Source organism: Microbacterium xerophyticum (genome assembly GCF_053543555.1).
This window is the reverse complement of record NZ_JBLVOB010000009.1, coordinates 40,041-91,413: the sequence shown is the minus strand read 5'-3', so window position 1 is coordinate 91,413 and position 51,373 is coordinate 40,041. Positions and strand designations below refer to the sequence as shown.

Below are 51,373 nucleotides of genomic sequence, written 5' to 3'. Positions count from 1 at the left end.
GGTGTTCGCGACGAAGTCCGCGCACCTGATCCAGTCGCTCCTGCTCGGTGACGTCGCGCACGATGAGCAGCGTCAGCCGCGCGCCGAGCGCGCTGGCACGCGCCGACACCAAACGCGGATCGATGCTGACCCCCGGTCGCGTGATGCGCATCGTCTCGGTCGTGGATGCCCCGCTCGAACGCACGCTGCGCACGAGTTCGCGCAGTTCGGGGATATCCAATGTCGCGCCGACCTCGATGCCGAAGCGCGCCGCGGCGTGGGAGATCGCGAGCACGAGGCCGGAAGGATCCACGACGCATGCGGCGTCATCCATGCTGTCCAGGACATCCACCGCGCCCTGCGGGACCACCGCCGAGGATTCCTCCGCGACCCTGGCGCGAGCGCGGTACGCCCAGAACACGAGCAGCGCCAATCCCACACCGATCACCAGGCCGATGGCGAGGGCGAGCAGCGCGATCTGCGGCGAGTTCATGTCACCAGCGTAGAGTGCGTTCACCTCGCGTCCGGCGAGTTTCCGCGCCATCTCGGACGTCGGCGAACTAGTATTCACGTGCTGGGCACCGTTCGTTAACCTTCGACGAACACAATCGCCTAGGGCGTGCGCACACTGCAGCGCCCGCCATCAGCCGGCCGGACCGCCCGAGCTCAGAACGAAAGGTTGCGCCGCTCATGCGTGAACTCTTCCATCAGTCCCTCGAGGATGTGCAGTCCCGTCTCGTGGAGATCGCCGACCTCGTCAACGTCTCCATCGACAAGGCCACCCGCGCCTTCGCGACCGGCGATGTCGCACTCGCGGAGGAGGTCATCGCCGACGACGCGAAGATCGACGCACTCGCCGTGAAGCTCGACGAGCAGGCCATCGAGATCCTCGCCCGCCAGCAGCCGGTCGCCCGCGACCTGCGCATCGTCGTCTTCGCCCTCCGGGTGAGCGCTTCGCTCGAGCGCATGGGCGACATGTCCGAGCACATCGCCCAGCTGGCCCGTCTGCGCTTCCCGGAGCGCGCCATCCCCAAGGGCCTGAAGAGCACGTTCACCCGCATGGGTGAGCTCGACGTCGAGATCGCCCGCACGCTCAGCGAGCTGCTGCGCACGCAGGATCTGCGCTTCGCGGACGACATCCGCAATTCGGATGACGACGTCGACGAGCTGCACGCCAAGGTCTTCGAGAAGGTGCTCAGCGACAACTGGAAGGGTGAGGCGGGCGCCACGGTGGATGCCACCCTCGCCAGCCGGTACCACGAGCGCTTCGCCGACCACGCCGTCGCGATCGCCAAGAAGGTCGTCTACCTCGCGACCGGCGACTGGGCCGTCGACGAGGAGGACATCGCGCTCGCAGCAGCCGAGGCTCAGGAGGCCGAGAGTCAGAACCCCGACGGCAAGAGCCTCGCCTGATCCGGCCCATCGCACTAGATGAAGGAACCCCCTGCAGAGCTTCTGCAGGGGGTTCCTTCGTAGTGGGCAGCGGTTACTTCTTGCCCTGCGAGGCGACAGCGGCAGCGCCCGCGGCAGCGGCCTCCGGATCGAGGTAGCGTCCGGGCCCGGTGGGCACGTTGTTCTCATCCAGTTCGTACACCAGCGGGATGCCTGTGGGGATGTTGAGCTCGGCGATCGCGTCGTCGCTGATGCCGTCGAGGTGCTTGACGAGACCGCGCAGCGAGTTTCCGTGCGCGGTGACCAGGACGGTCTTGCCCGCCTCGAGGTCGGGAACGATCGCGCTCTCCCAGTAGGGCAGCAGACGATCGATGACGATCTTGAGCGACTCGGTGCGAGGAACCTCGCCGTCGATGCCCGCGTAGCGAGGATCGTTCACCTGACTGAACTCGCTGTCATCGTCGAGCAGGGGCGGCGGCACGTCGAACGATCGGCGCCACAGCTGGAACTGCTCAGGCCCGAACTCCTCGAGCGTCTGCGCCTTGTCCTTGCCCTGCAGCGCGCCGTAGTGACGCTCGTTGAGGCGCCACGAACGGGTCACAGGGATCCAAAGCCGATCGGCGGCATCCAGCGCGATGTCCGCCGTCTGGATGGCGCGGCTGAGCAGAGAGGTGTGGAGCACGTCGGGAAGCAGACCGGACTCCGCGAGCAGCTCGCCGCCACGACGGGCCTCGGCCTTGCCCTGATCGGTGAGGCGGACATCCACCCAGCCGGTGAAGAGATTCAGTTCGTTCCACTCGCTCTGGCCGTGGCGGAGCAGGATGAGGGTGCGCGTCGCAGTCATGCGTCCAGTCTATGAGGTCTGGGAGAATGGACGCATGGCGTCATCCCCGCTCGGCCGCCCCACCAGGGGCACCACGGGGACCAACCGACTCCGCCGCAACGACCGGTGGATCGCGGCGAGCACCGTGTTGCGCACTGCGGATGATCCGCTGGTCATCGACCTCGGCTACGGCGCGAGCGGCGTCACCGCGTTCGAGCTGGCGGCACGACTCGTCAGAGTGCGCCCCGACGCCGAGGTGATCGGCTTCGAACTCGACGCCGAACGCGTGGCCACCGCGCGCGCTCAACTCGAAGAGGTGCGGGCCGGACGCACGGCGTTCTCCCCCACCCTGCCGGTCGCCTTCGCCCGCGGCGGCTTCGAGGTGCCGCTGGGCGGATCGAGGCGTCCAGCGGTGATCAGGGCGATGAACGTGCTGCGCCAGTACGACGAGACCGATGTGCCCGACGCCTGGGCGTCCATGACCGCACGTCTCGCACCGGGCGGATTCCTCGTCGAAGGCACGTGCGACGAGATCGGGCGTATCGCGAGCTGGGTCGACGTGTCGGCTGCCGGCCCGGTCCGGTTCACGATCTCGCTCCGGGTCGCGGGGCTCGAACGGCCGGGCATCGTCGCCGAAAGGCTGCCCAAGGCACTGATACATCGCAATGTGCCCGGCGAGCGCATCCATGCTCTGCTCACCGACCTCGACAGCGAGTGGGACAGATCGGCGGCGCTGTCGACGTTCGGCGCCACCCAGCGCTTCCTCGCAGCGGTCGAGGGCCTCAAGGAGCGCGGCTGGCCTGTCCTCGGCGACCGCAGACGCTGGCGACTCGGAGAGCTGACCGTGCCTTGGGAGGCCGTGGCACCGGGTCAGGCGTTACGCGGGTCCTGACCGGCGGGGCGTCGGGAGAGCCTTGTCAGCCGAGGGATGTCGGCTGTCGCTCCGGCGTCCGCCGGCACGATCACCTGCTGCGCGGCGGCGACGTCGATACCGCCGGCCCTGACGATCAGGTCCCCGATCGGCGCACGGCGCGAGAGGATCGCCAGGGCGATCGGACCATCCTCGTGATGCCGGGCCACCGATGTGACATGGCCCACCTCGTCGTCGGCGGCGAACACCGCGGCGCCGGGCTCAGGGAGCACATCATCGCTCCCGTCCAGCTGCAGCGCCGCCAGCCGGCGCGGTGGATGCCCGAGATTGTGCACCTTCGCGACCGTCTCCTGACCGCGGTAGCACCCCTTGCTGAGGTGCACGGCGCTGCGGATCCAATCCGACTCGTGCGGCAGCGATCGTTCGTCGACCTCGCTCGCCCACCGTGGCCGCCAGGCCGCGACGCGCAGCGCCTCGGTCGCCAGGACCCCGGCGGCATCCAACCCGGCACCCTCCATGCGGTCGATGACGGATGCCGCGGCATCCGCATCCACGATCGCCACGCGCCAGGCGTAGTCGGCCGACGGGTGCTGCTGGATCGTCGAGTACTGGTGCCCTCCGAGCTGGACCGCCGACCACGGGTCGGCCCAGATCAGCGGAGTGCCGTTCGGGGACGATGCCAGTTCGCGCATGACCGACTCCGCCTCGCCACCGGCGAAGAAACCGAGCAGCGCGAGCTCGGCACGGACTGTGACCGTGACGCGCGAGCGGAACACCATGCGCTGCAGCCAGGCGGCGAGCGCGTCGGCATCAGCGGCATCAGCGATCAACCAGACCGATGAGCCGTCCTCGAGCACACCCGCGGCGTGTTCGACGCGCCCCTGAGGGTCGAGGATCAGCAGTTCGGTGCTGTCGCCCGCAGCGAGCCCGGCGACCGACTGCGACGTGATCGAGTCGAGCCAGCTCAGACGGTCTTCGCCAGCGACCTCGATGACCGTGCGATCGCCGAGGGGCGCCAGCGCCGTACCGGCGATGAGGCGCCGCTGCTCCCGGATGGGGTCGCCGAGATGCAGGACGACCTCCCCCTCGGTGACCGCACCGGGCAGCGCGGAGAACCCGCTCATCATCAGACCTTCGCCAGTCGCGCGGACGCGTGCGAGGCGAGCTCGGTGCCGAGAGCGGCGATGTCCCATGCCCACAGCAGGTGCCCGTCGACGAGGCCGTACATGCGACTCGCCGCGCGATAGTCCTTGCTGCCCTCGCCGCGCACGATCGCATCCGTCGCGATGTCGATGCGAGGACCGTTGATCTCGCCCAGGTAGAGCTCGAGCATGCCGTCGGAATGCGCGATGGACACCTCGAGCGGGAAGCCGCCGGATGCCGCTCGCAACTGCTCCACGTCGTCCACCGTGCGCGCGGCCGCACTCTCGACGGGCGGCAGCAGTGCCGGGCCCGCATCAGCGGGAGTGGCGGGGCGGGCGAGCCTCCAGAATCCGGTCTCCGCGACCAGCGCGACGGAGGGTTCGCCCTCGGCACTGGCCATCCACCCGGTGGCCGAGTAGTTCAAGTAACCCGTGCCGTCGTGGCTGAAGCTCACGCGGTGCGTGAACTCGCCCTCGAAGCGGTGTCCGTCGGCGGTGTACTCGATGACCCCGGTGCCCTCCCAGACGCCGATGAGCCAGCTCAGGGGCGCGAGATCTGCCGGTAGGTCGGTGGGAAGTTCGAGCATCGACACTCAGCTCAGCGCTGACCGCGGAACAGGTTCCACAGCACGGTGCCGGCCACGAAGGCGATCGCGAGACTCGCAAGGCCCAGCAGACCGATGAAGAAGAGTTCGAGTGCGACGAGATCCATGCCCTCTACTCTACCCCTGGGCCATGCGCGCGCGGCGAGAGCGTCAGACCGGAACCAGAGCCGCCAACGCGAACCCGGCGGAGACCACTCCCAGCAGCAGGAGCGCGCCTGTCACGCTCGCGGCGGTGCGGAAGATGAAACCCTTCGTCTGCCCGTACCAGAGCTGCAATGCGAACGAGAGCAGCACGGCACCGCCGAACCCGACGATCAGCCACTGCACGCGCCACTGCATCGGCACGAAGATCCCGATGGCGACTGCGGCGATGAGCGCCGCGCCCCACACGATGACGACGCCGCCGAGGGGGCTGCGCGGCGCGAGAGCAGGATCGGACATGCCTCCATTGTCACCCATTCGGCGGCGGATGACGCGATGCGCGTCATCACGATCCGCGGCGCTGGGTATCATGGGGCGCACGGCGTCGTACCCGATCGCCGTTCAGGGCGACGGTTCCCGCAGCCCGGAAGGAAAGCGCGTGGCCCTGCTCCTGGTTCTGACCTCAGCTCCCGCAACGGAGCAGGTACTGCCCGCCCTGGAACTGCTGAGCCACCGCGTGCGGCAGATCCCCGCAGAGCCGGCCCAGCTCGTCAGCGCACCCGAGAGCGACATCGTGATCGTCGACGGGCGCCACGATCTCTCAGCGGCGAAGTCGCTGTGCAAGCTGCTGCGCACCACCGGACAGGACGCCCCGCTGCTGCTGGTCGTGACCGAGGGCGGGATGAGCGCAGTCTCCGGCGACTGGGGCATCGATGACGTGCTGCTGACCGACGCCGGTCCCGCCGAGACCGATGCCAGGATCCGTCTCGCGATCGCGCGCGGCGAGGCCGCCGCGGAGCCCGCCAGGGTGCAGGCCTCCGGCGTCACGATCGACGAGCAGTCGTATTCGGCGAAGCTGCACGGGAGGGCGCTGGATCTCACGTACAAGGAGTTCCAGCTGCTGCACTTCCTCGCGACGCATCCCTCACGCGTGTTCACGAGGGAGCAGCTGCTCAGCGAGGTCTGGGGCTACGACTACTTCGGCGGCACGCGAACGGTCGACGTGCACGTGCGGCGCCTGCGCGCGAAGCTCGGCGATCAGGAGCAGATCATCGGCACCGTGCGCAACGTCGGTTACCGGTTCAACGTGTACGACGAGGATCAGCTCGCAGCTTCGCGGTGACACGGATCCGTCCCGTTCACGCGCGTGTCATCTCGCGATGCCAAGATGTACTCCATGATCGATTCCGCGCTCGCCGACGCCGGGCTCGGTGATGCCGAAGACGATGACTTCGACGCCATCGAATCCCCGGACTCCCTGCTGCCAGACCATCGCTACCACGACCGCGAGGTCAGCTGGCTCGCATTCAACCAGCGAGTGCTCGAACTCGCCGAGGACCCGACGCTCCCCGAGCTGGAGCGCGCGAACTTCCTGGCGATCTTCGCGAGCAATCTCGACGAGTTCTTCATGGTGCGCGTCGCCGGACTCAAACGACGCATCGTCACCGGCCTCGCCGTTCCGACGAACGTCGGGCGCTCCCCCTCCGACGTGCTCGCCGACATCTCCCGCGAAGCCCACGCCCTGCAGCTGCGTCACGCCGCCGCATGGACCACGCAGGTGCGTCCGGCCCTCGCCGACGCCGGGATCGAGATCACCGAGTGGGACAGCCTCACCGAGGCGGAGCGCGCCGCGCTCACGGAGTACTTCCAGCTGCACGTCTTCCCCGTGCTCATGCCCCTCGCGGTGGATCCAGCGCATCCCTTCCCGTACATCTCCGGCCTTTCGCTGAACCTCGCGATCCGCATCCGCAATGCGCGCACCGGACGGCAGGAGTTCGCCCGTCTCAAGGTGCCGCCCATGCTGCCGCGTCTGGTCGAAGTGCCGGGCGGCAGCGAGATCACCCGCTACCTCCCCCTCGAAGACCTCATCTCCAACCACCTGGGCGACCTCTTCCCCGGCATGGAGGTGCTCGACCACCACGCGTTCCGCCTCACCCGCAACGAGGACGTCGAGATCGAGGAGGACGAGAGCGAGAACCTCATCCAGGCACTCGAGGCGGAGCTGCTGCGTCGCCGTTTCGGCCCGCCGATCCGTCTCGAGATCGCCGACGACATGGACGAAGTGACCCTCGATCTGCTGATCAAGGAACTCGACATCACCGACCAGGAGGTCTACCGCCTGCCGAGTCCGCTCGATCTGCGCGGCCTCTTCTCGCTCTCGCGGGTGAACCGGCCCGACCTGCGCTACCCGCCGCATCTGCCGACGACGGCCGTGCCGTTCCAGCCCACCGGTTCGAACAGCCGCGCCGACATCTTCGCCGCCATCCGCAAGGGCGACGTGCTGGTGCACCATCCGTACGAATCGTTCGCGACGAGCGTGCAGGCGTTCCTCGAGCAGGCGGCGCGCGACCCCGACGTCCTCGCCATCAAGCAGACCCTGTACCGCACCTCGGGCGACAGCGCCGTCGTGCAGGCTCTGATCGATGCGGCAGAGGCGGGCAAGCAGGTGCTCGCCCTCGTCGAGGTGAAGGCGCGCTTCGACGAGGCGAACAACATCGTCTGGGCGCGCAAGCTCGAGAAGGCCGGCGTGCACGTCGTGTACGGCCTTGTCGGGCTCAAGACCCACTGCAAGCTCGCCCTCGTCATCCGTGAGGAAGACGGGATGCTGCGGCACTACTCGCACGTCGGCACGGGCAACTACAACCCGAAGACGAGCCGCGTGTACGAGGACTTCGGCCTCTTCACCGCGGACGCGCAGGTCGGAAAGGACCTCACCCGTCTGTTCAACGAGCTCAGCGGGTACGCGATCGAGAAGAAGTTCAAACGCCTTCTCGTCGCGCCGCTGCACCTGCGCAAGGGGCTCCTGCGCCAGATCGACAACGAGCGCAAGAACGCGGAGGCGGGCAAGGCCTCGCACATCCGCATCAAGGTGAACTCGATGGTCGACGAGGAGATCATCGACGCGCTCTACCGTGCGAGCCAGGCGGGCGTGAAGGTCGACGTGTGGGTGCGCGGCATCTGCAGCATCAAGGTCGACCTCCCCGGGATCAGCGACAACATCACCGTGCGCAGCATCCTCGGGCGCTACCTCGAGCATTCCCGGATCTTCGCGTTCGAGAACGACGGCGACCCGCAGGTGCACATCGGCAGCGCCGACATGATGCACCGCAACCTCGACCGTCGCGTCGAAGCGCTCGTGCGCGTCACCGATCCCGCGCACGTCAAGGAACTGCTGAGCTTCTTCGACCTCGCCATGGACGACACCACGAACTCCTGGCATCTGGGAGAGGAGGGCGTCTGGACGCGCCACTCCGAGGATGCCGAGGGCAATCCGCTCGTCGACCTGCAGGATAAGACCATGAGCCAGATCCGACGGCGCCGGCGCACCCGCACGGTGCGATGAACGCGATGGCGTACGCGAGCGAGGTGGTCACATCCGACAAGGCCGTGTACGCGGCCGGCGCGGTGGTGTGGCGCCTAGTCGAGGGAAAGCTCTGCATCCTGCTGATCCATCGCACGAAGTACCGCGACGTGACGCTGCCGAAGGGCAAGGTGGACCCCGGCGAGATGCTCGCTCAGACGGCGGTGCGCGAGGTGCACGAGGAGACCGGCATCCGGGTGCATCTCGGTGTGCCGGTGGGCGTGAGCCGGTACTTCATGCGTCCCAAACGGCAGAAGGTCGTGCACTACTGGGCCGCGGAGGCGACGGAGGAGGCCATCCGCGACTCCACGTTCGTGCCCAACAACGAGATCGCGGCGCTGGAATGGGTGAGCACGAAGAAGGCGCGGGGGCGCCTCAGCTATCCGGTCGACCTCGAGATCCTGGACGAGTTCGAGCGTCTCGTCGATGACGGTGTCCTGCACACCTTCCCGATCATCGCGCTCCGGCACGCGAAGGCCGTTCCGCGAGGGGAATGGGACGGGTCGGATGCGTCGCGCATCCTCACGGATCGCGGCCGCAGGCAGGCCAAGGCGATCGTCGCTCCGCTGCGCGCGTTCGGCGTGCGCAAGATCATCACGAGCGATGCCGTGCGCTGCGTGCAGACCGTGGCACCTCTCGCGAAGAACCTGGACCGCAGACCGGTCGAGACCGAGCTGATCAGTCAGGACGCGTGGGAGGACGGCCGCTCCGACGTGCGCGCTGTGATCGGCAAGCGCGTGCGGGCACGCAAACCCGCAGTCATCTGCAGCCACGGTCCCGTGCTGCCCGACATCCTCAGTGAGATCGCCCTCGCGACAGGCACCATGCACGGCTCCTATCTCGGCAGCGCCTCCGCGCTCGAGGTCGCGGCGTTCTCCGTCGCGCATCTGTCGGCGACGAATCCCGGTTCGGGCATCATCTCGATCGAGACGCACGTTCCCAAGCCCTGATGCCGCCAGGGCGCCACCCCAAGGGGTTGCCAGCCGTTCACCTGCTGTTTACCGAGCCGGGAGAGTCTCGTTAACCGCCGCACATAGCGTCACTGTGTGCCCTGCACCGGGCCTCACCCATTCAACGATCGAAGGATCCACAGTGAAGATCTCCCGAATCGCTCGCATCGGCGCCGTCGGCGCCGCAGCAGTTCTCGTCCTCGCCGGCTGTGCCGCGAACGAAGGCGGAACTCCTGAGGGCTCCGAAGAGCCGTCCACGTCGACTCTCACCGGCTCCGTCGAGGCAACCGGCGCCTCCTCGCAGGAAGCAGCCCAGCAGGCATGGGTCGCCGCCTTCCAGACCTCCAACCCCGACACCACGGTGAACTACACCGCCACGGGCTCCGGCACCGGCCGCGAGAACTTCCTCGCCGGCTCGTCGAACTTCATCGGTTCCGACCGCGCGTTCAACGCCGAGGAGATCGCCGCCGGCGGCTTCGGCTCCTGCACCTCCGACGAGATCGTCGAGATCCCGGTCTACATCTCCCCGGTCGCCGTCGCGTTCAACCTCGAGGGCGTCGACACGCTGAACCTCGACGGCGCGACCATCGCGGGCATCTTCGCCGGCACCATCACCAACTGGAACGACCCGGCGATCGCCGACCAGAACCCCGACGCCACGCTTCCCGACCAGGCGATCGTGCCGGTGCACCGCGCCGACGCGTCCGGCACGCAGGAGACCTTCACCAGCTACCTCGAGGCCGTCGCGCCCGAGGTGTGGGCCAACGAGGCCAGCGACGAGTGGCCGCTGTCGACGGGTGAGGCTGCTGACGGCACCTCCGGCGTCGTGAGCGCGATCACCAACGGTGTCGGCTACATCGGCTTCGCCGACGCGTCGCAGACCGCCGAGCTCGGCCAGGTCGCCGTCGAGGTCGAGGGCGAGTACGTCCCGTACTCCGCCGAGGCCGCTTCCGCGCTCGTCGCCGCTTCGCCGCTCGAAGAGGGCCGTTCGGCTCACGACCTCGCCTTCGCGGTCGACCCGGCAGCTGCTCCCGCCGGCTCGTACCCGATCGCTCTGGTGTCGTACCTCATCGGCTGCGTCGAGTACGAGGACGCAGAGGTCGCCTCGCTCGTCAAGGCGTACTTCGAGTACGTCGCATCGCCTGAGGGCCAGGACGTCGCCGCAGAAGCTGCCGGCAGCGCCCCGATCTCCGACGACCTCCGCGAGAAGGTCACCGCCGCGATCGATGCGATCGTCACCGAATAACACGATCCCTCAGTCCTAGGCTGAGCCGTGATGAAGCCCCCGCGGCACTGGTCAACAGATCGAACCAGTGCCGTGGGGGCACACGCATGAACACACCCAGCAACATCCCTCCGAACACCCGTGGAGCCGCGCAGATGACCACCACCACGACGGATACCGAGAGCACCCGTTCGCCCGTGTCACCGAAGGCCGTGCTTCGCCCTGGAGATCGCATCTTCTCCGGCACCGCCCTCAGTGCCGGCATCATCATCCTCATCACTCTGGCCGCTGTCGCCGTCTTCCTGGTCGTGCAGGCCATCCCGGCCTTCGCCCCGGACACGTCCGACAACCACATCCTCGAGGGCCAGTCCTTCATCACCTGGGTGTGGCCGTTCGTCTTCGGAACGCTGTGGTCGAGCCTGATCGCTCTGGTCGTCGCCGCCCCGATCGCGATCGGCATCGCGCTGTTCATCTCGCACTATGCACCACGCAGGCTCGCGGGTCTGCTGGGCTACATCATCGACCTGCTCGCGGCCGTCCCCTCCGTCGTTTTCGGCCTCTGGGGCGCCCTCACGTTCGCCCCGATGCTCGTGCCGTTCTACAAGTGGCTCAACACGAATCTCGGCTGGATACCCATCTTCTCCGGCACCCCTTCCGGCACCGGCAAGACGATCCTCACGGCATCCCTCGTGCTCGCGGTCATGATCCTGCCGATCATGACCGCCATCTGCCGTGAGATCTTCCTCCAGACGCCCAAGCTGCACGAGGAAGCCGCGCTCGCCCTCGGTGCGACCCGCTGGGAGATGGTGCGGATGGCCGTGCTGCCCTTCGCCCGCAGCGGCATCGTCTCGGGTGCCATGCTCGGTCTCGGTCGCGCGCTCGGCGAGACCATGGCCGTCACGCTCGTGCTCTCGCCTCTCGGCATCGTCACCTTCAACCTGCTCAACCCGGAGAACCCCACGACGATCCCGGCGATCATCGCGCTGCGGTTCCCCGAGGCCCACGATTCGGGCGTCAACACGCTCATCGCAGCCGGTCTGATCCTCTTCATCGTCACCTTCGCGGTCAACTTCGTCGCACGCTGGATCGTGTCGCGTCGTGCCGAGTTCTCGGGAGCAAACTGACATGACCGCCATCGCCATCACACCCACCACCCACACGACGAGTGCGGGTCACCTGCCCAAGTGGGCTCCGTGGGCTCTCCTCGCCGTCTGCTTCGTGATCGCGGGCACGGTCTTCGCCTTCGCCAATGCCGGTGGTGACCCGGCCGACTTCAACATCGCCATGACGCTGGTGGTCGGGATGGTCCTCTACATGGGGCTCATCTTCGTCGTCTCCACGGTCGCCGAGAGCCGACGTCACGCGACCGACCGCCTGATGACTGCTCTCGTGTCAGCAGCGTTCGTGGTGGCGCTGCTCCCGCTCGTCTCGCTGCTCTACACCGTGGTCGTCAACGGTCTCGCCCGTTTCGACGGCGAGTTCTTCAGCTTCTCGATGCGCAACATCGTCGGTGAGGGCGGCGGCGCGATCCACGCCGTCTGGGGCACGCTGCTCATCACGCTGGGAGCGACGATCATCTCCGTGCCGATCGGCCTGATGACCTCGATCTACCTCGTCGAGTACGGCGAGGGCAAGAAGCTGGCACGCGGCATCACGTTCCTTGTCGACGTGATGACCGGCATCCCCTCGATCGTCGCCGGTCTGTTCATCTACTCGGTGTTCGCGCTCATCATGGGCCCCGGCACACGCATCGGCATCATGGGATCTCTGGCGCTGTCCGTGCTCATGATCCCCGTCGTCGTGCGCGGCTCGGAAGAGCTCCTGCGCATCGTGCCGAACGAGCTGCGCGAAGCCGCATACGCGCTCGGCGTTCCGAAGTGGCTGACGATCATCAAGGTCGTCATGCCGACGGCCATCGCCGGCATCGTGACGAGCATCATGCTCGCCATCGCCCGCGTCATCGGTGAGACGGCGCCGCTCCTGCTCACCGTCGGCATCGTGCAGGGCATGAACCTCAACATGTTCAGCGGACAGATGTCGACGCTTCCGGTGTTCTCGTACATGCAGGCCAAGTATCCGGGTCTTCCCGCGGACGCGTACATCGACCGTGCATGGGCATCCGCGCTCACGCTCATCCTGATCGTGATGGTCCTCAACCTCGCCGGTCGCCTGATCGCCAAGGTGTTCGCCCCCAAGATATCCGGCCGCTGAGCCGACTCCACTCTCCCGACTGAACTTTCCCGACCGAAGGATCTCTCAGATGTCCAAGAGCATCGAAGTAAACGACCTCAACGTCTACTACGGCGACTTCCTCGCCGTCGAGGGCGTCAGCATCGACATCAAGCCGAACACGGTGACGGCGTTCATCGGCCCGTCCGGCTGCGGCAAGTCGACCTTCCTGCGCACCCTCAACCGCATGCACGAGGTCATCCCGCGTGCCCGCGTCGAGGGCGAGGTGCTGATCGACGGCAAGAACCTCTACGGCGCGAACGTCGACCCGGTTCTCGTGCGCCGCCAGGTCGGCATGGTGTTCCAGCGGCCGAACCCGTTCCCCACGATGTCGATCAAGGAGAACGTGCTCGCCGGCGTCAAGCTCAACAACTCGCGCATGGCGAAGAGCGACCAGGAGGCCCTCGTCGAGCAGTCGCTGCGCGGCGCGAACCTCTGGAACGAGGTCAAGGATCGCCTGGACAAGCCGGGCTCCGGACTCTCCGGCGGACAGCAGCAGCGTCTGTGCATCGCCCGTGCGATCGCGGTCTCGCCCGACGTGATCCTGATGGACGAGCCGTGCTCCGCCCTCGACCCGATCTCGACCTTCGCGATCGAGGAGCTCATCGCCGAGATCAAGACCCAGTACACGGTCGTGATCGTCACGCACAACATGCAGCAGGCGTCTCGCGTCTCGGACAAGACCGCGTTCTTCAACATCGCAGGCACCGGCAAGCCGGGCAAGCTCATCGAGTACGACGAGACCGCGACCATCTTCACGACGCCGTCCGTTCAGGCGACCGAGGACTACGTGTCAGGCCGCTTCGGGTAAGTCCCGTCCCGCCCTCCGGAAAACCCAGACCAGCTGGCGTGTCCTCGGCGTGTCGCACTGCGACACACCGCACGACACCAAGTCGGTCTGGGTTTTCCCATTGATGAGTGGTTCTGCACAGGATGCGGAACCGGCCGCTTGTGCACGGAGCGCGCCTTCGCGGGCTGCATCCGCAGCGCTGCGGTCTCTGGTCCCCGTGCATCGACCGCGATCGCGCGCCTTGTCGTCAGGCCCCGTGCGCGGATCAGTCGCGGGGCGAGAGGAGGTACCGGTTCAGTTCCGACGTCAGCGCATGGTCGACCGGAAGCTCCACACCGTCGACGGCCACGATGGGCGCGGCGAGACGGACGCTGGAGACCAGCCACGCGGCATCCGCACGCGCAAGGTCGGCCGCCGGGATGCGGTCGTAGCCGGTGTCGAGACCGCGGCCGCTCAGGTGCTCGTACACGCTCAGCTGCGTCGTGCCGTGCAGGATGCCCCCGCTTGGCGCGGGAGTCGTGCACCGGTCGCCGAAGCGGAGGATGAGCGATGCCGTGGGCGCCTCGAGCACGAAGCCGTCGCTCGAGAGGAAGATCGCATCATCCGCTCCCCTTCGATGCGCCTCGCGCAGCGCAGCCATGTTCACGGCGTACGAGAGCGTCTTCGCACCCAGCAGCAGCCAGGGCGCCCGCTCCGCCGTGTCGAGGCCGTACCCCCGGTCGAGGGTGACGACCTTGACACCCCGCTCGCGGACGGCGGAGAAATCGGATGCCGGTGCTGCAGTCACCCACGCGGTCGGGGTGGGTCCGTGCTCGACACCGCGGCTGAGGATGAGTTTGATCACGGCCTCCCCCGCCGGGCACTCCGCTGCCGCGACCGCGACGGCCTGACGCCACTGCTCCTGGTGAGGCACCGGCAGGTCGCACAGCCGTGCGGAATTCGCCAGGCGCTCCAGATGCGGGATGACCTCCTGCGCGTGCCCGTCGATCACACCGATCGACTCGAACACGCCGTCGCCGCGCTGCGTGCTGAGCTCGCCCACGCTCAGCGCCGGGGCCGCGGCATCCACGACGGTGAACGTGTCGGCGTAGTCTGCGCGCTCCTCGGAGGCGTCGACGGGATCGATGATCAGAGCGAAGCGCCGGGTCATACAGCGACTCTACGACCACGACCCCACCGGGAATACCAGCGACGTGCGGACGTTACAATGGAGTGGCCGGGCCGCATAACCCCGGGCTCCAAATATTGCCGCTGCGAGCGGCCTTCCGCCGAGAGGCGTTCTTGCGGCCCGGTCTTTCCATGTCGGGACGCCGCACGCGCTCCCGACGTACGCACAGCCGTCAGTTCAGTCCGCCGCTGCGCCACAGTCCGGCCGCGGCGCTCAGATCGCCGGCGTAGGTGTGCAACCGCCTGGCTCGAGCCGTGAGTTCGCTGGCGCGCTCCGGCTCGGTCGCCTCGTAGTCGTCGGCGGTGTGCGTCGCTCCCGAGACCTGCACGCGGCAGAATGCGGCCGCGCGCTCGAGCGCGACCGAGAAGTCGCCGCGGAACACTCCTCGGAGGATCGTGTCGATCAGCACCACGATCTCCTCGGGGTTCGCCGGCACCGGCGCACCGGCGACGAGCGCATCCACCGATCCGAGTTCGACGCGACCGCGTTCGTAGAGCAGCGCAGATGTCTGCGGATCGCTGTGGATCGCGAGCTGCAGCAGGTACAGCCGCCACAGGGCACCGGGCAGGGAGACCGCCGGGGCGGTGGCCCACAGCTCCGCGATGTCATCGATGCCGTGCTCGGCCGTGAACGCGATCATCCGCTCCGCACTCTCGCCGCTCTCGTCCTCGCGGGCGCGGGTCAGCAGAGCGGATGCCGTGGCATGAGCGACTCTCGTCGCCTCGGCGGAGTCCGAGGATCCCACGAGGTTGTCGAAGGATGCCGAGGGTCGGCGGACGGGACGGTGGAACTGCTCGGGCATCCGTCCAGGGTACTCGCGCTCAGGCGGTCGGGATCGCGATGATCGGATCGCTCGTCGGCTGCCCCGTGGGCGATCCGCCCGCCGGCTCCACCGTGACGGCGATCACGTCGCCTTCGTGCATGGCTCCGTCGAGCAGGGCGGTGGCCTCACCGGCATCCGCCTCGAAGAGTCCGGCCGGCACTGGTCCGTCGTCGTCGCGCACGAACCAGAGTTCGTACGTCTGATCATCGCTGAGAGGCTCGAGGCCGTCCGCGACGAGAACCGCACTGCCCACAGACGCCGACCAGTGCGCGGTGGCGACGGCACCGGTGTCCAGCTCCACAGACGCCTGCTGCGCGTCATCGGCCGACTGGATCTCCTGCAGGGCGACGACGGATGCCGGCGTCGCCAGCTGCGATGTGAGCGCTGCGACCCCGAACCCCAGTCCGACGAGGAGTACGAGGCCCGCCGCGAGTCCGAACAGAGTGCGCCCCCAGCGGCGCGGCGGACGCAGGAACGGCTCGTCGGCGTCGAGGATCGATGCTTCGGATGGATGCGGCTCCTCCGCATCATCGCCCTGCGGCATCGTGGCGATCTGCGCCAGCAACCCGGCGCGGATCTCCAGCGGCGGCGGCACGGCCGGCGAGGCATCCGCGAGCATGTGGGCGGTCTCGGCGTCGTAGTCCGCTATGGCCCGCCATTCGGGGTGGCTGGCGAGGGCATCAGTGAAACGCCGCTCGTCGGTGTCCGAGAGCGCGTCAAGGGCGTGTCCCGCCGCCAACTCCGCGAACTCCTTCTCGTTCATGCGTTCACCCCCATTTCACTTCTCAGACGCGAGAGCCCATCTCGCATCCTCGTCTTGATCGTTCCCAGTGGTGCCCCGATCAGCACCGCGATCTCACTCTGGCTGTACCCCCCGTAGTACGACAGGACCAAGGCCTCCCGTTGCGGCTCGGGGAGCGTTGCGAGGGCTGCGACGACCTTGCCTCCCTCGATGCTCAGTTCCACCTGCTCGGCGACACTGTCATGCGAGACACCGAGATCGCGCATCCCGACCCGCACATCACGGTCAGCGCTGGACTGGGACGCACGTACCCGATCGACCGCCCTTCGGTGAGCGATCGTGAGTACCCACGTCCTGCCTTGACCCTTGTTCGGAGCGAACCGCCCGGCGGATTGCCACACTTCCAGAAAGACTTCCTGGAGCACTTCCTCGCTCTGCGACCGGTTGACGAGCACACGGAGGATCAGTCCGAAGACACGAGAGGAGAGCAGATCGTACAGGTCGGCGAAGGCCCGTTGATCTCCCGCGGCGACGCGGACGAGGAGGTCGGCGGCGAGATCTCCCGCCGAACCGTCCTCCGGCATGTCCACGCCGTCAATGACCATCCACACAAGCATGCCGTATCGCGCGCGTCGCGTGCTGTTCCCTCGCCCGACGGCGCATCATCCGCCGGATGAAAAGTTTCTTCGATCCGCTCCCATCCGATCCTGGAAGGGCTCCGAAGAATCCTCGACACCGCGGGAATGCCGCGGTTCCGATTCCCGGAGGTAGACATGTTCAGCACCAAGAAGAAGATCACCGCAGCTCTTTCCCTCGGCTTCGTCAGCGTTCTCGTGCTGTCGGGTTGTTCGATGAGCTCGGACACGGCCGAAGAGCCGACGGAGCCCACCGCACCTGAGACGTCGGAAGAGGCGCCTGAGACGATGGACCCCGCAGCGAACCTCGTCGGTCCCGGCTGCGAGGCGTACGCCGAGGCAGTGCCGGACGGTGGCGGCTCGATCGAGGGTATGTCGCAGGATCCTGTGGCAGTCGCCGCATCGAACAACCCGCTGCTGAAGACGCTGGTCGCCGCAGTCAGCGGACAGCTCAACCCCGATGTCGACCTGGTCGACACTCTCAACGGTGACGAGTTCACGGTGTTCGCACCGGTCGACGAGGCGTTCGCGAAGATCGACCCCGCCACGATCGAGGCGCTGAAGACCGATTCGGCCACCCTGTCGTCGATCCTCACGTACCACGTGGTCCCCGGCCAGATCTCTCCCGAGGACATCGCAGGAATGCACACCACGGTCCAGGGAGCCGACCTCGAGGTCACCGGCAGCGGTGACGAGTGGATGGTCAACGACGCGAACGTGATCTGCGGTGGAGTCCAGACCGCGAACGCGACCGTGTACCTGATCGACACGGTGCTGATGCCGCCGGCTGCGTAAGGAAGGATTCCGCGCCTGGGGAGGCCGGAACGGGGGCGACGCGGTCGCCGGCGAAGCTGTGTCGCGGGGGGCCGCGTTCTGTCGTCCAGGACTCAGGCAGGTCGAGTGCCGCCGTCCGATTCGAACCGGCCCCGACGCCCGCTAGAATGGAAGCACGGGCCTCTAGCTCAGTTGGCAGAGCATCGGACTTCAACATAATAGGAGCGCCTCGAGGGAAACCTCGAGGATGACACCACTCAAAGTCGGGGAACCCTTCCTGGGAAACCAGTTGGCGATCCCGAGCCAAGCCGGATGCGAGTCCGGAAGGTGTAGAGACTGGACGGGTGGCACCTACAGCGAAAGCCAAGGTGAAGGGACAGTCCAGACCACGAACGTCCGACGGACGGCGGCGAAAGTCGAAGTGGTATGTTAATCCGCGGGTCATGGGTTCGAGCCCCATGGGGCCCACCGTATTCGAGGTCAGACCTCGGCAGTAACGTGCCAGCATGAAGATGTGCGGCACGTGCCAGAAGGTCAAACCCCTGACCGATTTCAACCGGAAGTCGTCACGAGCGGACGGCCTTCAGGAGGTCTGTCGCGAGTGCAATCGAGCGTCGTCGCGGGAGTATTACCGCCAGCATCGTGAGCACCATATAGCCGTGATCCGAGAGCGGACCGTGGCTCAGAGGTCGATGAGCATCGCATTCATCACCCGGTACCTGAACGATCACCCGTGTGTCGACTGCGGTGCTTCAGACATCCGTGTGCTCGACTTCGATCACAGGCCGGGCCGCGACAAGCGCGACGGCGTGATGCAACTCGTGCGCAACGGCTTCGGGCTGTCGACCGTCCAAGACGAGATCAACAAGTGCGATGTGCGCTGCCGCAACTGCCACGCGATCGTGACCTACGCGCGCATGGGGAGCAACTGGCGTTCGGCCGCTGCCGGCACGGCCATTGATCCGGAGCTCTAGCACGGGCCGCGCGCATCGGCCACCCCCTTCACGGCATCCGCCCTCGACGGGAGAGTCGAAGCGTCCTGACCGGGACGATCCACTCACCGCGAAAGGAGTCAATGATGGCCCAGCTCACCGACAAGCGCGTCGCGTTCCTGGCGACGAACGGATTCGAGGACAGCGAACTCACCAGCCCCTGGGATGCCGTGACCGGCGGCGGCGCATCCGCCCTGATGATCGCGCCAGAGGGGTCGGAGATCACGGGCAAGAACGGACACGTCCAGACCGTGGATCTCTCCTCCGCCGATGCTTCTGCAGACGACTTCGACGCGCTCGTGCTTCCGGGCGGCGTCGTGAACGCCGATCATCTGCGGCTGGACAAGCCCTCGATCGCGTTCTCACGCGCCTTCTTCGAGCAGCACAAACCGGTCGGGGTGATCTGTCACGGATCCTGGATCCTCATCGAGGCTGATGTGGTCAGCGGTCGCACGCTGACCAGTTACCCCAGTCTCGCCACTGATCTTCGCAACGCCGGAGCAGCCTGGGTCGATGAGGAGGTCGTCGTCGACCAGGGGTTGGTCTCGAGCCGCACCCCTGATGATCTCCCCGCATTCAACTCCAAGGTGATCGAGGAGATCGCCGAGGGAAGGCACTCCGGCCAGACGGCGTGACCGCGCTCAGGATGCCGTACGCGAACGATGGCGCCTGACCGCGGCGCGGTTCGCGCACCGCACCGAGCAGTAGCGCTGACGTCCGTTGCGGGTCACATCGACCACGACATTCGTGCACGGTGCGGCCGCGCAACGGCGCAGCCTGCTCATGCCACGGGTGACGAGGTGCAGGGAGGTGCCGACGCTGATCACGGCCCGCAGGACGAACGGCAGCGCGTCGTTGCTGTCGCGGTAGTGCAGGTGCCATCCCTCGCCGTTGTGGTCCACCAGCCGCGGATAGGCCGCCGCTGACGCCATCTGGTCGTTGAGCATCGCCGCACGGTCCTCGTCGCGATCGCTGTCGACGATCCGCAGCCAGTCGTCGATCACGTCGCGGCACGCGGTGTGGTCATCCAGCCCGTGGGCGAAATCCATCGTCATCCCGGCCTCGCGCGTGCGCTCGACGATGCCTTCGCGATGCGTGGGCCACTCATTCGCCAGGGATGCCGCGAGGAGCACCGCGTACTCGCCGTAAGGGTTGAGATGCATAAGAGCATTACAGCACGCTGGAACCATGACCCGCCAGCACACCGCTTCCCTCCCTGTCCTGCCGGCCGCTCCCGCGGCGCACGAGCACGGCTGGATCGTCGAATCGCGGCACCCGACGAGCGAGGGCCTGGTGCTCTATGTACGCTGCGACGTGTGCGGCGCTCGACGAGTCGATGCTCAGCGGACCCCTCATCTGCCGCCTGAGGCAGTCAGTCGCGCAGCGCAGGCCTCCGGATGCCGACCAGCTTCTCCGCGCCCGTGAGCACCGGCCGCACCGCGCCACCGGACGCCGCCGCCAGTTCGGCCGACAGCGCCGGCAGCTCCGACGAAGGCGCCCACACCTCGAACTCCGCCTTCGTGCGGTACACCGGGTCGCCCAGGAGCGCACCCCGCGTGCGCACCCACTCGCGCAGCAGGTTGTCGTAGCGTCCGGCATCCGCATGCTCGACCGTCACCGCGACGCCGGAGAGCATCCGTCGATCGACGATGGTCGCGAGTTCGAGCGCTTCCGAGACGGCAGAGGAGTACGCGCGAACCAGGCCGCCGGCGCCGAGCTTGACACCGCCGAAGTACCGCGTGACCACCACGACGACATCGGTGAGCTCGCGGCGCAGCAGCACCTCCAGCATCGGGACCCCGGCCGTGCCTGACGGTTCGCCGTCATCCGAAGAGCGCGCCCGATCGCCGAGGGCTCCCGTGACCTGCGCCGAGCAGTGGTGACGGGCATCCCACGCCGCGTGCTTCACCGCTCGGATGACCCGATCCGCGTCGTCCGCGGACGCGACAGGCTCCGCATGCGCAATGAATCGGGACTTCTTGATCACCAGTTCGTTGTCGACCGCCGTGGCGATCGTGGAGGGATATCGACGGCTCACCGCAGATCACGCAGTGCGCTCGACGAGCGTGCGCACGGTGCGCAGGTTGCGTGCCGTGCCGGCGACGCCGAGCGCCTTGTCGAGCGCCGCCTTCGTGAGCTTCGTGGCCTGCACCCCCAGCTCGCTGTACGAGATCCAGAGATCTCTCGCCACGAGCGCGATCCGCTCGCCCGGTACGAGGCGCTCCTCGAGGGCGACGACGCCTTCGCCCGCCGGCTCACCCTCCAGGAACATCGCGTGCACGAGCTTCTCGGCCCCGCCGTCGAATGGCTGGGCGGCGAGCGATGCCTCGAGCTCTTGATGGGTGCGGGCGATCACGGGCGTGTCGACGCCGAACTCCGCCGCGATCACCTCGCGCACGCGCGCGCAGGAGGCCACGGCGTCCGCGGGCTCGTCGCAGATGATGTTGCCGCTGGCGATGTAGGTCGCGACGTCGACCAGGTCGGTCTCGGATGCCAGCACCTCACGCAGCCGCGGCATGGGCACAGGATTTCGACCGCCGACGTTCACTGCCCGCAGCAGCAGGACGCTGCGACTCACGCGTGTGGACCCTCGGCGGCCAGGGTGCTGTCGATCAGCTCGGCGCCGGCGTGCGCCATCTCGGCCAGCGCGGCCTCGCTGGATTCGGCGCCGACGCCTGCGACGAGATCGGTCAGCACACGGACGTGCACGCCGTGCGCGATCGCGTCGAGAACCGTCGCCCGCACGCAGTGATCCGTCGCGAGGCCGACGACGTCTGCCGAGAGCACGCCACGCCCGCTCAGCACCGCGGCCACCGAGGAGCCGTCCTGCGTGGTTCCCTCGAACATCGAGTACGCGGGCTTTCCCTGCCCCTTGTACACGTGGTGGGTCACGGCGTCCGTCACGAACAGCTCGTCGTAGTCGGCACCCGGGGTCTCGGCGACGCAGTGCTCCGGCCAGGTGTCGACGTAGTCGGGATCGCCTGCGAAGTGCCCGCCGTTGTCGCTGTCGCCTTCGTGCCAGTCGCGCGATGCCACGATCACGTCGTAACGGGCGGCCTGCGCCGTGAGGTACGAGGAGACTGCGGATGCCACCGCGTCTCCGCCCGCGACGGCGAGCGCGCCGCCTTCGGTGAAGTCGTTCTGCACGTCGACGATGAGTAGTGCCCTGGTCATGATTCGAGGGTACGCCGTGCTCGTCCGCGTGGGAGGGAGAATCGTCGCGGTGGCGGATCAGGCCGACGCGGGAGTCGCCCGCGGCGGCATGTGCGGGATCAGGATGGGCCGCCGCGACCGGTTCTTCCGGTACAGGCGTCGAAGATCCTCGAGGACGTCGAATGGACTCTGATACGACGACGACATGGGCAGGTCCCGCAACCAGGTGACTTCGACTTCCGTGTCGGACAGCGCGAAGACGCTCGCGACCGGGCGACGCGGATCATTCGTCCTGTAGCGGTGATCCAGAATCACCCACTCGTCGTCTGTGACTCTGCGCAACTCGAATCGCTGCTCGTTCGCCGCACTCATCTCAACCTCCAACCAGTCGGATCCTCATGACTGACGGGGCGTGCGGGACGGTGAAACAAGGGTGGACGAAACCCGAGCGGACCTCGTCCACCCTGTTCGACAGGCGCCTTTGCCCGTCAGTCGTCACCGACGATTATACGCTCCGGACGGGCGCATGAGCCGGGACGGCGTGAACGCGGAAACCCCCGGAGATCTCTCGATCTCCGGGGGTTGTGGAGCCGCCTGTCAGAATCGAACTGACGACCTTTTCATTACGAGTGAAATGCTCTGCCGACTGAGCTAAGGCGGCGTGCGCTGCGAGAGCGGCACGATCAACGATATTACCCTGTCGAAGCCGCCATCGCGAACCGAGACCGTGACGAGGTCGGATCAACCGCACTCGAGGTCGGCGTCGGGCACGGCGTCGTCGAGGAAGTAGGCCTCGACCGCCTCGTCGACGCAGGTATTGCCCTTGTTGTAGCCGGTGTGGCCCTCGCCGACGCGGGTGATGAGCACGCCCTCTTCGAGCTGCTCTGCGAGTGCCACCGACCACTCGTAGGGAGTGGCCGGATCGTTCGTCGTGCCGACCACGAGGATCGGGCCCGCGCCTTCGGCATGGATCTCGCCGCGCGTGCCGGTGGGCGGATACGGCCACACCTCGCACGTGTCGGGGCCGCTCCAGTACGGTGCGATCGTCGGCGCCCCCGCCTCGATCTCGGCCATCATGGCGTCTTCCGCCGCCTGATCGTTCTCGACCGGATAGTCCATGCAGTTGTACGCCGTGAACGCCTCGGTGGAGTTGTCGAGGTAGGCGCCGTCCTCCCGGCCGTTGTAGAAGTCGGCGAGGTAGAACGCGCTGTACGGATCGCCCTGCAGTGCCTCATCGAGCGCCTGGGTCAGGAACTCCCAGCTGTCCTGGGAGTAGAGGGCGGCGATGATGCCCGTCATCAGCGAGTCCGCGCCGAGCATACGGCCGTCATCGTTCTTCAGGGGCGTGCGATCGACGCTCGCGAGCAGTGCGCCGAGGTCTGCCATGGCCTCGTCCACCGTGCCGTTGAAGGGGCACGATCCGGAGTCGAGGCAGTCCTGCATGTATGCGCGCAGCGCCGCTTCGAATCCGATGGCCTGGGTCGCGCCGACCTCGAGGCCGGGAACGGCTGGGTCGATCGCCCCGTCGAGGACCAGCCTGCCCGCCTTCTCGGGGTACAGCTCGGCGTACGTCGCGCCGAGGAACGTTCCGTAGGAGTAACCCAGGAAGTTCAACTGCTTGTCGCCGAGCACCGCGCGGATCAGATCCATGTCACGTGCAGAGTTCACGGTCGTGATGTGGGGCAGGATGCCGCCGCTGTTCGCCTCGCATGCATCGGCGAACGCCTGGTCGGCCCTGGTGAGCTCCGCCTCCCACTCATCCGTGCCGCGCGCGGCGGTGGGGATGTCGTAGAGGTACTTGTCCATGTCGGCGGCATCGAAGCACTGCACGGCGGTGGAGTCGCCGACGCCGCGCGGGTCGAAGCCGATCACGTCGTAGTTCTCGATCAGATCGGCGCCGACGGCGTAATCGAGGCTGTCGAGGATGAAGTCGACGCCGCTGCCGCCCGGCCCGCCGGGGTTGGTGAGCAGCGAGCCCATCGGCGTGCCCGTGGCCTGGTGGCGCACGACCGAGAGCTCCATCGTGCCCTCGCCCGAAGGGTTCTCCCAATCCAGCGGCGCCGTGACGTACGCGCAGTCGAAGCCTGCCGCTCCCCCGTCGCACTGCGTCCACTCGAGCGTCTGCTCGTAGAACGGCAGCAGCTCGGCCGCGACGCCCTCGGTGTCGGGTGCGTTCGTCCTGGACGGCCTGGGCTCTTCCCCCTCAGGGATGATCGAGTACAGGCATCCGCTGAGCATCATGGATGCCGCGGCGAGACCTGCGGTGATCGCTACCAGTCGTCGCGCGCGAGAAGTCTGTCGAGTCTTCACGGTTTCCTCCCGCTCGCGACCGTCACGAGCAAACTCTCCAGGGCGAGCGTCGGAGCGACATTGCGCTCCAGAGCCTCCCTGGTCTCGGCAAGATGATCGAGAACAACCAGCGTACGTGTCACCGGCCATGCCTGAGCCATCGCGCTGAGATCGTCACGCAGTTCCCGGTTGATGAGATCGTCTCCCCTGCCGTACTGCAGCATCACGACGTCTCGGAACATCGACTGCAGATCGGTGAGCACACGGTCGATACCGTCGCGCAGGCTGCGCGTCGCACGCTTCTTCTGGTCGTCCTCCAGTGCCGAGATCTGCGAGCGCAGCGCAGGCGGAACCGCCTGCCCCTCGGCGACGCCGACGGTGCGCAACAGGCTGGCACGCTCCGCGGCGTCGCGCTCAGCGGTCAGCGCCTTCGCATCATCGGTCGCCGCTTGGATGATCTGGCCCGCCACCTCAACGGCACTGCCGACACCGCGCACGCCGAGCACCGAGCGCAGCGTGCTGTCGCGCCTGCGGCGGGCATCGTCGTCGGTGGCGAGACGCTGCGCCATGCCGATGTGGCGCTGGGAGTGCCGCGCCGCCTGCTCTGCGGTGACCTCATCAGCACCTGTGCGCTGCACGATCAGCCGCGTGACGTCGTCGACATCGGGTTCGCGCAGCCGCAGCGGCCGCACGCGCGAGCGGATGGTGGGCAGCAGATCGGCCTCGCTCGGTGCGCAGAGGATCCAGACCGTGTTCTCCGGCGGCTCCTCGAGAGCCTTCAGCAGCACGTTCGACGTGCGCTCGACCATGCGGTCGGCGTCTTCCACGACGATCACGCGGTAGCGGCCGGCCGAAGGCGCGAAGTACGAGCGCTCGACCAACGACCTCGCCTCTTTGATCGTGATGATGACCTTGTCGGTGCGCAGCGCCGTGACGTCGGGATGCGTGCCGGCGAGCACCTGCCGCATCGTGTTCTCGTCGTCGGGGCCGTCAGCGATGAGCGCGGCCGCGAACGCGTAGGCGAGAGTCGAACGACCGGACCCCGGAGGCCCGGTGATCAGCCACGCATGCGAGAGGGCCGAGGGATCGGACGCGGCGGTGCGCAGCGCCTCGACCGCGTCGTCCTGACCCCACACATCCGTCCACGGAAACGGGGCGAGCGTGGGCGCGGATGGCATGGACTCAGCCTAACCGGAGCATCGGACGCGTCGCGCGGCCTGTGCTCAGACGAGAGCGGCGACGCGCGCGCGGATGTCTGCGGCGATGCCCTCAGGATCCCGCGCGGCATCGACGATGAAGAAGCGCTCCGGCTCCTCGGCGGCGAGTGCGAGGAACGCCTCGCGCACGCGGATGTGGAATGCGGACTTCTCGGATTCCAGCCGGTCGAATGGCTTGTCGGCCGAGTCGAGGCGGGTCCTGGCCGTCGCAGGGTCGAGATCGAGCAGCAGCGTCAGGTCGGGCAATGCGCCCTCGGTCCCCCACAGCGACAGGTCGCGCACCTCGGTCGGATCGAGCACTCGTCCTGCACCCTGATAGGCGACCGAGGAGTCCAGGTAGCGATCCTGCAGCACGATCTCGCCGCGCTCGAGCGCCGGCCGCACGACCGTCGCGACATGATGCGCACGGTCGGCCGCGTACAGCAGTGCCTCGGCGCGCGGCGCGATGTCGCCGCGGTGGTGCAGCACGATGTCGCGGATCAGCTGACCTACCTCGCTGCCCCCTGGCTCGCGCGTGCGCAGCACCGTGTGCCCGGCATCGGTCAGCCACTTCTCCAGCAGCTCGGCCTGGGTGGTCTTCCCCGAGCCGTCACCGCCCTCGAGAGTGATCCACACCCCTGAGCGTGCACCCACCAGCGCCTACTTCTTCTTCGCCGCGTTCGCGGCTCGGGTGGCAGCGGCCTTCTTCGCCGCAGCCGAACGTGCAGCGGCCTTCTCATCGTCGGTCTTCGCCGCTGGCTTCTTCGCTGCCGGCTTCTTCGCTGCCGGCTTCTTGGCGGGAGCCTTCTTGGCACCGCGCTTGGGAGCGGGCCCCTTGGCGCGCTTGTCGGCGAGCATCTGCACGGCGATCTCGAATGTGATGTCCTCGGGCTTCTGCCCGCGAGGGATCGTGACGTTCGTCTCGCCGTCGGTGACATAGGCGCCGAAGCGTCCATCGCGGATGCGGATCGGCTTGCCGCTGACGGGATCGGCCTCGAACTCGGCGAGCGCACTGGACGCACGGCGCGATCCTGCACCGTACTTCGGCTGCGCATAGATAGCGAGTGCCTGCTCCAGAGTCACATCGAAGATCTGCTGTTCGCTCTCGAGCGAACGCGAGTCCGTGCCCTTCTTCAGGTACGGGCCGTAGCGGCCGTTCTGCGCGGTGATCTCGTCGCCGGTCTCCGGATCGTTGCCGACGACGCGCGGCAGGCTCAACAGCGTCAGCGCGGTGTCGAGGGCGATGTCCTCCACGGACATCGACCGGAAGAGCGAGGACGTGCGCGGCTTCGGCGCATCCTTCTTCGCGGTCTTCTTCTTGGGCTTGTCGACGACTTCACCGGTGGCCTCGTCGACCGCGACGTCCTCCTCCGGCAGGTTCTCCTGCACGTAGGGGCCGTATCGGCCGTCCTTGACCACGATGACCCGACCGTTCTCAGGGTTCTCCCCCAGCACACGGTCGCCGGCCACCGGAGCATCGATGAGCTCCTGCGCCTTTGCCGCGGTCAGTTCGTCGGGCGCGAGGTCCTCCGGAACGTTGACGATGCGTCCGCGTTCTTCGGGCTTCGCAGGGTCGATGACCTCGAGGTACGGGCCGTACTTGCCGAAACGCAGCGTGGCGGTGTCGGTGATCGGCGTGGAGTTGAGCGCGCGGGCGTCGATCTCGCCGAGGTTGTCGACGACCTGCCGCAGGCCGACCTGCGCCTCGGTGCCGAAGTAGAACGACTTCAACCATTCGACGCGCTTCTGCTCGCCTCGGGCGATCGCGTCGAGGTCATCCTCGAGCGCTGCCGTGAAGTCGTAGTCGATCAGATCTGCGAAGTGCTCCTCGAGCAGCCGCACGACGCTGAACGCCATCCAGGTCGGTACGAGTGCCTGGCCGCGCTTGGTGGCATAGCCGCGATCGATCACCGTGCCGATGATGCTGGCGAACGTCGAGGGGCGTCCGATGCCGTGCTCCTCGAGCGCCTTGACCAGCGATGCCTCGGTGTAGCGCGGCTTCGGGGTGGTCTTGTGCCCCTTCGCCTCAGCATCCGACATGCCCAGCTCGTCGCCGACGGCGACGGCGGGAAGCGACTGGTTCGAGTCCGCGTCGGCGTCTCCGCGCTTCTCGTCCTTGCCCTCTTCATAGGCCTCGAGGAAGCCCTTGAATGTGTAGACGGTGCCGGACGCCGTGAACTCGGCGACCTCGCCGGCGGCCTGCACGGCCAGCGTCACGGTGGTGGTCTCGTACTTCGCGTCGGCCATCTGGCTCGCGACGGTGCGCTTCCAGATGAGGTCGTAGAGGCGCAGCTCCTCGCGGTCGAGCTCGCCGGAGACGGATGCGGGCTTGCGGAAGTTCTCGCCAGACGGGCGGATCGCCTCGTGGGCCTCCTGCGCGTTCCTGCTCTTGGACTTGTACACGCGGGGCTTGAGGGGAACGGCCTTGTCGCCGTACAGCGCGACGGCCTGGCTCCGTGCCGCCTGCACCGCCTGGGTGCTCAGGGCGACGGAGTCCGTTCGCATATAGGTGATGAAGCCCTTCTCGTAGAGGCGCTGGGCGACGCTCATCGCCTGCTTCGCGCTCATCGAGAGCTTGCGTCCTGCCTCCTGCTGCAGCGTGGAGGTGGTGAAAGGGGCGTACGGGCTGCGCGTGCCCGGCTTGGCCTCGACCTTGGTGACGGTGCCTGCGCCGGCGGCGTCGACAGCGTGCGCGAGGGTCAGCGCCCTCTTCTCGTCGAGAACGACGACGGCCTTCTTGAGCTTTCCGTTGTCGTCGAAGTCCGTGCCTCGGGCGAGCTGGCCGCCGTCGACGCGCACCAGACGCACCTTGAATGCGGTTCCGGTGGCGGAGGCGGATGCCTCGACGTCCCAGTAGTCGGCGGAGACGAACGCCATGCGCTCGCGCTCGCGCTCGACGATCATGCGCGTGGCAGCGGACTGCACGCGTCCAGCGGAGAGGCCTGTCTTGACCTTGTACCAGAGCACGGGCGAGACATCCCACCCGTACAGGCGATCGAGGATGCGGCGGGTCTCCTGCGCGTCGACGAGCGCGAGGTCGAGCTCGCGGGTGTTGCCGACGGCGGCCTGGATCGCGTCCTTGGTGATCTCGTGGAACACCATGCGCTTGACGGGCACCTTCGGCTTCAGCGTCTCCAGCAGGTGCCAGGCGATCGCCTCGCCTTCGCGGTCCTCATCAGTGGCGAGCAGGAGCTCGCCGGCGTTCTTGAGCGCGCGCTTGAGTTCGGCGACGGTCTTCGTCTTGCGATCCGACACGACGTAGTACGGATCGAAGCCGTTGTCGATGTCGATCGAGTACTTCCCGTACGCGGCCTTGTCGGCGGCGGGGATGTCCTTCTTGTCAGCGAGGTCGCGGATATGGCCGACGGAGCTGAGCACCTCGTAGTCGTCGCCGAGGTACCCCTGAATCGACCTCATCTTCGTCGGAGACTCGACGATGACGAGCTTCTTGCCTTCAGCCAAGGGTGCGTCCTTTCTTCGAAGCACACCATACACACCACTGTCGTGGTGCATTCACAGCGGAGCCGTGGGTGGAACCGTCAGAATCCCTCGGGTGGCCCGGCACGGGCGCGGGAGACGGCAGCAAGACCAGCGTACGCCGCCTCGACCTGCACGGTCGCCACCGGGCCTTCCAACAGGCACGACACCAGGGTCGCTCCCGATGCCGCCGCCACCCTCGCCGCGAGGGCGCAGGGCTCCTCACCGGTGACGATCGCGCCGGATGACGCGTCGGCGGCCGCGAGCGCGGCAGCATCCGCCGCGCCGGCGACGCGCTGCGCCGTGACCGATGCGCCGCCGACCGCCGCCAGGCCGAGGGACAGTGAAGCCGCAACGGCCAGCACACCGGCGGCCAGGGCGCTGCCCGCCATCAGAGCCCCCCGCTGAGGGCGCAGCTCGACGCCGTGAGCGGGATGTGGATCACGCGTCCAATCACCGCGTCCACGCGGGCGCTCACGCAGCTGAGGTCGCCGCGCAGCTCGCTCGACACGCGTGCGTCGTCGACGGATGCCGTCACGGCAGCGTGCGCGATCGCCGCGCTCTCGCCGCGTCCGAGCAGACGTGCAGCGTCTGCGACGGCATCCTGCAGCGACACCTGCCGTGCGGCTGCGCCGAGCGCGCCCGCCCCCAGCAGCAGTGCGAGCACCACCGCCGGGAGCGTGATCGCCAGCTCGGCGGCGACCGATCCCCGCTCGGAGTCGGCGTTCTTCCTCATGCGTCGCTCATCGCTCGCTCGAGCCCTGTCGCTGTCTACGAGACAGTGAGCGCACGGCGCACGAGGTCCGTGAGGATGCCGCGCACCTCATCCGAGCGCATGATGACGACCAGCAGCCCGGCGAAGGCGACCGCCGCCATCGTCGTGATGGCGTACTCCGCCGTGGCGGCCCCGGATTCATCGGTGAAGAGCGACGCAGCACGGCGCCTGGTGAGGGTCGGGATGGAGTTCATGATGTTCCTTCTTTCTGTTGTGCTGCCGTCAGATGGGCAGCGGGGTCGATGACATGACGGAGAGCATCAGCGGCGCGACGCCGAGCAGCAGGAAGGCGGGCAGCGTGCAGACGCCGAGCGGTATGAGCAGCTGCGACGAGAGCTTGGCGGCGCGCAGCCGGCCGTGTATGCGTGCATCATGGCGCTCTTGGGCGGCCGCTGCTCTCAGCAGCTCTCCCGCCGGTACGCCCGCCGCACGCGACAGTTCGAGCACGCCCCTGGTGTGCTCGCCGCTGATACGGTCGCGCGCCGGGCTGTCGTCGACGAGCCGCAGGGAGCGCTCGATCGAGGCGCCGCCCGAGAGAGCGACCGACATGAGCTCTGCGTGCATGCCCGGTGTCCCCTGATCCGGCTGCGCACGTCGCAGCAGGCGTCTCGTCCAGAGGCGCGCACCGAGCACGAGCAGTGATCCGCCGATCAGGCACGCGATGCCGATGGGGTTGGTGAACAGCACGCCGACCGTGTCGAAGCCGAGGGCGAATCCAAGCAGGAGGCCGGCGAGCGGCATCCACAGGAGCAGTCGCGCCGTGCCCGCCGGCTCTGCGAGCGCGATGCGAACGTCGTCGGCCGCAGCGGCCGCATCGCGCATCGTCTCCGCGAGCGATCTGAGCACTTCGGCGAGGGGAGCCCCCACGGTCGTCGCGACATCCCACGCCGCGGCGACGTCCGCCCACGCGCCGCCCTCGGCCTCGATCGCGTCCACGAGCGCGGCACCGTCATCGCAGCGCGCGACCACGCTCTCCGCGTGCGCATCACCGGAATCGGCGAGGTGACGCCAGGCATTGAGAGGAACGGCACCCGCCTGCAGCAGGACCGCGAGGGTGCGCACCGCCACCGCCGCCTCCTCGGCACCGGCATCCGACCGTCGCGCCGTTCGCAGAGCGCTCATCGACGCGAGCCTCACCACGGCCGCACCTCCTCGATGTCCAGCCGATCCGCGCGCAGCAGAAATCGTCCGACCTTCGCGATACGGCGCACACCGTCACCCCCACGGGCGAGATGCACCACGATCGTGAATGCACTGACGGCCTGCCGCGCCAGCGCTGTGGCATCCATCCCGGCCAGTGCACCGAGCGCCTCCAGGCGCGCCGGCACATCGACGAGCCCGCTGGCGTGGAGGGTTCCCGCGCCGCCGTCATGTCCCGTGTTCAGCGCCGAGAGGAGCTCCCGCACCTCCTCGCCGCGACACTCGCCCACCACGAGCCGGTCGGGCCGCATCCGCAGCGACTCGCGCACGAGACGCGCGAGGGTGATGGAGCCGGCTCCCTCCAGATTGGCCTGTCGCGCCTCGAGCGCCACATGGTGCGGATGCGCAGGGCGCAGTTCTGCGACATCCTCGATCGTGACGATGCGCTCAGCCGCTGGAACGCTGTGCAGCAGCGCGGTCAGCAGGGTCGTCTTGCCGGTCCCGGTGCCTCCGGTGATGAGGATGTTCGCGCGATCCGCGACCAGCTGCTCCAGCCAGGCCTGCTGCGCCCCGTCGAACGCTCCCAGTGCCGCCAGCGCGTCGAGATCAGCCGCCCGCACCCGGGGGATGCGCACCGACACCGCGGTACCGGATGCCGACACCGGCGCGAGCACCGCGTGCACGCGGATTCCGGACGCCAACCGCACATCGACACAGGGCGACTGGTCATCCAGGTGACGGCCGCCCGCTCCGATCAGCGCGACGGCGAGGTCGCGCACCTCCCGCTCTGATGCCGCCCATCCGGCCACCCGCTCTGCGCCGTCGCCGCGGTCGACGAACAATCCGTCCGTGCCGTTCACGAAGACATCCGTCACCCGCGGATCGTCGCAGTGCTCGGCGAGCGGCCCGAACGCGGCGTCCAGATCGACGGGGACGGCACGTCCGCCGACCGACACGGGCGCCGCATCGCGCGGCTGGATGATGAACGGCTGTGGCATGCCCCGACGCTATGCGCCGCCGCGATCGCGCACACGCGGCTATCGCACGTGCTGTGCGGAATCCGTCGCGTGGTCCCTGCGGTGCAGAACGACTGCGGACACAGAGAAGGGCGGCACCTCACGGGGGGAATGGGATGCCGCCCAGAGGCGTGCCGGTCCGGGGAGAACGGGCACGCCGAGGCCGAATCAAATTGCGGCTGTCGTCGAGTGTACGCATGGCAGCCGTCCTCACAAAACCCACGCGGTTACCGACTTTCGGCAGTATTGACCGGAACAGGCGCAGACTAGATTCACCGTGTCATGGTCGTGCGCTCTGCATGACCTCGTCCCGCCGCAAAGGAGCGCATGCCATGAGCAGCCAGATCGACCATCTCCTCGACGAGACCCGCAGGTTCCCGCCGTCCGAGGATTTCGCCGCCGCCGCCGTCGCTCAGCCGGAGATATACGACCGTGCAGCGACCGACCGGGAGGCGTTCTGGGGCGATCAGGCCCGCGAGCTCATCCACTGGCACAAGCCCTTCACACGTGTCCTCGACTGGTCGACTCCGCCTTTCGCCAAATGGTTCGACGACGGCGAGCTCAACGTCGCCTACAACTGCCTCGATCGCCACGTCGAGGAGGGCAACGGCGACCGCGTCGCGATCCTCTGGGAGGGCGAGCCAGGCGATTCACGACGCATCACGTACGCCGAGCTGACCGATGAGGTCAAGCGCGTCGCGAACGTGCTGTCCGGATTCGGAGTCGGGCCGGGAGATCGTGTCGCGATCTACCTCCCGATGATCCCCGAGGCCGTCGCGTCGATGCTCGCCGTCGCGCGACTCGGCGCCGTCCACTCCGTCGTCTTCGGCGGTTTCAGCGCCGACAGTCTCCGCTCACGCATCGACGATGCCGGCGCCAAGGTCGTCATCACCGCCGACGGCGGCTATCGCAAGGGCCGCGTGTCGGCGCTCAAGCCCGCTGTCGATCAGGCCCTCAGCGATCGAGGAGACGGCGTGCAGCAGACCGTCGAGCACGTCCTCGTCGTCAAGCGCGGCGAGAACGACGTGGACTGGGTCGAAGGCCGCGACGTGTGGTGGCACGATGCCGTGCCCGCGGCGTCCGCCGAGCACGACGCTCAGGCGTTCCCCGCCGAGAACCCGCTGTTCATCCTGTACACCTCCGGCACCACCGGGAAGCCGAAGGGCATCCTGCACACCTCGGGCGGATACCTCACCCAGGCGGCCTACACCCATAAGAACGTGTTCGATCTGAAGCCGGAGTCCGACGTGTTCTGGTGCACGGCCGACATCGGCTGGGTCACCGGTCACACCTACGTCGCCTACGGCCCGTTGGCCAACGGCGCCACGCAGGTGCTCTACGAGGGCACACCGGATGCTCCGCATCCCGGACGCTGGTGGGAGATCATCGAGAAGTACGGCGTGACGATCTTCTACACGGCGCCGACCGCGATCCGCTCGTTCATGAAGATCGGGCGCAGCGTTCCCAAGAAGTTCGATCTGTCCTCCATCCGTCTGCTCGGATCGGTGGGCGAGCCCATCAACCCCGAAGCGTGGATGTGGTACCGGGAGGTGATCGGCGGAGGCGACACCCCGATCGTCGACACGTGGTGGCAGACCGAGACCGGGGCGATCATGGTGTCGCCGCTGCCCGGTGTGACGGCGACCAAGCCGGGCTCTGCGCAGGTGCCCCTGCCCGGCATCACGATCGATGTGGTCGACGAATCCGGCGAAGAGGCCGGCAACGGCAAGGGCGGTCTGCTCGTGATCACGGAGCCGTGGCCGAGCATGCTGCGCGGCATCTGGGGCGATCCGGAACGGTACAAGGAGACGTACTGGGAGAAGTTCGAGAAGCAGGGCTACTACTTCGCCGGCGATGGTGCGCGCCTCGACGAGGACGGCGATCTGTGGCTGCTCGGACGCGTCGACGATGTGATGAACGTCTCAGGCCATCGCCTGTCGACCGCCGAGATCGAATCGTCGCTCGTGGCGCACGAGGCCACGGCGGAGGCCGCAGTGGTCGGTGCGTCGGATGAGACCACCGGCCAGGCCGTGGTCGCCTTCGTGATCATCAAGGAGAGCTACCTCTCCGCTCACGACGCGGCGGGGCTCGCGACGCAGCTGCGCCAATGGGTCGGCGAGCAGATCGGCGCGATCGCGCGGCCGCGCGACGTCTACATCGTCGGCGAGCTGCCCAAGACCCGCTCCGGAAAGATCATGCGCCGCCTGCTGCGCGATGTCGCAGAGGGCCGTGAGGTCGGAGACACCACGACACTGGCCGACACCGCGGTGATGAGCATCATCTCGGCGCAGGTCAAGTAACCGGATCAAAGGGAAAGGTCCCCACGCCCATCGAGCGCGGGGACCTTTCTCATCGCGTTCAGGCGAGGATGAAGGTGACCTCTACCTCGACGGGGCTGTCGAGCGGCAGAACCGAGACCCCGACAGCCGCGCGGGCGTGCTGCCCTGAGTCGCCGAAGATCTCGCCGAGCACGTCGCTCGCACCGTTGATGACGCCGGGCTGGCCGGTGAAGGCCGGATCGGATGCGACGAAGCCGCCGACGCGCAGCACTCCACCGATCTTCTCCAGTCCGCCTGCGGCGGCGGCCGCGGCGGCGAGCGCGTTCAGCGCGCAGGTGCGCGCGTACGCCTTGGCGTCGTCCGCCGTCACCTCAGTGCCGACCTTGCCGGTCGCGGGGAGTGCACCGGCTGCGAACGGCAGCTGCCCGGAGGTGTAGACGAGGCCGCCGTGCACGACGGCGGGGACGTACGCCGCTACGGGAGCCGCGACCTCCGGAAGATCGATACCGAGCTCGCTCAGACGCGCCTCGAGGCTCACTGCGCACCCCCTTCGAACTGACGTGCGGCCTGCTCAGCGGCCGCGAGTCCTGCACTGTTGGAGCCGTCCTGCGACACCGGCCGCTTGAAGTAGGCAACGAGGCCCCCCTCCGGCCCCTGGACGACCTGGACGAGTTCCCAGCCCTGCTTGCCCCAGTTGTTGAGGATCGCGGCTGTGTTGTGGATCAGCAACGGGGTGGTGAGGTACTCCCACGTGGTCATGGCACTCCTGCGGTCAGAGACGGTCGACAAGCCCGATCGTCAAAGGCGGTATTCAGGGAACTCCCCTACGATCTAGCGTATGCCTCAGAAGAATCGCACGGCGAAAGGCGTGCTCGGTGGACTTCTCGGTCTGATCGGGCTCAGCGCTGTCGCCGGGATCCTGGTGACCGCGACGGTCACGCCCGCACTCGCCGTCGCCGGTGCCGCCGGATCCCAAGCCCTCGATCTGTTCGACAAGCTGCCTTCGTATCTGAAGCCGGACGCGCCGATGGAGCCGAGCACGTTCTATGCGATCGGTCACGACGGCAAGCCGGTGCAGATGGCGACGTTCTTCGATCAGAACCGCACGCAGGTCAACTTCGATCAGATCTCGCCCGTCATGTACGACGCCATCCTCTCCAGTGAGGACAAGGGCTACTACGAGCACGGCGGGGTCAACCTCGGCGCGACGGCGAAGGCACTGATCGACAACCTCCGCGGCACCTCGTCGCGCGGCGCCTCGACGATCAGCCAGCAGTACGTGAAGAATGTGCTCGTGCAGCAGTGCGAGCAGAAGGTGCTGCCCGGCGACGAGAACTATTCGGACAAGACCGCGCAGTGCTGGCTCGACGCCACCAACGCCGTGGGCACGGACGGCATCGAGCGCAAGCTGCAGGAGATGCGCTACGCCATCCAGATCGAGAAGGACTACTCGAAGAACGAGATCCTGCTCGGTTACCTGAACATCGCCAGCTTCGGCGGAACCGTCTACGGCATCGAGGCAGCGTCGAAGTACTACTTCAACACGAGTGCATCGAACCTGACGGTTGCACAGGCGGCGACGCTCGCCGGCATCGTGCAGAACCCGAACCGGTACCGTATCGACAAGCCTGCCGGTTCCGCGACGGACAGCGACGGAGTGGCCGTCAACAGCGCTGAGGACGGTTACGAGCTGACGAAGGTCCGCCGCGACTACGTCATCAACCGCATGTACGAAGACGGCAAGATCACCGAGGCGCAGCACACCGAGGCGATCGAGACACCGATCACCCCGGCCCTCAACCCCCCTGCGCAGGGATGCGCGGCTGCGGGCAACAACGCGTACTTCTGCCAGTACGTGAAGACGGTGGTGCTCAGCGACACCACCTTCGGCGAGACGTATGCCGAGCGCGTGAAGGCGCTGCAGCGCGACGGCCTGGAGATCTACACCTCGCTGGACCTGCGCATCCAGGATCCGGCTGTCACCGCTCTCAAGGACCGCGTGCCGGCCAACTACGACAACCAGCACTTCGGAGGCGCCGGCGTAACGATCGAACCTGCGACGGGCCGCGTTCTCGCGATGACCCAGAACACGACGTTCCAGGAAACCCCGACCGAGGATCAGGCGTACTCGAGCCTCGTGTACGCCGCAGATTACGCGCACGGCGGCTCCGCGGGATTCCCGGTCGGCTCGTCCTACAAGCTGTTCACTCTGATCGACTGGCTCGAGACCGGGCATTCCGTCAGAGAATCGCTCAACGGCCGCCACCAGACGCTGAACATGAACGTGTGCGACGGCGAGACGAGCCCCCTCGAAACCAGTGAGGTCGGTAACTTCGACAACGCCGGCGGCTACACCGGCACACCGATGCAGTTCACGAGAGACTCGTTGAACTCCGGATACTTCGCCATGGCCTCCAAACTCGAGATCTGCGACATCAACGCCGTGGCCGACCGCATGGGCGTCACGACGTACGACATCAACACCCAGGACACCGCGAAGACGACGGATGCCAACTATCCGTACAACGTTCTCGGCGACAAGCCCATCGCCCCGCTCGACATGGCCGGCGCCTACGCGACGGTCGCGAACAAGGGCGTGTTCTGCGAACCGAAGTCGATCGACAGGGTCGTCAACCAGAAGGGCGAGGAGCTGCCGATCCCGGCGACCAGCTGCTCTCAGGTGATCAGCCCCGAAGTCGCGGCGACCGCGGCGTATGCACTGCAGGGCGTCATGGATTCCGGCGGCACCGGTCAGAACGCCAACCCCTACGACGGCACTCCCCTCATCGGAAAGACCGGGTCGCACCAGACCTACGCGACGATGATGATCGAGTCCAGCACGAAGGCCACGACAGCCGTGTACATCGGCCGTACAGAGGGCACCGCGAACATCTGGAACGAGTGGTACAACGACAACCGCCTGCAGGACATCCGGTACGACGTCGCCCGTGACATGCAGTACACGGCCAATCAGGTCCTCGGCGGCGGAGACCGCTTCCCCGAGCCCGACCCCAATCTGTCCCGCCGCATACTGGTCGATCTGCCGAGCGTCGTCGGACAGAGTGTGGCGGATGCGACTGCGACCCTCGAGAACGCAGGATTCTCGGTGTCCGTCGGGCCCGAGGTCGACAGCGACGCCGCCAAGGGCATCATCGCCAAGCAGGACCCCGGTGCCGGCCAGGTCTCCAGCGGCACGACCGTCACGATCTCGCCGAGCAACGGACAGGGAGCGACAGTGCCAGACGTGTCCGGCAGCAAGCTCGCGGATGCCGTGGAGGCGCTGAAGGCCGCCGGGTTCACCACCGTCAGTCCGCATGCCTCGTGCTCCGCCGGCGACGACGACAAGAAGACGGTGACGAGCACCACCCCTGCGGCCGGAACCGCCACGAAGAAGTCGACTGCCGTGACAGTCAAGTGCTCGTAGCAGGCTCCCGCTCCGCACACCCGGCCCTCATCGCGCTCAGCGCGGTGGGGGCCGTCGGTGCTGCCTGCGCGGTGTGGGGCATCGGCATCGAACGCCACCTCTTCACCGTTCGCGAAGCCTCGGCCGAGGCGCTCCCAGCCGGCTCGCGACCGATCCGGGTCCTGCACGTCTCGGATGCGCACATGGCGCCCTGGCAACGACGCAAGCAGGACTGGCTGTCATCGCTCGCCGAGCTGGAGCCCGACCTCGTCGTCAACACCGGTGACAATCTCGGGCACCGCGACGGCCTGCAGGGCATCCGCCGCGCTTTCGACGCCTTCGCCGGCATCCCCGGCGTTTTCGTGCACGGCTCCAACGACGTGTTCGGTCCGTCGCCGCGCAACCCTCTGCGCTACTTCTCCGGACCTTCGCAGCGGCATCGGGAGCCAGAGCACCTCGACACGGATGCGCTCGACGCGTACTTCACCGACGAGCTCGGCTGGACCGATCTGAACAACGCGGCCGCACGCTTGCAGGTCGGCGGTGCCGACATCGATCTGTTCGGCGTCGACGATGCGCACCGCGACTGGGACGACCTCGATGCGGTGCCGGCGGCCATCGCCGCACTCGGCGCCCGCGATGCCGGCACTCCCCTGCTGGGGGTCACCCACGCCCCGTACCAGCGCGTGCTCAACTCGTTCACCGACCTCGGCGCGCAGGCGATCTTCGGCGGGCACACCCACGGCGGCCAGGTCTGCCTCCCCGGTTTCGGCACTCTCGTCGCGAACTGCGACATCCCGCTGAAGCAGGCGAAGGGGCTCAGCACCTGGACGCACGGTGGCCGCAGCATCCCTCTGAACGTCAGCGCCGGCTGCGGGCATTCGATCTACGCGCCGGTGCGCTTCGCGTGCCGCCCGGAGGCGACGCTGCTGACGCTCACGGCACCGGGCACGTCCGCCTAGCGCGGGCGAGCGTCGATTCGGCGCAGCGCACGATTGCCTGTAGACTCAAACGGTTGCAACGGGGTGTGGCGCAGCTTGGTAGCGCGCTTCGTTCGGGACGAAGAGGCCGCAGGTTCAAATCCTGTCACCCCGACCACTGTTGCAAGAAGGCCGCCCTCCGGGGCGGCCTTCTTCTCTTCCCGGATGGAAAGAATGCCGCGCCACGCTCGCTACGCTGGAGACATCATGACCACGCCCCGCCTCGTCGCATTCGACCTCGATGACACGCTCGCTCCGTCGAAGAGCGCCATCGATCCCAGGATCGCCGCTCAGCTGCTCGCGCTCCTGCGCCGCGTCGATGTGGCGATCATCTCCGGCGGCAACGAACAGCAGTTCCGCACCCAGGTGATATCCCGGCTCGGCGATGCGGATGCCGTGGACCTCGGCCGTCTGCACCTGCTGCCCACCTGCGGCACGCGCTACCTGCGCCACGACGGCGTCGGGTTCGACACGGTCTACGCGCACGATCTCTCGGATGAGCAGAAGTCGGCCGCGCTGCAGGCGCTTCGCGAAGAGGCGGAGCGGCTCGGATTGTGGGAGCCGAATCCCTGGGGCGAGATCCTCGAGGACCGCGGGTCGCAGATCACTTTCTCCGCACTCGGGCAGCAGGCCCCGCACGAGGCGAAGCAGGCGTGGGACCCCTCGGGCGCGAAGCGCGCTCTACTGCGCGACGCCGTGGCCGCCCGCCTGCCCGAACTCGAGGTGCGCTCCGGCGGTTCGACCTCGATCGACATCACTCTCGCCGGCATCGACAAGGCGCACGGCATGAAGGCCCTCGCAGAGCACACCGGCATCCCTCTCAGCGACATGCTGTTCTACGGCGACCGCCTCGACGAGGGGGGCAACGACTACCCGGTCAAGGCACTCGGCGTCCGTTCGATCGCGGTCACCGGGTGGGAGCACACCACGTCCGAGCTGGAATCGCTGATCCCCACGCTGTAGTCGCCCAGAGAGGGCCTGGTCGTAGCATTACGGCATGGATCCGCTGACACTCACCATCATCGTCGCCGCGTGCGCCAGTGCAGCGTGCTGGCTGCTGTCCCTGTTCACCCGCAACACCTCGTGGGTGGACCGCGCATGGTCGATCGTGCCGGTCGTCTACGTGTGGATCTTCGCCGTCGCCGCCCTCGCCTCGGGAATCGCGGCGACTCGCCTCGTGATCATGGCCGTCCTCGTCACCGCGTGGGGCGTCAGACTCACCTTCAACTTCGCGCGCAAGGGCGGGTACACGGGCACCGAGGACTACCGATGGGCGATACTGCGCGAGCGGATGCGCCCGTGGCAGTTCCAGCTCTTCAACCTGCTGTTCATCATCGGGTTCCAGATGACGCTGCTCGTGCTCATCACCCTCCCCGCTCACCTCGCGCTGCAGCATCCTGCGCCGTTCACCGCCTGGGATGCCGTGTTCGCGGCGCTCTTCCTCGCGCTGCTGATCGGCGAGACGATCGCCGACCAGCAGCAGTGGAACTTCCACCGGAGCAAGGCCGCCGGCCGCGCATCCGGATTCCTGACCGCCGGGCTGTTCCGCTACAGCCGCCACCCGAACTTCTTCTTCGAGCAGGCTCAGTGGTGGGTGTTCTACGCGATCGGTGCGACGGCGGCCGCGGCATCCGGTCTGGGCTTCTTCGGGGGCGTGCTGAACGAGACGATCATCGGCGCGCTGCTGCTGACCGCGCTCTTCATCGGCTCGACGATCTTCACGGAATCGATCTCGGCATCCAGGTACCCCGAGTACGCGGAGTACCGGCGCCGCACCTCGATGATCGTGCCGCTTCCCCCTCGCACGGCGAAGTGGCGTGAACCGCGATCAGCCGGCTGAGACCTCCGTCCGCGCCGACGACCCTCCCACCGGCACGAGCCGGGTGAGCTGGGTGACATGCGCAGGCTCGAGCTCGGCGAGGGAGGCGACGCCGAGCAGACGCATGGTGCGCTCGATCTCGGTGCGCAGGATGGCGATCGTGCGATCGACGCCCTGCCGGCCGCCGGCCATCAGCCCGTACAGGTATGCGCGTCCGATGAGGGTGAAGTCCGCGCCCAGCGCGACGGATGCGACGATGTCGGCCCCGTTCATGATCCCGGTGTCGATCATCACGGTGAAGTCGTCGCCGACCGCCGCCCGCACCTTCGGCAGCAGGTGGAACGGGATGGGTGCACGGTCGAGCTGGCGGCCGCCGTGGTTGGACAGGACGATGCCGTCGACACCGGCGTCCTGCAGGCGCACCGAGTCCTCGACGTTCTGCACGCCCTTGATGACGATCCGGCCCGGCCAGAGGTCGCGGATCACTGCGAGGTCGTCATAGCTGATCGTCGGGTCCATGGCGGCGTCCAGCAGCTCGCCGACCGTGCCGCCCGTGGTGCTGAGCGAGGCGAACTCGAGCTTCGGCGTGGTGAGGAAGTCCCACCACCACCAGGGACGGGGAATGGCGTTGATGATCGTCCCGAGCGTCAGCTGCGGCGGGATCGAGAACCCGTTGCGCTTGTCGCGCAGGCGGGCGCCGGCGACCGGGGTGTCGACGGTGAAGTGCAGCGTGTCGAAGCCCGCAGCGGCGGCACGGCGGGTGAGCTCGTACGAGATCTCGCGGTCGCGCATGACGTAGAGCTGGAACCAGTTGCGCCCGTTCGGGTTCGCCGCCTTCACGCCCTCGATCGAGGTCGTTCCGAGCGTGGAGAGCGTGAACGGGATGCCGGCGGCAGCTGCCGCACCCGCCCCCGCCTCCTCGCCCTCGGTCTGCATGAGCCGGGTGAATCCCGTCGGCGCGATGCCGAACGGCAGCGCGCTGGGGCCGCCGAGGACGTCGACGGAGGTGTCGACGTCGGGCGCGGGCTTGAAGATGCCGGGGTGGAACTCGACGTCCTGGAACGCCTGTCGCGCGCGCGTCAGCGACAGCTCGCCCTCCGCAGCGCCGTCGGTGTAGTCGAACGCCGCCTTCGGCGTACGGCGCTTCGCGATAGTGCGCAGGTCGTCGATCGTGAGTGCCGCGTCGAGGCGGCGCTTGCGTCCATCGAACTCCGGCTTCTTGAACTTCATGAGCTCGAGGAGTTCTGAGGGCTGGGGAACCTGGCGGGTGACCATGGCCGTCCTTTCAGTGAGGCGGATGTGTGCGGGTCAGACCGGCGGCCGTGTAGTAGCCGGTGATGTGGTCGTGGACGAGGGCGCGCGCGGCATCCGCATCTCCCCCGTCGATCGCAGCGATCAGTGCGCGGTGCTCGTGCCGCAACCGGATCGCCATCGCATCCCAGTCGTCGATGGATGCCGAGCCGGCGAGCACGTACGACTCGATGGAGGTGCGCAGTCCCGCCATCATCGCGGCGATCACGGTGTTGCCGCTGGACTCGGCCAGCGCGAGATGCATCTGCGCGTCGAGCGCGAGGAACTCGCCGGTCGTGAGCCCCTCGGCATCCATCGCGTCGAGCAGCCCGTGGGCCGCGCCGGTGTCGCGGCCGGGGTTCGATGCGAGATCCGACACGACGGCATCCTCGAGCACCAGCCTCGTGCGCACCACGTCGCCCAGCGCGAAGCCCTGTGCGGCCACCTGAAGCCGCAGAAGCGCCGACATGCCACCGGAGGGCGTGGCGATCACGATCGCGCCCGACTGCGGCCCTGAGCCGGTCGCCGTGCGGATCAGCCCCAGGACCTCGAGCACGCGCAGCGCCTCACGGACGCTCGAACGGCCGACGCCCAGATCGGCGGCGAGATCTCGCTCCGACGCGAGCCGGTCGCCGGGGCCGAGGCGACCGTCGAGCAGGTCGCGCTCGATGTGCTCGAGCACGACGCGCCACGCGCGCGGTGTCTGCGCAGCATCCGGCATCGGCATCCTCCATGAGCGATCTCGTGGTCTGACCACAGACTAGCCGCTGTGGTCTGACCACGCAATCCAAATGCAGAGGGCGCTTCAGCCCAGACGCCCGCCGGATTCCTGCAGGTAGCAGTCGCCGCACAGCGACTCGTACGTGACGACGTCGGCCGGGGCGCCGGCCACTGCACCCTCGTCGATCGCCACCTGGTCGCCGTCGAACACGAAGCGCCCGTTGATCACGCGACCATTGAAGACGGCTTTGCGTCCGCAACGGCAGATCGTCTTGAGCTCCTCGAGCGAGTGCGCGATGGCGAGCAGACGTGCCGAGCCAGGGAAGGCGTGGGTGAGGAAGTCGTTGCGGATGCCGTAGGCCATCACGGGAATGCCGTCGACCACGGCGATCCGGAAGAGGTCATCGATCTGCGCGGGCGTGAGGAACTGCGCTTCGTCGATGAGCAGGCAGGCCACATCGATCGGTTCGCCGGGGATCAGCCCCTCGTCGTTGCGCTGCTGCATCCGCGCCCGCTCACGCTGGAACAGCGCACGCGCGTCACCGTCCGGCGGGATGAGGAAATCGACCTCGCGGGTCATGCCGAGGCGGCTCTCCACCTGGTTCGCACCCTTGGTGTCGATCGCCGGCTTGGCGAGCAGCACGTGCTGCCCGCGCTCCTCGTAGTTGTACGCCGCCTGCAGCAGTGCCGTGGATTTGCCGGAGTTCATCGCCCCGTAGCGGAAGTACAGCTTCGCCACGGTGCGCTGCTACCTCGAGATGCCGAGGGCGGCCGCCGTCGCCGTCATGGACTCGTCCGCAGCGGCCGGGTTCTCGTTGAGCTTCTCGCCGTAGGTCGGGATCAGTTCGCGCAGTGCAGGCTCCCACCCGGCGTACTGCTCGGGGAAGCACTTCTTCAGCAGGTTCAGCATGATCGGCACGGCCGTGGACGCACCCGGCGATGCACCGAGCAGCCCGGCGATCGAACCGTCGGCAGCGGAGACGACCTCCGTGCCGAACTGCAGCACGCCGCCCTTCTCCTGGTCCTTCTTCATGACCTGCGCGCGCTGACCGGCATCGATGAGCGACCAGTCCTCGTCCTTGGCGGTGGGCATGAACACGCGGAGGCCGTCGACCTTCTTGCGGTGGTTCTTGAGCAGCTCGCCGACCAGGTAGGTGATCAGATCGGGGTTGGCGAACGCGACCCGCAGCATCGGCCACAGGTTGTGCGTGCGCACCTGGCTGACGATGTCGAACATCGAGCCGTTCTTGAGGAACTTCGGGCTGAACGTCGCGAACGGACCGAACAGCAGCGACGCCTCACCGTCCACCACGCGCGTGTCCAGGTGCGGCACCGACATGGGCGGCGCGCCGACGGATGCCTGCGAGTAGACCTTCGCCTTGTGCTGGGAGACGACAGCGGGGTTCGTCGTCTTGAGGAACTGTCCGCCGATCGGGAAGACGCCGTACCCCTTGATCTCCGGGATGCCGGAGCGCTGGAGAAGTTTCAATGCCCAGCCGCCGGCGCCGACGAAGACGAACTTCGCGTTGAGCTCGCCCGGCGTGTGCCCCAGTGCCCGCCGGTACGACACACGCCAGCTGCCGTCGTTCTGCTTCTTGAGCTTTCGCACTTCCTGGTTCGTGCGCAGTTCGACGCCACTGGCCGCGAGGTGATCGAAGAGCTGATGCGTCAGTGCGCCGAAGTCGACGTCGGTGCCGGCCGGAACCCTGGTCGCCGCGAACGGCTCGCCCTTGCGCCGCTTCTGCATGAGCAGCGGGGCCCACTGGTTGATGACGCGGGAGTCCTCGCTGTACTCGATGCCCTCGAACAGCGGCTGCTCCTTGAGCACCTCGTAGCGCGCCTTGAGGTAGGCGACGTCCTTCTCGCCGCGCACGAAAGTCATGTGCGGGGTGGCGTTGATGAACGTCGACGGCTCATCGAGCACGCCCTTGGAGACCAGCGACGACCAGAACTGGCGGCTCTGCTGGAACTGCTCGTTGATCGAGACGGCCTTGGCGGGATCGAGCGGTCCGCCGTCGCTCTGCGGCATGTAGTTCAGCTCGCAGAGCGCCGCGTGGCCCGTGCCCGCGTTGTTCCAGGGGTTCGAGCTCTCCTGGGCGACATCGGACAGTCGCTCGAAGGCGACGATCTTCCAGTCGGGCTGGAGTTCGTGCAGCAGAGTGCCCAGTGTGGCGCTCATGATGCCACCACCGATGAGGACGACGTCGACGGATTCAGTCACCAGACCAGTCTAGTTCGCCCTCCCGCAGCCGCGAACCACCGCCGGATCGTCGACCCTACGCCGCGACGCTCAGTCGCGCCCCGACGATCTCTGCGATCTGCACGGCGTTCAGCGCGGCACCCTTGCGGAGGTTGTCGTTGCTGACGAACAGCACGAGCCCCCTGTTCTCGGGTGCGGACTGATCGGCGCGGATGCGGCCGACGTAGCTCGGGTCGTTGCCGGCGGCCTTGAGAGGCGTCGGCACCTCTTCGAGCACGACGCCGGGAGCTGCGGCGAGCACCTCGGCCGCGCGCTGGGGGGTGATGTCTCGAGCGAACTCCGCGTGGATCGACAGGGAGTGCCCGGTGAAGACGGGAACGCGCACACATGTTCCGGCGACCCGGAGCTCGGGCAGCTCGAGGATCTTGCGGCTCTCGTTGCGGAGCTTCTTCTCCTCGTCGGTCTCGTTGAAGCCGTCGTCGACGATCGATCCGGCGAGCGGGATGACGTCGAAAGCGATGGGTGCGACGTACTTCTGCGGTGCGGGGAAGTCGATGGCCGAGCCGTTGTGGACCAGTTCCAGGACGCCGCCCTGCTCGATGGCGGACTCGACCTGGCCGAGAAGCTCCTGCGCACCGGCGAGCCCCGAACCGGAGACCGCCTGGTACGTGCTGACGATGAGCCGCTCGAGACCGGCCTCAGCCGCGAGCGGCTTGAGGACGGGCATGACGGCCATCGTGGTGCAGTTCGGGTTGGCGATGATGCCCTTGGGGCGCTCATCGATCGCATGGGGGTTGACCTCGCTGACCACGAGCGGGACCTCTGGGTCGTTCCGCCAGGCGCTGGAATTGTCGATCACGACAGCACCGGCGGCCGCGAAGCGCTCCGCGTAGGCGCGGCTGGCCGTGGCGCCCGCGGAGAAGAGCGCGATCTCGATGCCGGCGGGGTCGGCCGTCTCGACGTCCTCGACGATCACGTCGACTCCGGCGAACGCGATCGACGTTCCGGCGGAGCGCGCGGAGGAGAACAGCCGCAGCTCACGGATCGGGAACGAGCGCTCCGCGAGAATCTCACGCATCACGGTGCCCACCTGGCCGGTGGCGCCGACGATGGCGACGGAGTGTCCTGAGTCGGAGATACGGGTCATGAAAGGCTCTTCCTACGGGGTTTGGGCGAGTCTATCGCGGGTTTCAGCGGCCGGTGCCGGCGTGCACGACGGCCTCGTCCTCGCCGTCGAGACCGTATGCGGTGTGCACGATGCGAGCGGCGTCGGCGAGGTCGGAGCCACGCAGCACGACCGAGATGCGGATCTCGGAGGTGGAGATCATCTCGATGTTGATGCCGGCGGTCGACAGCGCTTCGAACAGGGTGGCCGAGACACCGGAGTGCACCCGCATGCCGGCGCCGACGACCGAGAGCTTGCCGATCTGGTCGTCATGGATCAGGCTGTCGAAGCCCACATCGGACTGCTCGGCGGCGAGCGCCTTGAGCGCCGTTGACGCGTCGCCCTTGGGGAGCGTGAACGAGATGTCGGCACGGCCGGTGGCGGCTGCCGAGACGTTCTGCACGATCATGTCGACGTTCGCACCGGACTTCGCGACGATCTTGAAGATCTCGGCGGCCTTGCCCGGCACGTCCGGCACGCCGACGACGGTGATCTTGGCCTGCCCCAGCTCTGTCGCGACACCTGCGACGATCGGCTCTTCCATGGCTTCTCCCTCGGTTTCGCGGGGGTTCTTCATGCCCTCGCCCAGAACGTACGTGCCTTCGCTCGATGTGAACGTCGAGCGGGCGTGGATGAGCACGCCGTGCCGGCGTGCGAACTCGACCGCGCGGATGTAGAGCACCTTGGCACCGTTGGCCGCGAGCTCCAGCATCTCCTCGCTGGAGACGTGATCGAGCTTCTGCGCACGCGGTATGACCCTGGGGTCGGCGGTGTAGATGCCGTCGACGTCGCTGTAGATCTCGCAGACGTCCGCGTCGAGCGCGGCGGCGAGCGCGACGGCCGTGGTGTCGGAGCCGCCACGGCCCAGCGTCGTGATGTCGCGGGTGTCGCGGTTGAACCCCTGGAACCCGGCGACGATCACGATCGCACCTTCGTCGAGCGCTTCGCGCAGCCGCACCGGCGTCACGTCGACGATGCGTGCGGAGCCGTGGTGGTCGTCAGTGATCATGCCGGCCTGGCTGCCGGTGAACGAGCGCGCGTCGAATCCCATCGAGTGGATCGCCATCGCCAGCAGCGCCATCGAGATGCGCTCCCCGCTGCTGAGCAGCATGTCCATCTCGCGCGGCGCGGGGATCGGGGCGACCTCGTTCGCCAGCTCGAGCAGCTCGTCCGTGGTGTCGCCCATCGCGCTCACCGCGACGACCACGTCGTTGCCCGCGCGTCGCGCGTCGACGATGCGCTTGGCGACGCGTTTGATGCTCTCGGCGTCGGCGACGGAGGAGCCGCCGTACTTCTGCACAATGAGGGCCAACGTACTCTCCCTGGGATCTCGGGCGGATCCGCCCACGGCCATTGTACTTTCGACGCGTATTCCGCTCCGCGTATGTGACGCTCGCGCAGTCTTCAGAGCAGGCCGAGCCGCCGAGCCTCGCTGGCCGCAGCGGTGCGGCTGGCGGCTCCCAGCTTCTCAAGCAGGTGCACGATGTGGGTCTTGACGGTGGATTCGGAGATGTACAGTCGCGAGGCGATCTCCTTGTTCGCTGCGCCCTCGTCGACCAGCATCAGCACGTCCCGCTCGCGTTCGGTGAGCGTCACGCGGGGCGCGCGCAGCGCGGCGATCAGGCGTTCGTCGCCGCCCGGCGTGAGCACCATCGCCCCGGCTGCCGCGTCGATGATCGCGCGCGCGATCGTGTCGTTGTCGACGTCCTTGAGCAGATAGCCGGCCGCACCGGCCTCGAGTGCACGGATGATCTGCGCATCGTGGTCGAAGGTCGTGAGGATCAGCACGGCAGGAGGATCCGGCATCCGTCGCAGCGCCGCGGTGGTCTCGACGCCGTCGATGCCGGCCCCCAGGCGCAGATCGCACAGCACGACGTCCGGATGCAGCCCCGGTGTCAGCGCGAGCGCCTCCTCGCCGGTCGAGGTCTCCCCGACGACGCGGAATCCCCTCGCCTCGATGATCGAGCGCAGTCCGGCACGGACGACCGGATGGTCATCGATCAGCAGCACACGCACGCTCATGGCCGGCTCTCCCCTGATGCCGGCGATGCGGAACCCGGCGCCCCGGTGCCAGGCACCGCCGGCACCGGCACCGCCGGCGCCGTCGTCACCGGCACCGTCGCGACGAGCGATGTGCCCTCGCCCGGAGCAGAGCGCACTTCGAGTTCGCCGGCGAACTCGCGCAACCGCGATCGCATCGCGGCGAGGCCGTACGACGATCCGCCCGGTGTTGCTGCGGGCTCTGAGAATCCGACGCCGTCGTCCGTGACGGACAATCGTGCAGACGGTCCGGCCATCGACAGTTCGACGCCGACCGTGCCGGCTCGCGCGTGCCGGCGCACGTTCGCGAGCGCCGACTGCGCGACGCGCAGGAACACCACCTCGACCGGCGTCGGAAGATCGGGGAGCGCAGGATCCACCGCGAGCGAGACCTCGATCCCTGTGTCTGCGCGCAGCGCCTGCAGCATCCGCTCGATCGCCGCGGTGAGCGCCGATCCCTCCAGTTCGGCCGGCGCGAGGGCCGCGACGATCCGGCGCAGGTCGGTCAGCGAATGCTGGGCGAGGGATTCGATCTGCGGCATCCGTCCCGCATCCGCACTGCGCGCGAGCAGGACCATCGAGCTGAGCTCCTGTGCGATGGTGTCGTGCAGATCGCGGGCGAGCCTGGTGCGCTCCTGCGTCGCACCGGCCTCGCGCTGGGTGTGCGCGAGCTCCTCCTGGAGTGCCGCCATCTCGTCACGGGCGCGCACCAGCGATGCGATGAGGCGGTCGCGCTCGACGGCGTCTCGCAGCAGCGCGTCGTAGCCGAGCGAGATCGCGAGTGCGAACCCGCCGCCGAGCAGCGGACCGGCGATGTGCGCGAACGAGACCGGCGCCTGATGCAGGATCGGCGCGAGGATGGCCGCGGCGAGCACGGGCGCAGCGAAGGCGACCGATGCCCACGCACGCAGCAGATGCCCGGCGAGCAGCAGCAGCGGGAAGGACAGCCAGACGAACTCGGCGGAAACCGCGAGCATCACGACCCAGATGATGCCGAGTCCGAACAGCCACCAGCGGGAGAAACGTCCACGCGCGAATGCGGCGCCGGCTCCGTACCAGGCCAGGAACACACCGGGGAGCAGCAGCGCGAGAAGCAGCGGCGCGTCGACGGCCGCGGCACGGAAGGCGGTGACGACGGCGAGCAGCACGGTGATCAGATGCAGGGCGAAGCGCGCGGAGCGCAGCATCCGCCCCCGCGTGGGGTCGGTGACCGCTGGCTCTGACATGCTCCGATTCTCCCCCTTCCGCGCTCCGAACGCCCGGCGGCGAGATCGATCATTCGATGGATCCCGTCGGCAGAGGCGACGATCAGGCTGGAGTCATGACTCACGACACCGTCTCCCGCACCGCTTCACGTTCCGCCCAGCTCCTGCTTCTGCGTGCGATCGCCGTCTACACCGTGGCGGGCCTCGCCGCCGGACTCTTCTACCGCGAGTTCACGAAGGCCAACGGCCACCCAGAAGGGCTGATGGGCCAGTTGGGACTCGCTCACACGCACATCCTCACGCTCGGCTTCATCGCCTTGCTGATCGTGCTCGCGCTCGAGAAGGTGTTCGCCCTGTCGGCGAGCAGACTGTTCCGCTGGTTCTTCTGGATCTACAACGCCGGCGTCGTGCTGACCTCGGCGATGCTGGTGTGGCACGGGATGCTGCAGGTGCAGGAGCTGGAATCGTCGAAGATGATCGCCGGGATCGCCGGAGTGGGGCACATGCTCGTCGGCGCAGGGCTGGTTCTGCTGCTGCTCAGTCTGCGGACGGCGATCCGTCGGGCATGACGGGACGGCGGGTGCGAAGGCGCCCGCCCGTCGCGGCGAACCAGCATCCGGCGAGGATCACGGGGAAGCCGATCAGCAGTCCCGGCGTGATCGGCTCCGCGAGCACGATCGCACCGAGCACGATCGCGACGACGGGGTTGATGTACGTGAACAGGGGCGCGCGCACCGGTCCGACCTCGCGGATGAGTGCGAAGAAGGCGATGAACGCGACGGCTGTGCAGACGACTCCGAGGAGGACCAGCGACACGGTGGAGCGGATCGTCGGCACCTCGTGCTGGGTCAGGAGCGCGGCGGGCAGATACCCGAGGCCGATCGCGAACAGAGCGAGTGTGATGGTGCCGATCGAGGGGACGTCCGCGAGCTTGTGCGCGATGATGAACGGCGCGATGGCGTACAGCAGCGCCGTGAGCAGGATCTCACCGATCGCGAAGACGCTGGCCTGACCCTGCGGGAACAGGCCGGGGCCCGCTACGACGACGCCGACGCCGATGAAGCCGAGCAGGAGTCCGCCGAGGCGCACAGGCGCGAGCACGCTGCGGTCACCCCGCATGAGGGCGATGATGACGGCGAACAGCGGCACGGTCGCCACCAGGAGTCCGGTGAGCCCCGAGGGCAGCTGCGTCTCGGCATGACTGAGCAGCAGGAACGGTCCTGCCATCTCGACCAGACCGAAGGCGAGCACCCACGGCCAGTGCTTCCAAGCCGCCTTCAGCGCGCCGCTGCGGATCGCGAAGGGCAGCAGGACGAGTCCACCCAGAAGCGTACGACCGGCGACGACGGCGGGCGGCGCGAAGGAGTGCACCGCCTCCTTGATGAAGAGGTAGGTGATGCCCCAGACGAAGGCCATGATCGCGAAGAGGATCCATCCTCTGCGTGTGAAGCCTCCGCGAGCGTTCATCCGGCCGCTGCCGCGGTGATGCCGGCGACGGGCAGGATGATCACAATGTCCGCCGGCCTTCGAAGGCGCGACCGAGGGTGACCTCGTCGGCGTACTCGAGGTCGCCGCCCACTGGCAGCCCCGACGCCAGTCGCGACACGGTGATCTGCATCGTGGTCAGCAGTCTGCTGAGATAACTGGCTGTCGCCTCACCCTCGAGATTCGGGTTCGTCGCGAGGATGACCTCCTGCACCGTGCCGTCCGCGAGACGCGACATCAACTGCGTGATGCGCAGGTCATCGGGTCCGACCCCTGCGATCGGGCTGATCGCCCCGCCGAGCACATGGTAGAGCCCGCGGAACTCCCTGGTGCGCTCGATGGCCGAGACGTCCTTGGCGTCTTCCACCACGCAGATCAGCGCAGGGTTGCGGCGCGGATCGCGGCAGATCGCACACCGGTCCTGCTCGGAGACGTTGCCGCAGATCTCGCAGAACCGCACTCGCTCGCGCACGTCGGTGAGGAGCTCGGCGAGGCGGGCGACGTCGAACGTCGGTGTCTGGAGGATGTGGAACGTGATGCGCTGCGCCGACTTCGGGCCGATGCCGGGAAGGCGCCCGAACTCGTCGATGAGCTCCTGAACGATGCCGTCGTACATCAGGCGAACCTCGTCGGCGGCTCATAGGGCTCTTCCCGCACGAACGTCGCACCGAGCACCTGGCGGATCACGGCCTCGCCGTAACGCTGCACACCGCCGGCGGCAGCGGAACGCTCGGTCGCGACGGGTGCGGAGCGCGGCGGTGCGGACTGCTGCGCCGGCCGCTGCGGCGCGGACTGCTGCGGGATGGTCGGCGGCTCGTAGGGCGGCTCGTCGTCGTCGGGGGCATCGGCGTCATCCGGCAGAGGCGGCACCTCGTCATCCACCGCTCCGTCCTGCGGCGGCTGGGGAGCGGACGCCGCGGACTCGACCTCAGCGGGTTCGTCGTCGACGGGGAACTGCGGCTGCGGAGCCGCCGGCGTCGGAGCGGAGCTGGGGATCGCGGCGACGGCCCATTCCGTCACGGATGCGGTCGCGGACGCGGATGCGGATGCGGCAGGCTTCTGCGGCGGCGCCGTGCGCCCCGGCGCCGGAGCAGCCGAC

At 67.8% G+C, this 51,373-nt stretch carries 52 protein-coding genes, 2 tRNA genes and 2 pseudogenes; 19 read left to right on the top strand and 37 right to left on the bottom strand.

The features are described 5' to 3' along the window. A pseudogene (locus ACNPNP_RS18290) lies at positions 1 to 472 on the bottom strand (two-component sensor histidine kinase); the annotation flags it as partial. A gap of 197 nt (positions 473 to 669) precedes the next feature. Here ACNPNP_RS18290 and phoU point away from each other — a divergent pair. Further along, complete coding sequence (gene phoU / locus ACNPNP_RS18285; protein ID WP_448967474.1) at positions 670 to 1,392, top strand: phosphate signaling complex protein PhoU; 723 nt, start codon at positions 670 to 672, stop codon at positions 1,390 to 1,392. Between the two features lie 73 nt (positions 1,393 to 1,465). Here phoU and ACNPNP_RS18280 read toward each other — a convergent pair whose 3' ends face one another. Continuing rightward, entirely contained in the window at positions 1,466 to 2,215 is a 750-nt protein-coding gene (locus ACNPNP_RS18280) for a phosphoglyceromutase (protein ID WP_448967473.1), read from the bottom strand. A gap of 34 nt (positions 2,216 to 2,249) precedes the next feature. On the opposite strand from ACNPNP_RS18280, the gene ACNPNP_RS18275 reads away from it, so the two are divergent. After that, positions 2,250 to 3,086 (top strand): class I SAM-dependent methyltransferase, encoded by an 837-nt coding sequence (locus tag ACNPNP_RS18275; protein WP_448967472.1) that lies wholly within the window; start codon positions 2,250 to 2,252, stop codon positions 3,084 to 3,086. Here the strand turns inward: ACNPNP_RS18275 and ygfZ are convergent. From ygfZ to ACNPNP_RS18260, 3 genes are all read right to left on the bottom strand, one after another. Beyond that, positions 3,065 to 4,189, bottom strand: a complete 1,125-nt coding sequence (gene ygfZ, locus ACNPNP_RS18270) for a CAF17-like 4Fe-4S cluster assembly/insertion protein YgfZ (protein WP_448967471.1) — start codon at positions 4,187 to 4,189, stop codon at positions 3,065 to 3,067. The genes ACNPNP_RS18275 and ygfZ overlap by 22 nt on opposite strands. Positions 4,190 to 4,191: 2 nt before the next feature. Beyond that, positions 4,192 to 4,794 carry a nitrobindin family protein gene (locus ACNPNP_RS18265; RefSeq protein ID WP_448967470.1) on the bottom strand — a complete coding sequence of 201 codons (603 nt, stop codon included), beginning with the start codon at positions 4,792 to 4,794 and terminating at the stop codon, positions 4,192 to 4,194. 168 nt (positions 4,795 to 4,962) lie between these two features. Further along, positions 4,963 to 5,253, bottom strand: coding sequence for a hypothetical protein (locus ACNPNP_RS18260; RefSeq protein ID WP_448967469.1), 291 nt, complete (start codon positions 5,251 to 5,253; stop codon positions 4,963 to 4,965). Between the two features lie 139 nt (positions 5,254 to 5,392). Here ACNPNP_RS18260 and ACNPNP_RS18255 point away from each other — a divergent pair, with 139 nt between their 5' ends. The 7 genes from ACNPNP_RS18255 (at position 5,393) to pstB (ending at position 13,529) form a co-directional block, all read left to right on the top strand. After that, positions 5,393 to 6,076 carry a winged helix-turn-helix transcriptional regulator gene (locus ACNPNP_RS18255; protein ID WP_448967468.1) on the top strand — a complete coding sequence of 228 codons (684 nt, stop codon included), beginning with the start codon at positions 5,393 to 5,395 and terminating at the stop codon, positions 6,074 to 6,076. A 54-nt stretch (positions 6,077 to 6,130) separates the two neighbouring features. Then, complete coding sequence (locus tag ACNPNP_RS18250) at positions 6,131 to 8,296, top strand: RNA degradosome polyphosphate kinase (protein WP_448967467.1); 2,166 nt, start codon at positions 6,131 to 6,133, stop codon at positions 8,294 to 8,296. Between the two features lie 5 nt (positions 8,297 to 8,301). Further along, complete coding sequence (locus ACNPNP_RS18245) at positions 8,302 to 9,264, top strand: NUDIX hydrolase (RefSeq protein ID WP_448967466.1); 963 nt, start codon at positions 8,302 to 8,304, stop codon at positions 9,262 to 9,264. A gap of 142 nt (positions 9,265 to 9,406) precedes the next feature. Then, positions 9,407 to 10,510 (top strand): phosphate ABC transporter substrate-binding protein PstS, encoded by a 1,104-nt coding sequence (gene pstS, locus ACNPNP_RS18240; RefSeq protein ID WP_448967465.1) that lies wholly within the window; start codon positions 9,407 to 9,409, stop codon positions 10,508 to 10,510. Between the two features lie 134 nt (positions 10,511 to 10,644). Further along, entirely contained in the window at positions 10,645 to 11,613 is a 969-nt protein-coding gene (gene pstC / locus ACNPNP_RS18235; RefSeq protein ID WP_448967791.1) for a phosphate ABC transporter permease subunit PstC, read from the top strand. Position 11,614: 1 nt separating this feature from the next. Beyond that, entirely contained in the window at positions 11,615 to 12,700 is a 1,086-nt protein-coding gene (gene pstA, locus ACNPNP_RS18230) for a phosphate ABC transporter permease PstA (RefSeq protein ID WP_448967464.1), read from the top strand. Between the two features lie 49 nt (positions 12,701 to 12,749). Further along, entirely contained in the window at positions 12,750 to 13,529 is a 780-nt protein-coding gene (gene pstB, locus ACNPNP_RS18225; RefSeq protein ID WP_448967463.1) for a phosphate ABC transporter ATP-binding protein PstB, read from the top strand. 244 nt (positions 13,530 to 13,773) lie between these two features. Here pstB and ACNPNP_RS18220 read toward each other — a convergent pair whose 3' ends face one another. From ACNPNP_RS18220 to sigK, 4 genes are all read right to left on the bottom strand, one after another. After that, positions 13,774 to 14,658 (bottom strand): aminodeoxychorismate lyase, encoded by an 885-nt coding sequence (locus tag ACNPNP_RS18220; protein WP_448967462.1) that lies wholly within the window; start codon positions 14,656 to 14,658, stop codon positions 13,774 to 13,776. A 190-nt stretch (positions 14,659 to 14,848) separates the two neighbouring features. After that, positions 14,849 to 15,478, bottom strand: coding sequence for a DNA-directed RNA polymerase subunit beta (locus ACNPNP_RS18215; RefSeq protein WP_448967461.1), 630 nt, complete (start codon positions 15,476 to 15,478; stop codon positions 14,849 to 14,851). A gap of 19 nt (positions 15,479 to 15,497) precedes the next feature. After that, complete coding sequence (locus ACNPNP_RS18210; RefSeq protein WP_448967460.1) at positions 15,498 to 16,262, bottom strand: anti-sigma factor; 765 nt, start codon at positions 16,260 to 16,262, stop codon at positions 15,498 to 15,500. Beyond that, positions 16,259 to 16,858 (bottom strand): ECF RNA polymerase sigma factor SigK, encoded by a 600-nt coding sequence (gene sigK, locus ACNPNP_RS18205; protein ID WP_448967459.1) that lies wholly within the window; start codon positions 16,856 to 16,858, stop codon positions 16,259 to 16,261. Before sigK ends, ACNPNP_RS18210 begins: the two co-directional genes overlap by 4 nt. Before the next feature lie 156 nt (positions 16,859 to 17,014). On the opposite strand from sigK, the gene ACNPNP_RS18200 reads away from it, so the two are divergent. The 3 genes from ACNPNP_RS18200 to ACNPNP_RS18190 all read left to right on the top strand — a co-directional run bounded on the left by ACNPNP_RS18200 (position 17,015) and on the right by ACNPNP_RS18190 (position 19,277). Beyond that, the gene (locus ACNPNP_RS18200) at positions 17,015 to 17,671 is read left to right on the top strand and encodes a fasciclin domain-containing protein (RefSeq protein ID WP_448967458.1); all 657 of its coding nucleotides are present in this window, start codon (positions 17,015 to 17,017) and stop codon (positions 17,669 to 17,671) included. Between the two features lie 671 nt (positions 17,672 to 18,342). Next, positions 18,343 to 18,624 carry a hypothetical protein gene (locus tag ACNPNP_RS18195; RefSeq protein WP_448967457.1) on the top strand — a complete coding sequence of 94 codons (282 nt, stop codon included), beginning with the start codon at positions 18,343 to 18,345 and terminating at the stop codon, positions 18,622 to 18,624. A 104-nt stretch (positions 18,625 to 18,728) separates the two neighbouring features. Continuing rightward, complete coding sequence (locus tag ACNPNP_RS18190) at positions 18,729 to 19,277, top strand: type 1 glutamine amidotransferase domain-containing protein (RefSeq protein WP_448967456.1); 549 nt, start codon at positions 18,729 to 18,731, stop codon at positions 19,275 to 19,277. Between the two features lie 6 nt (positions 19,278 to 19,283). On the opposite strand, the gene ACNPNP_RS18185 is transcribed toward ACNPNP_RS18190, so the two are convergent. The 15 genes from ACNPNP_RS18185 to ACNPNP_RS18115 form a co-directional block, all read right to left on the bottom strand. Then, positions 19,284 to 19,805, bottom strand: coding sequence for a CGNR zinc finger domain-containing protein (locus ACNPNP_RS18185; protein ID WP_448967455.1), 522 nt, complete (start codon positions 19,803 to 19,805; stop codon positions 19,284 to 19,286). 209 nt (positions 19,806 to 20,014) lie between these two features. Then, entirely contained in the window at positions 20,015 to 20,680 is a 666-nt protein-coding gene (locus ACNPNP_RS18180) for an IMPACT family protein (protein WP_448967454.1), read from the bottom strand. 6 nt (positions 20,681 to 20,686) lie between these two features. Beyond that, on the bottom strand, positions 20,687 to 21,220 hold the full coding sequence (locus tag ACNPNP_RS18175; RefSeq protein ID WP_448967453.1) for a DUF1697 domain-containing protein: 534 nt from the start codon (positions 21,218 to 21,220) through the stop codon (positions 20,687 to 20,689). Further along, positions 21,217 to 21,816 (bottom strand): isochorismatase family protein, encoded by a 600-nt coding sequence (locus ACNPNP_RS18170; protein ID WP_448967452.1) that lies wholly within the window; start codon positions 21,814 to 21,816, stop codon positions 21,217 to 21,219. The genes ACNPNP_RS18175 and ACNPNP_RS18170 overlap by 4 nt, the downstream gene beginning before the upstream one ends. Positions 21,817 to 21,873: 57 nt before the next feature. Then, positions 21,874 to 22,167 (bottom strand): hypothetical protein, encoded by a 294-nt coding sequence (locus ACNPNP_RS18165; RefSeq protein ID WP_448967451.1) that lies wholly within the window; start codon positions 22,165 to 22,167, stop codon positions 21,874 to 21,876. Between the two features lie 213 nt (positions 22,168 to 22,380). Next, positions 22,381 to 22,456, bottom strand: a tRNA-Thr gene (locus ACNPNP_RS18160). Between the two features lie 80 nt (positions 22,457 to 22,536). Beyond that, positions 22,537 to 24,105, bottom strand: a complete 1,569-nt coding sequence (locus ACNPNP_RS18155) for an alpha/beta hydrolase (RefSeq protein ID WP_448967450.1) — start codon at positions 24,103 to 24,105, stop codon at positions 22,537 to 22,539. Beyond that, a complete protein-coding gene (locus tag ACNPNP_RS18150; RefSeq protein ID WP_448967449.1) occupies positions 24,102 to 25,262 on the bottom strand; it encodes a DNA polymerase III subunit delta' in 1,161 nt (386 codons plus the stop codon). The genes ACNPNP_RS18155 and ACNPNP_RS18150 overlap by 4 nt, the downstream gene beginning before the upstream one ends. Positions 25,263 to 25,307: 45 nt before the next feature. Next, positions 25,308 to 25,934 carry a dTMP kinase gene (gene tmk / locus ACNPNP_RS18145; RefSeq protein WP_448967448.1) on the bottom strand — a complete coding sequence of 209 codons (627 nt, stop codon included), beginning with the start codon at positions 25,932 to 25,934 and terminating at the stop codon, positions 25,308 to 25,310. Positions 25,935 to 25,940: 6 nt separating this feature from the next. Next, a complete protein-coding gene (gene topA, locus ACNPNP_RS18140) occupies positions 25,941 to 28,742 on the bottom strand; it encodes a type I DNA topoisomerase (protein WP_448967447.1) in 2,802 nt (933 codons plus the stop codon). A 77-nt stretch (positions 28,743 to 28,819) separates the two neighbouring features. Then, positions 28,820 to 29,149, bottom strand: a complete 330-nt coding sequence (locus ACNPNP_RS18135) for an Rv3654c family TadE-like protein (protein ID WP_448967446.1) — start codon at positions 29,147 to 29,149, stop codon at positions 28,820 to 28,822. Continuing rightward, the gene (locus ACNPNP_RS18130) at positions 29,149 to 29,493 is read right to left on the bottom strand and encodes a TadE family type IV pilus minor pilin (RefSeq protein ID WP_448967445.1); all 345 of its coding nucleotides are present in this window, start codon (positions 29,491 to 29,493) and stop codon (positions 29,149 to 29,151) included. The genes ACNPNP_RS18135 and ACNPNP_RS18130 overlap by 1 nt, the downstream gene beginning before the upstream one ends. A 35-nt stretch (positions 29,494 to 29,528) precedes the next feature. Continuing rightward, positions 29,529 to 29,726, bottom strand: coding sequence for a DUF4244 domain-containing protein (locus ACNPNP_RS18125; RefSeq protein WP_259063896.1), 198 nt, complete (start codon positions 29,724 to 29,726; stop codon positions 29,529 to 29,531). A gap of 28 nt (positions 29,727 to 29,754) precedes the next feature. Continuing rightward, positions 29,755 to 30,654 (bottom strand): type II secretion system F family protein, encoded by a 900-nt coding sequence (locus tag ACNPNP_RS18120; protein WP_448967444.1) that lies wholly within the window; start codon positions 30,652 to 30,654, stop codon positions 29,755 to 29,757. An 11-nt stretch (positions 30,655 to 30,665) separates the two neighbouring features. Then, a complete protein-coding gene (locus ACNPNP_RS18115; RefSeq protein WP_448967443.1) occupies positions 30,666 to 31,670 on the bottom strand; it encodes a TadA family conjugal transfer-associated ATPase in 1,005 nt (334 codons plus the stop codon). 350 nt (positions 31,671 to 32,020) lie between these two features. Between ACNPNP_RS18115 and acs the strand changes: the two genes are divergently transcribed. Continuing rightward, entirely contained in the window at positions 32,021 to 33,988 is a 1,968-nt protein-coding gene (acs, locus tag ACNPNP_RS18110; protein ID WP_448967442.1) for an acetate--CoA ligase, read from the top strand. A gap of 58 nt (positions 33,989 to 34,046) precedes the next feature. Here the strand turns inward: acs and ACNPNP_RS18105 are convergent, their stop codons facing one another. Together ACNPNP_RS18105 and ACNPNP_RS18100 are read right to left on the bottom strand one after the other, a co-directional pair. Beyond that, positions 34,047 to 34,505: a RidA family protein gene (locus ACNPNP_RS18105; protein WP_448967441.1), complete on the bottom strand. Its 459-nt coding sequence runs from the start codon at positions 34,503 to 34,505 to the stop codon at positions 34,047 to 34,049. Next, on the bottom strand, positions 34,502 to 34,726 hold the full coding sequence (locus ACNPNP_RS18100) for a Sp36 family protein (RefSeq protein WP_448967440.1): 225 nt from the start codon (positions 34,724 to 34,726) through the stop codon (positions 34,502 to 34,504). The genes ACNPNP_RS18105 and ACNPNP_RS18100 overlap by 4 nt, the downstream gene beginning before the upstream one ends. Before the next feature lie 79 nt (positions 34,727 to 34,805). Here ACNPNP_RS18100 and ACNPNP_RS18095 point away from each other — a divergent pair, with 79 nt between their 5' ends. The 5 genes from ACNPNP_RS18095 to ACNPNP_RS18075 all read left to right on the top strand — a co-directional run bounded on the left by ACNPNP_RS18095 (position 34,806) and on the right by ACNPNP_RS18075 (position 40,190). After that, complete coding sequence (locus tag ACNPNP_RS18095) at positions 34,806 to 37,391, top strand: transglycosylase domain-containing protein (RefSeq protein WP_448967439.1); 2,586 nt, start codon at positions 34,806 to 34,808, stop codon at positions 37,389 to 37,391. Then, the gene (locus tag ACNPNP_RS18090; protein ID WP_448967438.1) at positions 37,382 to 38,332 is read left to right on the top strand and encodes a metallophosphoesterase; all 951 of its coding nucleotides are present in this window, start codon (positions 37,382 to 37,384) and stop codon (positions 38,330 to 38,332) included. The genes ACNPNP_RS18095 and ACNPNP_RS18090 overlap by 10 nt, the downstream gene beginning before the upstream one ends. A gap of 59 nt (positions 38,333 to 38,391) precedes the next feature. Then, positions 38,392 to 38,468, top strand: a tRNA-Pro gene (locus ACNPNP_RS18085). Positions 38,469 to 38,557: 89 nt separating this feature from the next. Further along, positions 38,558 to 39,313 carry an HAD-IIB family hydrolase gene (locus tag ACNPNP_RS18080; RefSeq protein WP_448967437.1) on the top strand — a complete coding sequence of 252 codons (756 nt, stop codon included), beginning with the start codon at positions 38,558 to 38,560 and terminating at the stop codon, positions 39,311 to 39,313. Positions 39,314 to 39,347: 34 nt separating this feature from the next. Beyond that, complete coding sequence (locus ACNPNP_RS18075) at positions 39,348 to 40,190, top strand: DUF1295 domain-containing protein (protein ID WP_448967436.1); 843 nt, start codon at positions 39,348 to 39,350, stop codon at positions 40,188 to 40,190. Here ACNPNP_RS18075 and ACNPNP_RS18070 read toward each other — a convergent pair. From ACNPNP_RS18070 to ACNPNP_RS18035, 8 genes are all read right to left on the bottom strand, one after another. Next, positions 40,179 to 41,444, bottom strand: a complete 1,266-nt coding sequence (locus tag ACNPNP_RS18070) for an alpha-hydroxy acid oxidase (RefSeq protein WP_448967435.1) — start codon at positions 41,442 to 41,444, stop codon at positions 40,179 to 40,181. The two genes, ACNPNP_RS18075 and ACNPNP_RS18070, sit on opposite strands and share 12 nt — an antisense overlap. Before the next feature lie 10 nt (positions 41,445 to 41,454). Continuing rightward, complete coding sequence (locus tag ACNPNP_RS18065) at positions 41,455 to 42,180, bottom strand: FadR/GntR family transcriptional regulator (RefSeq protein WP_448967434.1); 726 nt, start codon at positions 42,178 to 42,180, stop codon at positions 41,455 to 41,457. Positions 42,181 to 42,264: 84 nt separating this feature from the next. Further along, entirely contained in the window at positions 42,265 to 42,918 is a 654-nt protein-coding gene (locus tag ACNPNP_RS18060; protein ID WP_448967433.1) for a thymidine kinase, read from the bottom strand. 9 nt (positions 42,919 to 42,927) lie between these two features. Next, positions 42,928 to 44,358, bottom strand: coding sequence for a malate dehydrogenase (quinone) (gene mqo / locus ACNPNP_RS18055; protein ID WP_448967790.1), 1,431 nt, complete (start codon positions 44,356 to 44,358; stop codon positions 42,928 to 42,930). Positions 44,359 to 44,455: 97 nt separating this feature from the next. After that, positions 44,456 to 45,526 (bottom strand): aspartate-semialdehyde dehydrogenase, encoded by a 1,071-nt coding sequence (locus ACNPNP_RS18050; protein ID WP_448967432.1) that lies wholly within the window; start codon positions 45,524 to 45,526, stop codon positions 44,456 to 44,458. Between the two features lie 43 nt (positions 45,527 to 45,569). Continuing rightward, positions 45,570 to 46,856 carry an aspartate kinase gene (locus ACNPNP_RS18045; RefSeq protein ID WP_448967431.1) on the bottom strand — a complete coding sequence of 429 codons (1,287 nt, stop codon included), beginning with the start codon at positions 46,854 to 46,856 and terminating at the stop codon, positions 45,570 to 45,572. Positions 46,857 to 46,948: 92 nt separating this feature from the next. After that, complete coding sequence (locus ACNPNP_RS18040) at positions 46,949 to 47,566, bottom strand: response regulator (protein ID WP_448967430.1); 618 nt, start codon at positions 47,564 to 47,566, stop codon at positions 46,949 to 46,951. Further along, positions 47,563 to 48,810, bottom strand: a complete 1,248-nt coding sequence (locus ACNPNP_RS18035) for a sensor histidine kinase (RefSeq protein ID WP_448967429.1) — start codon at positions 48,808 to 48,810, stop codon at positions 47,563 to 47,565. Before ACNPNP_RS18035 ends, ACNPNP_RS18040 begins: the two co-directional genes overlap by 4 nt. Before the next feature lie 95 nt (positions 48,811 to 48,905). On the opposite strand from ACNPNP_RS18035, the gene ACNPNP_RS18030 reads away from it, so the two are divergent. Beyond that, on the top strand, positions 48,906 to 49,358 hold the full coding sequence (locus tag ACNPNP_RS18030; RefSeq protein ID WP_448967428.1) for a DUF2871 domain-containing protein: 453 nt from the start codon (positions 48,906 to 48,908) through the stop codon (positions 49,356 to 49,358). Here the strand turns inward: ACNPNP_RS18030 and ACNPNP_RS18025 are convergent. From ACNPNP_RS18025 to ACNPNP_RS18015, 3 genes and pseudogenes are all read right to left on the bottom strand, one after another. Next, positions 49,327 to 50,256, bottom strand: a complete 930-nt coding sequence (locus tag ACNPNP_RS18025; RefSeq protein ID WP_448967427.1) for a DMT family transporter — start codon at positions 50,254 to 50,256, stop codon at positions 49,327 to 49,329. The two genes, ACNPNP_RS18030 and ACNPNP_RS18025, sit on opposite strands and share 32 nt — an antisense overlap. Positions 50,257 to 50,296: 40 nt before the next feature. Continuing rightward, complete coding sequence (gene recR, locus ACNPNP_RS18020; RefSeq protein ID WP_307358149.1) at positions 50,297 to 50,890, bottom strand: recombination mediator RecR; 594 nt, start codon at positions 50,888 to 50,890, stop codon at positions 50,297 to 50,299. After that, a pseudogene (locus tag ACNPNP_RS18015) lies at positions 50,890 to 51,373 on the bottom strand (DNA polymerase III subunit gamma and tau); the annotation flags it as partial. The pseudogene ACNPNP_RS18015 and the gene recR, both read right to left, overlap by 1 nt.

Bases quoted from the DNA above. Each gene is read 5' to 3' on its own strand.
- ACNPNP_RS18215 (WP_448967461.1), bottom strand. From the start codon at position 15,478: ATGCCCGAGCAGTTCCACCGTCCCGTCCGCCGACCCTCGGCATCCTTC.
- ACNPNP_RS18250 (WP_448967467.1), top strand. From the start codon at position 6,131: ATGATCGATTCCGCGCTCGCCGACGCCGGGCTCGGTGATGCCGAAGAC.
- ACNPNP_RS18050 (WP_448967432.1), bottom strand. From the start codon at position 45,526: ATGACCCGTATCTCCGACTCAGGACACTCCGTCGCCATCGTCGGCGCC.
- pstB (WP_448967463.1), top strand. From the start codon at position 12,750: ATGTCCAAGAGCATCGAAGTAAACGACCTCAACGTCTACTACGGCGAC.
- ACNPNP_RS18165 (WP_448967451.1), bottom strand. From the start codon at position 22,167: ATGAGTGCGGCGAACGAGCAGCGATTCGAGTTGCGCAGAGTCACAGAC.
- ACNPNP_RS18195 (WP_448967457.1), top strand. From the start codon at position 18,343: ATGAGCATCGCATTCATCACCCGGTACCTGAACGATCACCCGTGTGTC.
- ACNPNP_RS18035 (WP_448967429.1), bottom strand. From the start codon at position 48,810: ATGTCAGAGCCAGCGGTCACCGACCCCACGCGGGGGCGGATGCTGCGC.
- ACNPNP_RS18100 (WP_448967440.1), bottom strand. From the start codon at position 34,726: ATGACCACGTGGGAGTACCTCACCACCCCGTTGCTGATCCACAACACA.
- pstA (WP_448967464.1), top strand. From the start codon at position 11,615: ATGACCGCCATCGCCATCACACCCACCACCCACACGACGAGTGCGGGT.
- ACNPNP_RS18120 (WP_448967444.1), bottom strand. From the start codon at position 30,654: ATGAGCGCTCTGCGAACGGCGCGACGGTCGGATGCCGGTGCCGAGGAG.
- ACNPNP_RS18025 (WP_448967427.1), bottom strand. From the start codon at position 50,256: ATGAACGCTCGCGGAGGCTTCACACGCAGAGGATGGATCCTCTTCGCG.
- phoU (WP_448967474.1), top strand. From the start codon at position 670: ATGCGTGAACTCTTCCATCAGTCCCTCGAGGATGTGCAGTCCCGTCTC.
- mqo (WP_448967790.1), bottom strand. From the start codon at position 44,358: ATGAGCGCCACACTGGGCACTCTGCTGCACGAACTCCAGCCCGACTGG.
- ACNPNP_RS18075 (WP_448967436.1), top strand. From the start codon at position 39,348: ATGGATCCGCTGACACTCACCATCATCGTCGCCGCGTGCGCCAGTGCA.
- sigK (WP_448967459.1), bottom strand. From the start codon at position 16,858: ATGCTTGTGTGGATGGTCATTGACGGCGTGGACATGCCGGAGGACGGT.
- ACNPNP_RS18130 (WP_448967445.1), bottom strand. From the start codon at position 29,493: ATGAGGAAGAACGCCGACTCCGAGCGGGGATCGGTCGCCGCCGAGCTG.
- ACNPNP_RS18190 (WP_448967456.1), top strand. From the start codon at position 18,729: ATGGCCCAGCTCACCGACAAGCGCGTCGCGTTCCTGGCGACGAACGGA.
- ACNPNP_RS18125 (WP_259063896.1), bottom strand. From the start codon at position 29,726: ATGAACTCCATCCCGACCCTCACCAGGCGCCGTGCTGCGTCGCTCTTC.
- ACNPNP_RS18040 (WP_448967430.1), bottom strand. From the start codon at position 47,566: ATGAGCGTGCGTGTGCTGCTGATCGATGACCATCCGGTCGTCCGTGCC.
- ACNPNP_RS18275 (WP_448967472.1), top strand. From the start codon at position 2,250: ATGGCGTCATCCCCGCTCGGCCGCCCCACCAGGGGCACCACGGGGACC.
- ACNPNP_RS18030 (WP_448967428.1), top strand. From the start codon at position 48,906: ATGACTCACGACACCGTCTCCCGCACCGCTTCACGTTCCGCCCAGCTC.
- ACNPNP_RS18080 (WP_448967437.1), top strand. From the start codon at position 38,558: ATGACCACGCCCCGCCTCGTCGCATTCGACCTCGATGACACGCTCGCT.
- ACNPNP_RS18280 (WP_448967473.1), bottom strand. From the start codon at position 2,215: ATGACTGCGACGCGCACCCTCATCCTGCTCCGCCACGGCCAGAGCGAG.
- ACNPNP_RS18095 (WP_448967439.1), top strand. From the start codon at position 34,806: ATGCCTCAGAAGAATCGCACGGCGAAAGGCGTGCTCGGTGGACTTCTC.
- ACNPNP_RS18170 (WP_448967452.1), bottom strand. From the start codon at position 21,816: ATGACCAGGGCACTACTCATCGTCGACGTGCAGAACGACTTCACCGAA.
- ACNPNP_RS18245 (WP_448967466.1), top strand. From the start codon at position 8,302: ATGGCGTACGCGAGCGAGGTGGTCACATCCGACAAGGCCGTGTACGCG.
- ACNPNP_RS18185 (WP_448967455.1), bottom strand. From the start codon at position 19,805: ATGCATCTCAACCCTTACGGCGAGTACGCGGTGCTCCTCGCGGCATCC.
- recR (WP_307358149.1), bottom strand. From the start codon at position 50,890: ATGTACGACGGCATCGTTCAGGAGCTCATCGACGAGTTCGGGCGCCTT.
- ACNPNP_RS18265 (WP_448967470.1), bottom strand. From the start codon at position 4,794: ATGCTCGAACTTCCCACCGACCTACCGGCAGATCTCGCGCCCCTGAGC.
- ACNPNP_RS18070 (WP_448967435.1), bottom strand. From the start codon at position 41,444: ATGGTCACCCGCCAGGTTCCCCAGCCCTCAGAACTCCTCGAGCTCATG.
- pstC (WP_448967791.1), top strand. From the start codon at position 10,645: ATGACCACCACCACGACGGATACCGAGAGCACCCGTTCGCCCGTGTCA.
- ACNPNP_RS18200 (WP_448967458.1), top strand. From the start codon at position 17,015: ATGTTCAGCACCAAGAAGAAGATCACCGCAGCTCTTTCCCTCGGCTTC.
- ACNPNP_RS18260 (WP_448967469.1), bottom strand. From the start codon at position 5,253: ATGTCCGATCCTGCTCTCGCGCCGCGCAGCCCCCTCGGCGGCGTCGTC.
- ACNPNP_RS18220 (WP_448967462.1), bottom strand. From the start codon at position 14,658: ATGACCCGGCGCTTCGCTCTGATCATCGATCCCGTCGACGCCTCCGAG.
- ygfZ (WP_448967471.1), bottom strand. From the start codon at position 4,189: ATGAGCGGGTTCTCCGCGCTGCCCGGTGCGGTCACCGAGGGGGAGGTC.
- ACNPNP_RS18115 (WP_448967443.1), bottom strand. From the start codon at position 31,670: ATGCCACAGCCGTTCATCATCCAGCCGCGCGATGCGGCGCCCGTGTCG.
- acs (WP_448967442.1), top strand. From the start codon at position 32,021: ATGAGCAGCCAGATCGACCATCTCCTCGACGAGACCCGCAGGTTCCCG.
- ACNPNP_RS18210 (WP_448967460.1), bottom strand. From the start codon at position 16,262: ATGAACGAGAAGGAGTTCGCGGAGTTGGCGGCGGGACACGCCCTTGAC.
- ACNPNP_RS18065 (WP_448967434.1), bottom strand. From the start codon at position 42,180: ATGCCGGATGCTGCGCAGACACCGCGCGCGTGGCGCGTCGTGCTCGAG.
- ACNPNP_RS18135 (WP_448967446.1), bottom strand. From the start codon at position 29,149: ATGGCGGGCAGCGCCCTGGCCGCCGGTGTGCTGGCCGTTGCGGCTTCA.
- ACNPNP_RS18150 (WP_448967449.1), bottom strand. From the start codon at position 25,262: ATGCCATCCGCGCCCACGCTCGCCCCGTTTCCGTGGACGGATGTGTGG.